Genomic DNA, 48431 nt, shown 5'->3' with positions numbered 1-48431 from the left:
TCGTCACCAAGATTCTGGAGTAGGTAGCTGCCATGAGAGACATCATTACGCTCGAGTGCACAGTCTGCAAGAACCACAACTATACCAGTGTCAAGAACAAAAAGAATGACCCAGACAAAGTGCATGTGAACAAGTACTGTTCGCATTGCAGAAAGCATACGGAACACAAGGAGACCAAGTAACTGCAAGTCCCCAGGTAGGCCCGTAGTTCAACTGGTAGAGCATCGGTCTCCAAAACCGAGTGTTGGGGGTTCGAGCCCCTCCGGGCCTGCCACCTTCCTTTGAGGAGGAACGTGTGAGCAATTCAAAGACAGTCAAGCCGGTAGGTATACGCTTCAAAAACTGGATTCGATCTATGTGGACAGAAATTCGGCATAGGGTTACGTGGCCCCGGCCTCGTGAACTTATGAAGTCCGGAGTAACGATCATCGCCTTTGTTGCATTCTGGGCCATATATATCGGTGCTTGGGATTACTTGTTTGCAGCCGCCCTGAAGTGGCTCATCTCGTAGGTCTGGATGGCTGAACGTAACTGGTACCTCCTGCACACATACTCTGGTGCGGAGGAAAAGGCCAGGAACAACCTGGAACAGAAAGTCAAGACGCTGGCTCTCGCGGACCGCGTCTTTTCTGTGGTTCTTCCCGTGGACAACAAGGTGATTATCAAGAATGGGGAGCGGAAGGTCAAACAGGAGAAGGTCTACCCGGGGTATCTCGTTGTCGAGATGATCATGGATGACGAGACTTGGAATGTGGTTACGCACACTCCCGGCATTCTGGGATTTGTTGGCAACTATGGAAAGCCCATCCCTCTTTCAGACGAAGAGGTTGAGCGGATTATCAAGAACAGGGTCTCTGAGGAAGAGGCTGTGGCGAAGCTTCACTTCGAAGTTGGCGACACGGTACAAATCATCGGTGGCCCGTTTGATGGGATGCAGGGTAAGGTCGAGAGTATCTCGCCTGAGAAAGAAAAAGCTCGCATCAAGCTCATGATGTTCGGGCGCGAAATGCCAGTCGAGATCGATTTTGGCTTTATCAAGAAGATCTGATAGATCTGAGTTTAGGGGGTAGTATCCACTATGGCGAAGAAGATCGTAGGGTACGCGCGCGTACAGATTGAGGGAGGGAAGGCAACGCCAGCACCGCCTGTTGGTCCAGCTCTTGGTCAGAAGGGTGTCAATATCATGGAGTTCTGCAAGCAGTTCAACGAGAGGACCAAGGACAAGGCTGGTTTGGTCATTCCTGCAGTCATAACTGTGTTCGAAGACAAGTCGTTTACCTTTATCACCAAGACTCCACCGGCATCGTCCCTTATCAAGAGGGCCATCAAGATCGAGTCTGGATCGGGTGAACCGAACAAGAAGAAGGTTGGTCGCATCACAAAGGCTCAGTTGGCCGAGATTGCCAAGATCAAGATGGAGGACCTCAACACTGCTGACATCGAGCAAGCCATCAAGATCATTGGGGGCTCCGCCAAGAGCATGGGAGTCACGGTCGTCGAGTAACGGATTCATAGCGCACGTGGGAGGAGTTTCTCCACGTAACCACGGAGGTAATTCATGAGCAAGAAGGGAAAGAAGTATCAGGAAGTAGCAAAGCTCGTCGACCATGCCAAGATTTACACATTGGATGAGGCTGTCGAGTTGCTCCCCAAATTGAGGACTGCCAAATTCGATGAGACGATCGAGGTCTGCATGAAGCTCAACGTCGATCCGAAACAAGCTGACCAAAACGTTCGTGGCGTCGTGACACTTCCGGCCGGCACGGGCAAGACTGTCAGGGTTGCCGTGTTTACCAAGGGTGACAAAACTGCTGATGCTCAGGAGGCAGGTGCCGACTTTGTGGGTGGCGAGGAACTCGTCGAGAAGATCAAGGGCGGCTGGCTGGACTTTGACGTTGCAATCGCAACCCCGGACATGATGGCGACGCTTGGAAAGGTAGCCCGTGTGCTGGGACCACGCGGATTGATGCCCAACCCGAAGGCGGGCACAGTGACGCTGGAAGTAGGGAAGGCTGTTCGCGAGTTCAAGGCTGGCAAGATCGAGTTCCGTGTTGACAAGATCGGTACGGTACACTGCCCTCTTGGCAAGTCGAGCTTCGCTCCTGCTGCCATCAAGGAAAACTTCATGTCTCTTTTTGAAGCGATCCAGAAAGCTCGCCCTTCCTCGGTCAAGGGAACTTACCTTGGCAAGACCTATATGTCGCTCACCATGAGCCCGGCAATCCGACTGGACACGAGCAAACTTTAGAGTACACTTCTGTTACAACTAGTAGCCCAAGACAGCGAGCGGGGTTCATCCCCTCAATCTTGCCCGCCGAGGCGTTTGCGCTTGTTGACCATGTGCAATACGGCTCTCTGTCTTTGGCAGAGAGCTTTTCTTTTCTATGCAAAGAGGAGGTGAAACATGCTAACTAAGGATCAGAAGAAACAACTTGTGGATGACCTTGTCAAGCAACTGAAAGAGTCGGAGTCCATTGTTTTCGTGGGCTACGAGGGGCTGAAGGCGTCATTCGTTGCGAACGAACGCAAGAGGCTGACGAAGCAGGGTATTGAGTATGTTGTTGTCAAGAATACTCTCCTCGAGCGGGCCATGAAGGAAGTTGGCCTGACGTTGCCCGATTCTCTGTTCACGCAGATGACTGCTATCGGACTGGGCAAGACCGATCCATCCATTCTGGCAAAGGCTCTGTACAAGAAGCCGACCGGCAAGCCTGGCGAACAGCGCTTTGTAGTCAAGGGCGCAATCGTTGACGGGAGCTTTTTCGACGAACCGATGGTCGAGCGTCTCGCGCTGTTGCCGACCAGGGACGAACTTATTGCTCAGGTGTGCCGCGGCATGAACGGGCCAGTTACAGGGCTAGCCATGGCACTGAAGCAAACTGTAAGCAGTATTGCCTATGCACTTGACAAAGTCCGTGAGCAGAAGGCTCAGGTCACACCGCAAGCATAACATCATTCAATAGGAGGAATGACATGACCAAAGAAGAAATCCTTTCAGCTATCGAGAGCATGACCGTCCTTGACCTTGCTGATCTCGTCAAGATGATCGAAGAGAAGTTCGGCGTTTCGGCTGCAGCCCCAGTTGCTGTTGCTGCGGCTGCCCCAGCCGCCGTTGCCGAAGTCAAGACCGAGTTTGACGTTATCCTCAAGACCGTTGGCGAGAAAAAGATCGAGGTCATCAAGGTTGTCCGCGAGATCACGGGCCTCGGCCTCAAGGAGTCCAAGGACGTCGTCGATGGCGCTCCGAAGCCCGTCAAAGAGCACATCCCCGAGAAGGAAGCCAACGAGATCAAGGCCAAGCTCGAGGCTGCAGGCGCTACCGCCGAGGTCAAGTAGTCTCTATAGAATCTCCGCAACAAATGTCCGCGCGGCGCTGACGCGTTGCTGGACGTCAAGGGCAGCTGCCGAGGCAGCTGCCCTTTCTGCATATATACCGAAGACAGCACTCCCTGAACCGCTGAGACCGGCGAGAATGGCGCCACTTGCGAGGAGCATGCTGCGAATGCTCAGGAAACTGGCTGTGTTTTCGCCGAGGGTTGCCTCAAAGGAGTTCAGGCGTATTTCATCAGAGCCTCCAAGTGGTGTGCGTGTGCGAAGGGCTTTGATGACGGAGTTCAGGTCGACCGAGGGTTCGGCTTCTGATGCCCCTCCTCTGGTGATGGCGTCGTCGAGAGCCGCATAGGCGCGCCTGGTATTGATGCGGAAGATTGGAAGAACGATGCAGCACCACAGGGGAGGAAGCGGGGAGATCGGGTCCACGATCTTCCCCGTGCCGTGCACGATGCACGGCCCTGGCCGGACGAAGAACGGGACATCAGAACCGAGCGAGCTCGCCAGAGCAAGGAGCTGATCATGGCCGAGGGGAAACCCATGGAGCTGGTTCAGCGCGAGCAGTGCTGCTCCTGCGTCACCACTGCCCGCACCGAGGCCGGTCTTTTCGGGGATTCGCTTCTCCAGGTACGCGGAAATCTGAAGTATGCGATGCCCGTGGAGTGGCTCGATGGCGTTGTTGAAGGCAACCCAGGCTTGCTGCACAGAGTTCTGTGGAACCAAATCAGGACGATTAGATGTGAGATGGAACTCCCCGCGCGATGAGGGAAGTGTATCGAAGTGAAGTCGATCGCCTGTTGCCACGCTCAGGAAAAGCGACTCCAGTTCATGAAGTTCCTGACCGTCCCGTTTAGGTACCACGCGCAGCCAGGCGTTGACCTTGATCCTTGTCTCTACGTCAAAGTGCTGATCGGTATCGCCAGCACGTCGTTCTGCCCAATTGCTCATGCATCCAGTATAGCGGGGAACCCATTGACGCGTAGCACCTGGACGTGAGTCATGGAGATGGCTCTGCTACTGAGATGCCTGCCGCAAACTGTCGGAGAGTATCGGAGGGGAAATCAGAAAACGTGGTCCGAGAGAGGGAAACTGGGGGATTGACACGATCAATCCAGCTTGATAGTATAGCATTAGTATGTTGTTCAACATTCGTCGACGTCCGGACAAGCTGACCCTGGAGCAAAGTCAAGTGACAAGAAGAGGCCGGCAGGCGTTGAAGACGCGGTTCACTTGACGTCTGACAGTCAATCCTTGACTGGGATTTCGAAACAAGGAGGCTAGGATATGCCAAGTTGGCTCTGGTGGATTATCATCGGTATCGTCGCAGGCTGGATTGCGGGTCAAGTCATGAAAGGTAGTGGTTATGGCCTGCTTGGCGATCTGGTCATCGGTGCGATTGGTGGCTGGATCGGTGGATACGTGTTCGGGCTGCTGAAAATCCCGAGCAGCGGAATATGGGGAGCCCTCATTACGGCAGTGATCGGCGCGATATTGCTGATCGCCGTCGTGCGGGCCATAAGAGGCGGAAAGAGATAACCTGGCGAAAAGTCGTACAATCGCCTGCACCGGAACTGGCGGCCGGGCCGGGTTTCAAGGGAGAATTATTACTGCCGGCCCGGCCGCCAGTTCATTACCGGCTGTTTTCTCGCGGGCCTTGACCGACCGCTGAGGGAGTATCGCGATACACGGAGGGTTGGATGTTCTATACCCTAACCGAAGATCAAATACGGGACCTCTGTAAAGAGAAGATCGAATCACTCGAACATTGGCTGAGGAGGCTTATTGATGAGAAGCTATCGGCTTCTTACGGAGACTTTTTTTCACATGTCGACGGAGCGGGCAACCGGCTCATCAAGAAAGGCATCGTTGATGCACTAGAAGAACGACTTAGGCAAGATGCAACGCGCTACAGTCGCAAGATAGACGCGGTGTTACTTAGTGATGCGATCGACATCATTTGCAACCCTCAGCTCTATAGCATCTTTGCCCCAGGGCTAAGATTTGCTTTCCCCGAAGGGCGAGATGAAGCAAGGACGTTTATGTATCGACTGTTGGACCACGAAACAGATTGTATCATTCAAATCCGATCAGCCTCCACCAGGCAGAGCAAGTAGTCTGCTACTCGACCGATATTATCGAGTCTTTGAAGCAGCACTATGGAGCGATAGGAATGCAAAGCGAATACAACGTTCCGACCAACCTCAAGTTCTCGGACTCTTTCGGGAATCTGTGTTTTAGAAATCAGATGCTGGATTTTGCTGGCGGGGTACTGAAGGACCTCAGTAAGTAAGCAACCAACGAGCGTCCTTTGGCCCGGCGGCGTACTGACGGTAGAGATTGAAGTTGATCCGGCATTCGATCCAACCGATTATACGATAAGTTGGACATGCTCCAAGGATGTCTTCGAACCGATCTCCAGTGAGCCTAAGGCAATTATCAACATCACGACAAAGCATGTTGCTGAGCAGGTGATCATTTGGTGCAACATTACAAGCAATAATGAGTGGCACAGAATGCCTACGGGAAAGGATGACTCTTTGTCGGTTTTCTACAAAGTCCGACCTCCGCGGTAGGTACGACCAAGGTCTCGCAGGGCACGATAGATCCGTTCTGGCTCCAGGGGATGCAGGCCGGTGCCAAGAATACCTTCGACTGCATCAAGGCGTTTTTACCAGCGCCGCCGGGAGCGGGGAACGTACCAGTCAGCCGGCCATCCAATAAGTCCTTGCGGGCGACGTGTTGCAAAAGGCGCACTGCCGAAAGGTGCAGTTGGGCAGCATGAACGGGTGGTGCAGTCAATTATGTGTGAGTACCATACTTGATGATCCCAAAGGAGATAGAGATGGACTATGTAAGAGTTATTGACAAAGCTGAATTACCCCAAAACAAGATGATAATCGTTGTCGTAGATGGTAAGGAAGTTCTCTTGGCGAACGTGGATGATTCCTACTATGCCATCATCAATAAGTGCACTCATGCTGGCGGCTCATTGGCACAAGGTGTCCTGGAGGGAAGCATTGTCACATGTCCGAGGCATGGTGCTCGATTCGATGTAAAGACAGGGAAAGCTGTTGGAGAGGCGAAGATCGGATTTATAAAAATGAAGGTTAAGGATGAAGAGAGTTGCATGGTCAAGGTTGAAGGAACAGACATCATGGTGGGAATACCCTGATTGATGGGGATGTGCCCCTCACATATTGACCAGAACCGATTTACGCACTAAAGCCATCTGCGCAACAACTTTGGAAGCTTTTTGGTTTGTCCCTTCTTGGCATTTAGGTACAATAATTCATAGCCACAAAGCGTACGTTCAATCCCCTGGAATACAAGGCAGGCTGTAAACGCACTCTTCCATTGAGAATCAATGGGTAATTGACTTGGCTCTCGATGAGCGGAGTCTTAGGGAATTTCCATCAGCGTGACGGAGAAATGTATCAGCAGGAGGGTCCCAGAGAATGGAGGATGCTGCGCAACCGGTTCGGTCAAGTACTGCGCATTGATATGCGTTGCTTGAGTCACGTGCGTCGATAATGGTGACGGCTTCCACAGATAACAGACAGGGTATGTGGCGTGGCGTAGGTAGGCGTAAATGTGGTAAAAATAACAGAACCCGGGGGGATTCCCCCCGGGTTCTGTTATAAGCAGACAACGTCACTGCCGAAAGATTCAATTCTGGCTCCCCGAGTAGGACTCGAACCTACAACCCCCGGATTAACAGTCCAGTGCTACCACCGTTGAGCTATCGGGGAACGTAATAGTAATTGTAATGTTGGCAGCCCGTATGTCAAGGTGCCGACTGTCAATCAGGACTGAGAGGGCGACCGTCTTCGATTCGACGACGTACGATGCCGGATGACATTGCCATCATTGTGCATATCTTCCTCGCTCATCCCATTCTCCTTGGCAATCATCTCCTTCAGCTTACGCTTGGCCTTGGCCTCAATCTGGCGGATACGTTCACGCGTGACCTGGAACATTGTGCCAACTTCTTCCAGGGTGTGCTCGTATTCACCCTGAAGACCCTCTCTGTAGATGAGGATTTTCTTTTCGCGTTCCGGGAGTGTCTCGAGGATACGCTCTAGCTGTTCTTTGTAATACTTGTTGAAGGTTTCCTTCTCAGGAGAAGGACTCTTCTCGTCCTCAATGAAGTTCTCCAGACGACTCTCTTCCTCATCTCCGACGGTGTTCTCCAGAGACAGTGGCTGTTGCCCGAGGCGCAGGTACCGTATGATCTTTTTGACGGGGATGCCCATAGCGGTGGCGAGCTCTTCTTTGGTCGGCTCTCGCCCGTGTTCCTGCAGGAAGCCCTTCTTGATCTTGTCGATCTTGTTGAGGTTCTCGACCATGTGTACCGGAACCCGGATCAGGCGTGACTGGTCAGCCAGCGCACGCGTCATCGACTGCCGAATCCACCACGTGGCATACGTGGAGAATCGGAATCCACGCTTGTAGTCGAACTTTTCGACGGCCCTGATAAGGCCGAGATTACCCTCTTCGACCAGGTCAAGGAAGGACAAACCGCGACCCGTGTACTTTTTTGCGATACTGACGACCAGACGAAGGTTGGCTTCGATAAGCTGGCGCCGTGCCTCCATGTCGCCCGCCATGACGCTCTTGCCCAGTGACTTCTCCTGATCCGGTGTCAGCAGCGGCACGCGGCCGATATCGCTCAGATAGGATTGGATCGGGTTTTGCTCCTCCTGAGTCGTAACGCGGATGATCGAGGGGATAGAAGGCGCTGCTATGGCTTTCTTGGCTGTGGATTTGACGAAGCGGGGAGTACCGAAGACGATTCCCTCGAAGTCCATCCGCTCATAGAAGACGTCGAGTTCTTCGACGGAGAGGTCGTGTTTTTCCAGTGCGTTCATGACGCCCTCGTAGTCCAGGACACCCGCTTGGCGGGCTCTGTCCAGCAACTTCACCAGCTCACGTTTCTTCGGGAGCAGCGGTTCTGTGGCAGGGCCTTCTTCGTGCGAGTTTTCCTCTTCCAGATCCAGGTCGGCTTCGTGTCCTTCCTCATTGACCGTTTTTTTCTCCTTCTTCGGGGCCTTGGCTTTGGGAACGCGCCTCGCCAGAGGAGCCGCCTCCGTCAGTTCGGCTACGACAGCTGTCGTAGGGCTCTTCTCAGACGGCTTGGCGCGTTTTGCCTTGGGGGCTGGCTCGGGCAGGGCTACTGTCTCTGTCAGTTTCTTGTGCGGGATTCGTGACACCTTGGCCGGATGAGCCTCTTCCCGAACCTCGGTCTTGCGTACCGCCTTGGCCGGATGAGCCTCTTCCCGAACCTCGGTCTTGCGTACCGCATGCTTCTTATCTGCCATCATTCACCCCTTTCATGGGCTATCGAGCCATCTTCCGGTGTCACGGCAGACGACCCCGATCGCAGCCTACTGGCTGCATCTTTCACTCCCTGATAGCTTAACTGGTGTTCTTCAAGACTCCATCGACCAACCAGGGCCGCAGCTTCCGGTCCGAGTTGTGCAACCAGCGAGGGCACCAGAGCTGCTTCTCCAGAAGTTTCGCGGCGCAGTACACTGAGAATCTCCTGACAGGCTTCGTCCTGCAACGACAGTCCGTCGAGGAGTGGCGAGAGCTCTGAAAGCCGGTCGAGATTGTGTATCAGGCCATGGACGACTTCCTGCTCAAGCACGGATCGCATGCTCTGCAGAGACCCTCCCGTCGGAATCCTGGAGTGTCCGAGACTCTTCCGCGGGAGTCTCCATGGATCAGCGACTGCAGGCTGTTCGGTGTGCGTGCGGCCCTTGCGGTAGATTGCGAGAACCTCTTCCTCACGAACGTTGACCCTGCGGGCAATCTGAGTAAGGAGTTGAGTTCTGAGCAGTGAGTCCTGCATGTCGTCCACGGACTCCATCATTTCTTGCACAAATGCTCTTCGATCGGTTACTGAGTTCATGTCCCTGCCCACGACGGCAGCATCGAGCAGAAAATCGCCTACGGATCTTGCCTGGTCCAGGGCGACCTGGTACTGAGCCTTTCCCCCAGGTTCGCGCAACAGTTCATCTGGGTCCTTTGCCCCCTCGACCTTGACCACGGCTACGTCCAGCCCGGTTCGGTCGGCTATCGAGAGTGCAAGACGAGCAGCGCGCTGGCCGGCTTCGTCACTGTCGAAATTGAGCAGAACGCGAGAGGCGCTCCGTCTCAGCAGGGTACCCTGTTCCTCTGTGAATGCCGTGCCAAGCGAGGCAACGACATTGGTGAAACCTGCGGCGTGGAGAGCGATAGCATCCATGTATCCCTCGACGACGATAGCCGTCCCGGTTTCACGTATGGACGGCTCAGCCAGAGGGAGCGCGTAAAGCGTCCTTCTCTTGGCAAACAGCGGAGTCTCGGGGCTGTTTGTGTACTTGGGCATCGACCCGTCGATGGCTCGTCCACCAAATGCGATGATGTTGCCGATGCTGTCCCAGATTGGAAACATCAGTCGATGGGCAAATGGCGAGAACGAGTGCCCTTCATGCCGTTGCACGATGCCGGTGCGTGCGAGACTATCCTCATCGATCCCGTGTTCCGCACACCACTTGACGAGACTGTCTGTGTTGCGAGGACAGTAGCCAAGAGAGAAGTGCTTCACAGTCTCAGAACTGAGTCCACGATTTCTGACATACTCCTGGCACTCACCTGCTTGACTGCTTTGCAACGCAGCAGCAAATGCGGTCGCGACGAGCTTAAGCGTTTGTAGGAGTTCCTGACGCTCCCTCGACGCCGCTGTGGACATATGCCATGGCGGCAGCTCGACATGGAATTCCTTGGACACGATCTCGATTGCTTCTGGAAGCGACACGTTGTGCACCTTGCGCACAAACGTCAGCATGTCTCCGGATGCCTTGCAGCCAAAGCAGTAGAACATGTTCTTGTCAGGGCTGACCGTGAATGACGGCGTTTTTTCATGATGAAAAGGACAGAGGCCCACATAATTGCGACCCTGTTTGCGCAGTTTGACATAATGGCCAATGACGTCAAGGATACCAATCTTGGTGCTTATGTCGGCGATGTACTCTTTGTATTCCATACCACCTAGGTATACGAAAGAGGAGGCTCGAATCGTTCCCGGCCTCCTCACATACATACCACAATCGGTTTTCTAAGCCTGGTTAGACGTAGATGTGCGGCATCACCAGGTCTGTTGCTACCTTGAGCGCCATACGGTCCGTCATCGAGGCAATATAGTCCGTCACGATCCGTGCCGTGCCCTGGAGGTCTCCACGGAACATGGAAACCGGATCATTTGACTCACAGGTCATGGGGTGCTCTCGCAAATAAGGGTCCATACGCCTCACATCTTCCATGCAGAAGTCGAAAATGCGAGACAGCAGGTCACGTGCTTTCCCTTCCTCGCGTTTTGGTTCTGAATGCATGTATACCCTGTCTTTCAAGAACAGCATCAGGCCGTCCATGGCCTCCTGTATGGGTCGGCTCATGACGATTTCGCCCACAGCAGAGCTGGACCGGATGATGTCCAGCACCATCGTATCGAGGCGTTGCGAATAGAAACTACCCAGCGCCTCCGTGGTCACCGTCGGAACGTCGGTTGCATCGATGATTCCGGCGTGTATGGCGTCATCGAGGTCGTGGTTGACATAGGCGACTCTGTCGCAGAGTCGCACGATCTGTCCCTCCAGAGTCTGTGGACTCCGCATGTCCTCCAGTTTGCTCATTTCTTCAAGTCCCTTGCTGTGAGAGGCAATGCCGTTGCGGGTCTCATAGGTGAGATTGAGTCCAAAGAGTACATCCCCGTGTCCACGCTCACGACGCTCCAGAGTGTCGACCACGCGAAGGCTCTGTAGTGCGTGCTCGAATCCCAGACTGGGGTCAATACTCTTCAACTTTGCATCCAGGACAGCTTCTCCAGTGTGTCCGAATGGCGCATGGCCAAGGTCGTGTCCCAGTGCAATTGCTTCGACGAGATCCTCGTTGAGACCGAGAGCGTCACACACTGAGCGCGACAGCTGCGCGACCTCGAGGGTATGAGTGAGTCTTGTACGTATCTCGTCGCCCTTGGGTGCCATAAACACTTGTGTCTTGTACTGGAGCCTGCGGAACGCCCTCGAGTGAATGATGCGGTCGCGGTCTTTCTGGAATGGGGATCGGATGGCGTCATCATCTTCGGGCAAGATTCGTCCCTTGCTGGCAATGCCAAAGGCTGCTCCCTGAGAGAGCAGCCTTCCTTCCCTATCCCTGTAGTTCGTGATAGGCAGCATGTATGAGAATTCTATGCTAGCTGGCGGCCGGCCTGTTCTTGATGGCAGCCTGCGCAGCTGCAAGGCGCGCAATGGGGACGCGTGGAGCCGAGCAGGAAACATAGTCGAGACCTGAGGTGTGGCAGAAATCGATCGAATCAGCCTCACCCCCCTGTTCCCCGCAGATGCCGATTTCGAGGCCGGGGTTCGTCTGGCGGCCAAGAACCACCGCGATGCGGATGAGCTTGCCCACGCCTTTCCGGTCGATGGTCTGGAATGGGTCGACGTCCAGGATCTTCGACTCGAGGTAGGCCGGTAAGAACGTGCCTGCGGCATCATCGCGGCTATAGGCATACGTCGTCTGAGTGAGGTCGTTGGTCCCAAAGCTGAAGAACTCCGCGTACTCGGCGATCTCATCTGCAGTCAGGCATGCGCGCGGTACTTCGACCATGGTGCCGATCTTCACGGCAACCGTGATGCCCTCACGCTTGAACACCTTGTCGAGCTCTTCCTGAACCAGAGGCTTGAGTACCTTGATCTCATTGACGTGGCCGACGAGGGGAAGCATGATCTCGGGCATCGGGTGCAATCCTCGCTTGACCAGTGTAGCAGTTGCCTCGGCGATTGCACGGACCTGCAGCTGGTAGATGTCGGGATACACGATTCCAACGCGGCAGCCGCGGAACCCGATCATCGGGTTGAACTCCTTCAGCTCGTTGTACCGCTTCATGACCTTCTGCAGATAGGCGATGCGTGCTTCGTCGTGAGCTGTCTCTGCCTCGGCCATTTCTTCAGTGAGTCGGTCTATCTGGGGAAGGAACTCGTGGAGAGGCGGGTCCAGCAGACGGATGATAACGGGGAAACCATCCATGGCCTCAAGGATCTTCTCGAAGTCGTCGCGTTGCATGGGAAGAAGTTTCTCGAGGGCGGGGGTACGCTCTTCGAGCGAACCTGCGATGACCATCTCTTGCATGAGGGGCAGACGCTCGGGGTCGTTGAACATACGCTCCGTGCGACACAAGCCAATGCCCTCTGCACCAAAAGCGCGTGCCTTGTGGGCATTCGCGGGCGTGTCGGCGTTGGCACGTACACCGAGACGGCGAATGCCGTCTGCATAGCCAAGCAAGGTCGCAAGTTCGGCCGTCTGCTCGGCATCCACCATGGGGGCTTGGCCCAGGATGACTTCGCCAGTGGTGCCGTTCACCGTAATGACGTCGCCTTCGTGGACGGTCACACCATTTGCCACGAACGTTTTCTCAACACCGTTGAGTTTTATCTGGTCGGCGCCAACTACGCACGGCTTGCCCAGACCACGCGCTACAAGCGCTGCATGCGCCGACGCGCCACCACGTGTCGTCAGTGTCGCCTGAGCCTTGGAGATACCATCGATGTCCTCGGGAGACGTGTCCTGACGAACAAGAACAACCTTCTCTCCAGCTTCTCCAAGCTCGGCAGCCTTCTTTGACTCGAAGATGACTTTTCCATACCCGGCACCTGGGGAAGCAGGGATTGCCCTAGCAATGACCTGGACCTTGGCCTGCGGGTCTACCTGTGGATGCAACAGGGTGTCGAGCTGTGTGGGAGTCACCCGCATGACCGCTTCTTCCTTTGTGAGGAGACCCTCGACGACCATGTCGACTGCGACCTTGACGGCTGCGACCGGGCTCCGTTTGGCATTGCGAGTCTGCAGCATGAACAGTTTGCCACGTTCGACCGTAAACTCCATGTCCTGCATGTCACGATAGTGCTTCTCGAGAAGAAGCGATACTTCGACGAGGCGCTTGTACGTTTCGGGTATCTCGGTCTCCATTTCGTCGATGTTCTTTGGTGTGCGAATGCCGGCGACGACGTCTTCGCCCTGGGCGTTGACAAGATACTCGCCCGAGAAGCGCTTGGCTCCGGTGGAATTGTCACGGGTGAAACAGACGCCCGTTGCCGAGTCGTTGCCCATGTTGCCGAAGACCATGGACTGAACCGTGACGGCCGTACCGATGAGACTGTCGATTTTTTCGATCTTGCGGTAGGTGATGGCTCGCTCGGTATTCCATGAACGGAATACGGCACCCACTGCCCCGAGCAACTGGTCCATCGGGTCCTGCGGGAAGGGCTTGCCAGTCTTCTCCTGGACAAGCGCGAAGTACTTCTGGACCAAAGCCTTCAGGCTGTCGATGGACAGGTCTGTATCCAGCGTGACTCCCTGAAGCTGCTTCTGCTCTGCAAGTATGGTCTCGAAGTCGTTGTGCTCGATACCCAGCACAACGTTGCCATACATCTGCGTGAATCTGCGGTAGGAGTCCCAGGCGAAGCGGGGGTTTCCAGTCAGCGTTGCAAGGCCTTCAACGGTCTCGATGTTGAGTCCGAGATTGAGGATCGTGTCCATCATGCCTGGCATCGAGACTGCCGCACCAGAGCGGACGGACACGAGCAGCGGGTTCTGCGCTGAGCCAAACTTCTTGCCAAGTTTACCTTCCAGTCTGGCAAGATGTTCTCTGATTTCATTCCTCAGAGTTTCAGGGATATCGCCAACCTTGAGGTACTCGGGGCACATCTCAGTCGAAATCGTGAAACCGGGAGGTACGGGAAGCCCGATTTTTGTCATCTCTGCGAGGCCTGCTCCCTTTCCTCCGAGAATGGTCTTCATTTCCTTGCTGCCTTCTTCGAAATCGTAGACAAACTTCCGCTGGTCCATGGTTCCTCCTGTCAGGCCTAGGTTAGCTTGGAATAGTCGCAAACAAGCCCAAGTATATACTTCAGGTAGCACAAAAGCAATAAGCGTGCGCTTCGCACTCGTTCGTCGGTGGCCATAACGAGGATGCGGTCAAAGAAATCCGTGACGGGAACGGCGAGTTCCTCGCATGTCCGGATGGCCTCTGGATACTTCCGTGCTGCCAGGAACTGAAGAATTTGCGGTGCAGCAGCCTCGGCCGCCCGTCTGAGTACGAGTTCCTCGGAATCCGTCAGGAGCAAGTCTGCAGGAAGGCTCGTCGCAGCAGGAAGCCCCTTGGTGATGTTTTGTATCCTGCGATGACTGTCCGCAAGGGTCACAAGTACGGCGTCGCCGGCCGCTTCATGCAGTGCCTGCATGCGTTCGGGTATGGAACCCAGTTCGACGACTGGGAGGTTTTCAAGCGGGGCGTATTCCCTGGTCAGCTGTTTCTCCTTGAAATACTGAGTAATGCGTCCTTTCAGGTAGTCCAGGACTCTCTGCTGCAGGTCTTCAGGATGTGGCAGGGACCCGGTAGCCTGATACCCCTCGACCGCTTTCTTCACAAGAGTTTCCAGGTCCACAAACTCACGTGACTCGATGATTGTGCGGACGATGCCATTGCCGGCACGTCGGAGGCCATAGGGGTCTTCTGACCCGGAAGGGTTGAAACCAGTGCCAAGGATGCCTGTGAGCGTATCGACTTTGTCGATGATTCCGAGCAGTTGCCCGACCCTCGTCGCTGGAATGTCTTCCGAAGGAGAGCGAGGCACGTACTGCTCACGAATGGCGGATACAATGTCTGGCGAACCGCCGGCACGCGAGAGATAGACGCTGCCGATCTCGCCTTGGAGCGATGTGTACTCCTTCACCATGCTGGTCGCAAGATCTGCTTTGGAGAGGTGGGCTGCAGCGACGAGTGCCGCTTGCTCTTCCGGCCTCACCGAAGCGTACGCGGTCGCGCAAACTGCCAGTCGCTCGAGCCGCAGCGTTTTGGTGGCCATGGTGCCGAGTTTGTCCATAAAGATCAGAGTATCCAGTCGGCCCACATATGCCTCCAGAGGCTCTCGCATGTCTTCCTGGATGAAGAAGGCTGCATCCAGAAGACGGGCATTGGCGACGCTCTCATTGCCTCGTCGCACGACGTCGATGAAGTCGGTAAGGCCGTTGCGAACGCTCAGGAAGTGTGGAACGACGTTTTCGTTCTGATCGTACACCAGGAAGGAATGCATCTGTTGCTGGAGCACAGAACGGACGACGCTTTCAGGGAGTTCGGTAGCCGTTTTCGGGAGGTCTCCCAGGAAGACGGACGGGTATTCAACGAGGTTCACGACCTCGTCCAGAAGATCGCCCATATTTTCTCCGAGCTTGAAGGCAAGAGGTTTCAGCAGCTTGTCTACCTGTTTTTCGATCAGGCGGCGGCGTTCGGCGGGGTCGACGATGACGAATGCTTCACGCAGCCGCCGCATATAATCTTCCGGTGACGTAACCGTTATTGGTTTCGGCTTGCCGACGCGGAGGCCAAAGGTGGTGTTCGAGCTCTGTACTCCAGCTATTTCCCAGTGAAGGACTTCGACGCCGAGCAGCGCGAGCAATCCGCGAATGGGTCGCGCAAACTGGAACCCGGACTCCTCCCAGTGCATCATCTTGGGGAACGTGATTTCGTGAGGCAGGCGAGGGAGAAAGGCCTCGACGAGCTCAGAGGACTTCTGTCCCGCAACCGTTTTCCGGGCGTAGACGTATGACTTGTCGGCGACGTCCACGGCGTAGGTGTCGGCAGGATCCACGCCCTGCCCTCTGCAGAAGCCGAGCAGAGCCGGCGTAGGATTTCCCTGAGCGTCATAGCTCGACGCCTTGGCCGGTCCTTTTACTTCCGTGGTTCGGCTGTCCGTCTGCTCCTTGACGTTGTGAGCTAGCACAACAAGCCGTCGTGGCGTGGAGAAGCCACGGACATCTCCATGCCCCACGAAGGACTCGTCGAGATGTGTTGTGACATGTTCGACCAGTTGCGCCCGGGCGTTATCCACGAACCGTGCCGGAAGTTCCTCAGTCAAGATCTCGATCAGCAGGTCACTCATGGTTTTCGTTCTCCAGGTAGAGGTTCGCGCAACCGTACGCGAGACGGCGCACGCGGGCAAGATAGGCCATACGCTGAGAAACGCCGACGGTGCCACGGGCGTCAAGGACGTTGAACGTATGTGAGCATTTCAGGAGGTATTCGTAGGCAGGAGTGATGAGTTTCTTGTCGATCATGCGCTGAGACTCCTTTTCGCAGAGGTCGAACATCGTGACAAGTGTCTCGATGTCGGCTTGCTCAAACGAGTAGATACTGTTTTCCCGCTCGACCTGCTGTCGCAAGTCTCCATAGGTGACGCCATCGTGCCATTCCAGTTCGTAGACGTTCTTCTTCTCCTGAACGAACATAGCGAGCCGTTCGAGACCATACGTTATCTCGACTGCCACAACGGGGACTTCCTGGCCGCCTGCCTGCTGGAAGTATGTGAACTGCGTTACTTCCATGCCGTCGAGCCAGACTTCCCAGCCGACGCCCGCAGCCCCGAGTACTGGCGTCTCCCAGTTGTCCTCGACGAACCGGATGTCATGTTCGGCCGGCTTGAGACCGAGCAGGTAGAGGCTTCGCAGGTACGTGTCCTGAATGTCGGTGGTGGGAGGCTTGACGATGACCTGCAACTGGTGATGCATGTATAGACGGTTTGGGTTCTCGCCATATCGACCGTCTGCTGGACGTCGTGACGGTTGTACGTAGACGGCTTTCCAGGGTTTGCGCCCCAGGACTCGCAGGAATGTATATGGGCTCAGTGTACCTGCCCCTACCTCCTGATCATACGGGAACAGACGTATGCAACCTTCGCCTTCCCAGAAGTGCTCCAGCTTGGAAACCATTTCTTCAAAGTTCATGGCATGACTCCTTGGGTTCTTCTCTTGTGTCAATGTGAAACAGTGTAGCAGCGTTCTGCGCGAACTGCTCGAAGGCTTGTGTGACGGCCAGTTTGTCGGCAGCAGACCTCAGCAATCGCAGCGTCAGTGCAATACCCATGAGCGTACGACGCGCATCGATGCTGCCTTCTCCCGTCCGAAGAAAGCTGACGAGCCCCGGAGAGAGGACAACATCTGTTTCAGTTGTCGCGCAGGGGGAACAATGAAAGGCATTGTCTCTCATGGAGAAGTGTACATTCTTGTCCAGTGCCGCTCCGCACCGTTCACAATGCAGGGAACTGATACCGAAACCGAGTTCAGTGAGGACATCAAGGGTGAACTGCAGGAAGGTCCTGTCCTCCTCGGCGGCATTCGTCGCGATGTTGAGCCTCGACAGAGCTGTGACGTACGCGGCAAACAAGCCTGGTTCCACCGAGGATGGCTCAAGAACACATTCTGCCAGCTGGTTCATTGCCATACCTTTCAGCGATCTCGATAGAGACGATAGAACACCAGTATAGACCACTCGTTCCTCCGAACTGACCACAGTCAGAAAGCGGGAGCGGTCGTACAGACGGAGGTAAAGGAGCGAGAAAGGTTCGAACGAGGTTGACCACTTCGCGTCTGGGGCTGCTGCCCCTCGAGCAACAGCCGTGACTTTGCCCAGTTCTCTGGAGAAGAGCACCAAGCGCTTGTCCTTCTCTCCTACCCTCGAAGCATTGAGAATGGAGGCGAGTGTCCAGTGATAGACCATTGAGTGCTACTGTTGTGCCTCCGCAAGAATGGCGGCAGACGCAGAAACCCCGAGGCGCGTCGCCCCCGCATTGAGCATAGCGATGGCAGTGTGAAGATCGCGGATACCTCCTGCGGCCTTCACGCCAATGAGAGGTCCCACGACTTCGCGCATCAGCCTGACATCGTCTTCTGTAGCGCCTGCCTTGCTGAAGCCGGTGCTCGTCTTGACAAACCCTGCTCCGGCCGAGACGGCAATGGCACATGCCACCCGCTTCTCCTCATCGGTAAGCAGACAGGCCTCGATGATGACTTTCACGAGAGCATCTCCAGCCGATGCAACGACCGCTCCGATGTCCTGTGCAACTCCGCGGTAGTTTTTCTCCTTGAGCCATCCGATCTGGATGACCGTGTCGATCTCCGACGCTCCCTGGCGGATGGCCAACTCAGTCTCCCGCGCCTTGGCAGCCGACAGAGATGTGCCAAGCGGAAAGCCCACGACGGACGCCACGCGTACGTTAGATCCATTCAGGACGGCAGAGGCGGTCTCAACCATGGATGAGTTGATACATACCGCGACCGTTCCGAACTGTATGGCTTCGGCACACAGTCGCTCGATGTCGGCGCACGTCGCCTCGGGCCTGAGGAGAGTGTGATCCATAAAGCTGGCAAGTTCCTTCCTCGTAATCTGATCAGTATACATTGATTGCCTCCGAGTATTTGAATCCTTTATATTATCGCGTTACTGCGCCAGAAATCAACGGTTTGCGGTGACTGAAAGCTTGACACCACTATACTTTGCACTACAATTATTGCACGATTAGCAGTCTTGTACTGAGAGTGCTAACATCCAGAGAATTCAAGGCTGCATGCAGCCCATATGGTGACAATTAACCGGAGAGCCTACACATGATGAACCGAAGCAGGTGGTATATGGCTGGTGAGGAGCGAGGTGCAGAGAAGGATGAGTCCGAGTGTGTTCAGTCGGTCCCCGAGGTGCCCTTGGATTCAGCTCCCGACCATGAGGATGGTGATGGAGGGCAGGCATTGAGAACGCTTGGGTCCAGAATACGGGAGTTGCAGCACGAAGTAGAGCGTCTCAACAGCGCCGTTCATGAGGAGCAGATGCTGCGCATCCGCGAACAGGCGACGCTTCAGCGTGACAAGAGTTCCTTTGAAGCCAGGACCAAGTTGGCGCTGTTTCTTGATCTACTTGCAATCGTCGATAGTTTCGACCATCTCGTGAAGCATGGTGAAGGGACTCAGGACGATTCGAGCCTCCTCGTAGGTTCTCAGGCCGTTCTCGGGCAACTAAACCAGTTTCTCGCCAGGAATGGAGTCCACAAGCTGGAGGGGCTGGAGGGCGGTGTCTATGATTCCGCAACGTGCGAAATTGCCCGTGTCGTTACCGATTCTGGTGCGCCAGCCAATACCGTGGTAAGAGTCCTGCGTGATGGCTATAAACTAGGAGAGATGTTGCTGCGGCCGGCGATGGTGGATGTTGCCTCGGAACCGCAGGTAACCGTCGTGAGCAATGACGCTGGCGACGACTGACAAAGTTGTTGGGAAACATTCTAACTAAGGAGGTTTGTCGAACATGGAAGAGAAGATTATTGGTATTGATCTTGGAACTTCGAATTCTGCAGCAGCTGTCATGGTCGGCGGCAAGCCGACGATCGTGCCGGCGGCGGAAGGTGTCAGTATTGGAGGAAAGGCTGTTCCGTCGTACGTCGCGTTTACCAAAGACGGGCAAGTGCTTGTTGGAGAACCGGCGCGTCGCCAGGCAGCTCTGAACCCCGAGACGACGATTCAGGCCATCAAACGAAAGATGGGGACCGACTACACGGTCACCATGTTTGGCAAGACCTACACGCCGCAACAGATCAGTGGGTTCATCCTTCGCAAGATCAAAAATGATGCGGAAGCTTTCCTTGGGCAGAAGGTATCCAAGGCGGTCATTACTGTACCCGCATACTTCAACGACGCACAACGCCAGGCGACCAAGGATGCAGGCGAAATCGCTGGACTCGAGGTGGTCCGCCTCATCAACGAGCCGACTGCCGCAGCATTTGCCTACGGACTCGACAAGACGGAGGGCGAGCACAAGATCCTGGTCTTCGACCTTGGTGGCGGTACGCTAGACGTGACGATCATGGAGTTCGGAGGAAACGTTTTCACTGTGAAGTCGACGTCGGGCGACACGCAGCTCGGTGGAACGGACATGGACAATGCTCTTCTGAACTATGTTGCCGAAGACTTCCATAGTCAGAACGGCATCGATCTGCGCGCCGACAAGATGGCCATGCAGCGCCTTCGTGAGGGCGTGGAAAAGGCCAAGGTCGAACTCTCGACGACCTTCGAGACGACTATCAACTTGCCCTTTATCACGGCAGACGCGAGTGGTCCGAAGCATCTGGTCATGCCCATTACCCGTGCCAAGCTCGAGTCTCTGGTCCAGCCCATTATCGACAGGTGCCGCGAGCCGGTCAACCGTGCTGTTGCCGATGCTGGTCTCACCCCACAGCAGATCGACAATATCATCCTCGTCGGTGGCCCGACCAGGATGCCGATTGTTCAGAAGTTTGTGGAGAGCTACTTTGGCAAGACCCCCGAGCGCGGCGTTGACCCCATGGAGTGCGTTGCCATGGGTGCTGCGATTCAGGGTGGAATCATGGGCGGCGAAGTCAAGAGCGGCATGGTCCTGGTTGATGTGACCCCCCTCACGCTCGGCATCGAAACGCTCGGCGGCGTCGTTACGGAGATGATCAAGCGCAATACCGCCGTGCCTATCTCCAAAACCCAGACCTTTACCACAGCGAGTGACAGTCAGACGCAGGTCGAGATCCATGTCCTGCAGGGCGAGCGCCCGATGGCAAAAGACAACATGTCGCTGGGACGCTTCATCCTCGACGGAATTGCTCCAGCTCGCCGCGGTGAACCGCAGATTGAGGTCAGCTATGACATCGACGCAAATGGTATCGTGCACGTCACTGCCAAGGACAAGGCTACTGGCAAGGAACAGCACATTACCATTGAGAATGCGACAAAGCTGAAGGATGACGAGATCGAGCGGATGAAGCACGAGGCGGAACAGTTTGCCGATCAGGACAAGAGAGTCAAGGAAGAAGTCGAGCTCAAGAACCGCGCGGATCAGGTTGTGTTCAGCGGACGCAAGACGCTGACAGAGAACGTGGCCAAAATCTCTCCCGACGTCAAGGCAGAGGCAGAGAAGAAGCTCACTGAACTCGAGGACCTGGTACGTGACAACAAGACCTCGGACATCGAAGCGAAGATCGACGAAGTGAACACTGCGTTCTCCAAGGTTACCGAGGACTTGCAGCATCAGGCTGGCCAGCAGGGGCCGGCAGCTGCTCAGGAGAATCAATCTGAGGCTCAGCAGCCCCCGCAGGACGGACAAACCGTTGAGGGTCAGGGGACTCCGAAGCAATAAGAACGACAATTCAAGTCAAGCGCCAATTCCTGAGTGGAGGTCGATGTGGCAACTGATCGAGACTACTATGATGTCATGGGAGTGCCCAGGGGGGCCTCCCAGGATGACATCAAGAAGGCCTATCGTGAACTGGTTAAGAAGTACCATCCCGACCTCCACAAGGATGATCCCCAAGCACCCAGGCAGATGTCAGACGTCAATGAGGCGTACGATACGCTGAGCGATCCTGCGAAGCGACAACAGTATGATACCTATGGTAAGGCTGGCCCCACTGGCTTCCAGAGTGCGGGCCAGACTTGGGCTCCTCAGGGCGGCGGTTCCGGCGAGACATTCGGGGGTTTTGACATTGGAGACCTCTTTGGCAGTTTCATGGGGGGGTTTGGTCGTCAGCAGACCGAGGAGAGCCCACACGGACGGGACCTCAGCGTCAGCATGACTCTTACGCTGGAACAGGGTGTGTTCGGTGTCAAGGAAGAAATCCAGGTCAGACGGTACGATACGTGTGCGACCTGCCACGGCACTGGAGCAGCCTCAGGCACGTCTCCCAAGGTGTGCCCCACTTGCAACGGCAAGGGCGAGGTCCGTCAAGTTCAAGATACCATCTTTGGGCGGGTCGTGACTGCCGGGGTTTGTCCTACGTGCCGCGGCGAAGGCAGGGTCATAGAGTCGCCATGTTTGGCCTGCAAGGGTTCTGGTGTTACGAAAGCCGACAAGACGATAGAGGTGACGATTCCTGCAGGTGTCGACAGTGGCATGAAAGTACGTATCGCAGGACAAGGAGATGCCGGCAAGCATGGCGGTCAGTCCGGCGACCTGTACCTCTTCATAACCGTCCAGCATGATTCCCGGTTTGAACGGCAAGGGAGTTCCCTGTATCACACGGTCCGGGTGTCGCCTGCCAAGGCAGTACTCGGAACGACCATCGCGGTGCCTCTCGTGGAAGGCGGAACGGAGACTGTGGCGATACCGGCCGGAAGCCAGCACGGTGCCGAGGTACGAATTCGTGGCAAAGGAGCTCAGACGGTCGGAGAACGACGCCGAGGCGACTACATCGTTCGGATCGAGATAGGTGTTCCCAAGACTCTCACGGCTGAGCAACGGAAGCTTTATAAACAGCTTGCCGATATCGAGAAGTAGTCACGTTGAATTGTGTGTGAAACGGGCCGGGACTCTGCCGACCCGTTCTTCGTTGTCGACACGGAATTCGCTCATTGTACAGGCGGGGAGTGGCGTGTATACTTGACGTTGGTAGTCCTGAGCAGATGAGGACAGGCTGCCGGAGACGAGCGTGACAGAGCCAGAATTAATGATGAGGGAGATATAGTCGGTGTCAGCGAAACGGATGAGTGACGCAGTTGGCGACTGTCCGGCTACTCGATGTCTCGAAGCCGCTCTTGTTTCCAACAGGCTAGCACATGCATATCTTCTTGTGGGAAGAGACGAGGGCGCCAAGCTTGCGTTGGCGGCAGCTGTTGCCAAGGCGGGCAATTGTCGAGGCGACCATGGTCCGGGCGAATTCTGTGACGCGTGCCCGTCGTGCCGACAGGTGGATGCAGGGGGTTCGGCGAACATAAGAATTTTTGGAGACTCAGGCGTCCTCAAAATAGATACTGTCGACCAGTTCATCTCGTATGCGTCGGTCAAAACCGCATCGGGTTGCCTCAAGGTGAGCGTTTTCCGCGGAGTGGATTTTTTCACAGACGTTGCGGCTGACCGGGTTCTCAAGACCATTGAAGAACCGGTTTCGGGCAATGTCTTTCTGCTACTTTCTCGGAACAGCAGGCGTGTTTTACCCACGATTCGATCGCGGGTCCAGATCATGAAGGTCGAGCAGAGTACTCAGGAGGTCGCGGACCTTCAGGATGCGGCCTCCACAGCTGGCGAGGATGCCTGCCTCGAAGTCTTGCTGGAATTCGCCAAGGCGAACGTAAGCCTCTCTGAGACCGTCGGCCGTCTCCTCAGGATGGGCAGTCAGAACAGCCTCCGGGACAACGCGACGGCGGGTTTGCAGACGATCGCACTTTTCATGAACAGCGTTCTGCGGGCAAGGGGAAAGGTTCCCCCTCTCGCAGGAATATCACTCTCTACCGAACCTGAACTGGCCCGTGTGAACTTCGTGCTGGACGAATCCAGGGTTGGGCTCTTTCTGGACCATCTGGGGGAGCGCCTGAAGCACATAGAACAGAACGTGAACCCTGAACTTGTCCTGACAAACGCTCTGCTGGAACTGAGGAGAATGACCACCCATGAATGATCCCACCTATATGTTGTCGGCGAGTTGCTCCTCGCCAGGTTATCTGAGCGCTCGCTCAGCCAAGTCGTATCAGACGTACATGGTCGAAGTCAGCGATAGTGCCGCGTTGCTCCCTGGTGATGAGGTTCTTGCGATTGGCAGTGACAAGGAATTGATGTACGTCATCATCGGCTATCCAAGGCATGATACATCAGGCAAGAAGCGAGCTGCGGGCAGCCTCAAGTACGTCCGCAAACTTGCTCCGACTGACGTCGAGCGCCTTGAGGAGAATCAGCGAAAACAAGACGCAGCGGTGATTCTGTGCAAGGAGCAGGTGCGGGCGACCAGACTCCCAATCCACCTCGTGAACTGTGAGCTTTCGTTTTCGGGCAAACAGTATGTGTTCTATTTTACCGCCGAGACCCGTGTCGACTTCCGGGCCCTGGTGTCCACTCTATCTCGATCGCTGAAGGCCAAGGTGCAGATGTGGCAAATCGGCTCCCGCGATGAAACCCGTTTCTTTGCCACGGTCGGCATGTGCGGGCGCGAGCTATGCTGCAACTGTTTCCTCAAGGAGATCAAACCGGTCAGTCTCAAGTGCGCCCGGGTGCAGAACCTGAGCTTGAACCCCAACAAGATAACGGGCGTCTGTGGCAAGCTGATGTGCTGCCTCAGATACGAGACCTATGAGTACACCGACGCGTCAGGACTTGACGTCAAGAAGAAACCCAGGGAAGGAGCCGCCCAATAGAGGAGATGGCTCGAATGTCAGAGAATTCCGCAATGCAACCAGGATCGCCGTTGCTATTGCGATTCCAGGAGCCTGTTTAGTGGTTGGATTCTGTTCATGAGCGTTGTAGTCGGAATGAGCGGGGGTGTGGACTCTGCTGTCTCTGCATTGCTCCTGAAAGAGCTTGGTGAACATGTCATTGGGGTCACTCTGCACTTCTCTCAACACAGTGCCTGCTGTGACATTGGCTCCACGCGACGGGCGAAGGCCCAGTGCGAATACCTTGGAATTGCCTGGCACAATGTCGACATGAAAGACCGCTTTGACTGCCAGGTCGTCCAGCCGTTCTGGCAGGCGGTAGCAGGAGGAGCCACCCCAAATCCTTGTGTGTTCTGCAACGAACACGTGAAGTGGCAGGGATTACTTGATGTAGCCGATGAGCTGCATGCCGACCTTATCGCGAGTGGTCACTACGCGGGAATTGTCCACAGCGAGGATGGGGACCAGATCTGCTGCGGCATGGACCAGGCAAAGGACCAATCGTATTTCCTGTACCGACTTTCGGCAGAGCAGCGTCGGAGGGTCCTTTTCCCTCTCGCAGGGCGCGTCAAGAGCGACGTAATGGCACTGGCCTCCCGATGGTTCAGCTCTGATCTTTTGGCAAGTCGCGAGAGTCAGGATTTGTGCTTTGTAGAAGGCCTCGTCAGCGAAGAGATCCGTCGTCGCTTGCCATGCATGCCCGGAGACATGGTCCTGACGGATGGAACCGTCATCGGGACGCACCAGGGGCTGACGTCATATACGGTCGGCCAGCGGTCGGGCCTCGGCATCAGTGCCGCAACACGGCTCTATGTCGTGGAGAAGCGACAGGCCACAAACCAGCTGGTCGTCGGACAACGGAGTGCATGCATGAGGGATGCGTTTGAAGCCGTCGATCTGAAATGGCAACACATTCCCACCGGCAAATTGCTACACTTCAGCGCAGATGTCGTGGCACGATACAGGTCAAAGCCAGTCAAAGGCTGTATCGATAGGGTTTCTGAGGATAAGGTCTCCATTCATCTGGCCGATTCGTTGTTTGCAGTCACTCCGGGACAAGCGGTTGTCTTCTACGACAGTCGATGTATAGTTGGCGGAGGAACGATAGTCTAGGACTTGTTCTTGACGTTCTTGTACGAATTGTGGTAAAAAGTGGGAAATTGTGGTATACTTACGCCATGAACAAGGAGAACTGTTTCATCGGCGAATACCGCTACTCCGTGGACGACAAGGGACGAACGATGTTCCCTGCCCACTACCGGTGCGACACTGGCTCTCCCTACGTTCTCACCAAGGGCATGGATCGATGCCTTTACCTGTTTGATGACAGAGTGTGGACCTCAATCATCGAACGGTTCTATGGTGACCTCATCCCTGTCTCATCCGACAATCGGGCCTTTGTCCGCATTCTATTCAGCGGAGCTGCAACGGTTGAACTCGACAAGATTGGTCGTATTTCGATACCTCAGCATTTGCGTGAGTATGCTTCACTCGACAAAGAGGTCGTATTCGCCGGTGCATTGACGCACCTGGAGATTTGGGACGTTCATATTTGGGATACCTACCGGTCTAAAGCGGAGAAGGTTTTCGAACAAAATATTGGAGCTTTACAGGCTAGATGACTGAGTTTGCACATACCCCGGTCCTCTTGGACGAGGTCACGACATACTTGCAGATTCGACCACACGGAACCTATCTGGATTGCACGACAGGGGAAGGCGGACACGCATATGAGGTTGGGCGCCAACTTTCTAGCGAAGGGACGCTTTTCATGATGGACGTCGATGCAGCGGTTCTTGCCATTGCCCGCGAGCGGCTGAAAGATACTGCCGCCCGCAAGGTTATCATCCGCGGAAACTTTCGGGACATGACGCGGTTGTTGAAGGATTATCCGGATACAGGATTCGACGGAATCCTGATGGATCTGGGCTTTTCTTCAGAGCAACTCACGGGCACAGGCAGGGGGTTTTCGTTTAGTCATGACCAACCACTGGACATGCGACTGGACGATGATCTCAAGGTCACTGCCAGGAATATCGTGAACTCGTTTCCAGAGGAAGACATCGCCGACATCTTGTGGAAGTACGGCGAAGAGGGGAGGTCGCGTCAGGTCGCTCGCGCGATCGTGCGCCGTCGGCAACGAGCGCCGATCGAGACGACGAGTGAATTGGCGGAGACAGTAGCCGCTGTCTTCCCTACCAGGCACGCCCGCATACATCCTGCTACCAAGTCTTTTCAAGCTCTGCGCATATATGTCAACGATGAGCTCAATGCTCTCGAGAATGGTCTCAAGTCCGCAGCATCGCTCTTGAATCTGAACGGAAGACTCCTGGTCATCAGTTACCATTCGCTCGAAGATAGAATTGTGAAGAGGAGCTACCTGGCTCTCTGCGAGAATCCGGTCTCGGGGGAGCCAGGATTTCGTCTGGTCAACAAGAAGGTCATTCGGCCTACGGATTCAGAAGTTGTGACGAACAGACGCTCTCGCAGTGCCAAATTGCGCGTGCTGGAAAGGGTATAGCCATGAGTATTGCAGTCAGAGGTAACTACACAACAGTCCGCCGTCCTGCGGCGACAGTTCGCGTCTCGGCCGCGGCAAGAATCGCTGCACGTCGGTACATTGTTCTGAGTGTGACGATCATTGGTCTGCTGTGCGCCTATGGCTATGTGTACAGCACAACTCTTTTCCTGGAGCGTCAGGTTGAGTTGAACAGAACGGCCATTCAGGCACAGCTTCAGCAGCAGGAATCGCTGCTCGAGCGCGACACAAAGCTCATGTCCCCCGATCGGGTGCGAGCTGCCGCGGGCGCTATGGGTATGGCAGCCAACAACACGGCGGTGATTGGCACACTAAACAGTCTTCATTAGCGGGAATACCTGCGTCAAGACCATACGGAATTGATGAAGAGAGGCGTCGCGTCTTTTAATGACCTGTTCAGACGACGTCTCGTCGTCGTTTTCACTGTGTTCCTGATTGTGGTGCTAGGAATTGAGTCACGGTTCGTCTATCTGCAAGTACTGGGCCGCACTACGCTCGTGAACATGGCCAACGAGCAGCTTGAGACCGACTCCATTCCTATCAAAGCAAAGCGGGGAATGATCCAGGATTCGACAGGGCGTGTACTGGCGCAGGATGTGGCGACGTGGTCCCTGGGCCTGTACATGAAGGAAGTCAAAGACCCTCACCTGACTGCAAGCAGCATTGCTCCCGTCCTCAAGGCCTCCGTGACGCAGCTGGAGAAGCAGATACGCAGCGCGCCATCCAGCTTCATTTACCTGAAGAAGCAAGTAGGCGTTGTAGAATACGACGCACTGAGCCGACTCGATGTACCAGGAATCGTGCTGGACAAAGGCTATCGCCGGGTCTATCCGCTGGGATCTCTCATGTCTTCGGTGGTCGGTATCACGGGCTCGGACAATCAGGGTCTGTCGGGAATCGAGTTCCAATACGACAAGGAACTTGGAGGTACCGATGGGCGGCATACCTACAGAGTTTCTGGGTCGAATCCTGGCGAGCCAGCTGTCACAGAGGATGTTCTTGAACCGATACCAGGCAAGAACATCGTGCTGACGATCGACTCGAACATCCAGTATTTCGCGCAGCAGGCCCTCATGGACACCCTCAAGACATACGATGGCAAGCGAGCCACGTGCACGATTCTGGACCCAAAGACTGACGCGGTCCTTGCAATGGTCGATGTCCCAAGCGTGGACCCTGAGCATTGGCAGGACGCTTCGATGAGTTCTCTGTCGGAAAAGGCAATCAGTGCCAACTATGAGCCTGGTTCCGTGTTCAAGGCCGCGACATCGGTTGCCGGTCTCGAAACAGGTACGATTACGCTTCAGAGTACGTTCTACAGCGGTGGTAGCCTGAATGTCTTCGGCACCGTCATTCATGAAGTGAATGATTATGCATATGGAACTATGAACCTCTACGCGATGCTGGAGCACTCCTCCAACGTGGGGTTTGCCCAGTTGAGCATGAAGATAGGCGCCACGCGCTTCCACGATTGCCTAAGCCGGTACGGCTTTGGGAAACCGACCGGCATCGACTTGCCTGGAGAGGAATCCGGTATTTTGCTCCCGACGTCTCTCTGGTCAAAGACGACGCTTCCTACGATGGGATATGGCCAGGGCGTGGCGGTGACAGCAATCCAGATGGCCAACTTTTACGCTACGATTGCAAACGGTGGCCTGATGCAGCGTCCCTATGTGGTCGACCATATCGTCGACGCCTCGGGGGCAAGCCAGCGGACCGATACCCCCGGAATCGTCGGCCAGTTGTTCACCCCGAAGACGGCCAAGGCTGTTCTCGGGGGGCTCCATGGAGTTGTGCAGAAGAATATCGGTGTGTTCAGTGCGTACATCCCCGGCTATGAAGTTGCTGGAAAGACCGGTACTGCCCAGATCGCCGCCCCTGGCGGAGGCTACCTGAATGATGGATCATACGTCTTCAGCTTCGCTGGAATCCTGACTGCGAACGACCCTAGGGTCGTCGTGTTCCTCAGCATCCACGAAACTCGAAAAGGCGCGCGCACATCATTTGCCGTAGCAGGGCCGACCTTCAAGAAGATTGCACTGCAGTTGATACAGTATCTGAGGTTAAAACCATGAAATTCGCCGTTGAAGAACGGGAGCTAGTTGAGCTCCTTCATATGCTGCCTCCTGGGTCCTGGGATCCCAAGCGCTCCTCACTTGGCCAGAGGACAATGATCAGCCTGGTCACGCCTGATTCGCGTGAATGCAGGCCGGGGGCTATGTTCGTCGCTATCTCTGGGACCAGACTGGACGGAGCGTCGTACATCGCCAACGCTCTTTGCGCTGGGGCGACCTGTGTCGTCGCTGAAACTGAGCATCCTGAGGTTCAGGATGTGCCAGTAGTCGTTGTCTCGAACTGCCGTGAGTTCCTGAGTCTGGTCTCGCAGGCCTTTTTCAACTTCCCTGCTCGTCGCATGAAGATGATCGGTATCACTGGAACGAGCGGCAAGACGAGCACAGCATACTTGATTCGTCGTCTCTTGCAGGGGCTTGGCATTGCGTGCGTCATGATCGGGACTACGGGCTACATCATGCCTGACGGCGAGTTCTTTCCTCCTGACGCTCTGCCGGCCACGACGCCGGAGGCCTTTGCGCTCAACTGGTATCTGGACCATGCGGTCCACTTGGGAGCACAGGTTGCGGTGGTCGAGGTTTCCTCATTTGCACTCGCTTTCGACAGAGTTCATGGCATGCGCTTTGATTGTGGGGTTTTCACAAATTTCTCGCAGGACCACATGGGATACCATGGCACGATGGATGCATATCTAGCGGCCAAGCTGCGTTTGTTCACGTCACTCGACGAAGGATCGGTGGCCGTTCTGAACGCTGACGATCCATCGTTTCCTGCATTCAAACACGCCGCCGGGCGCTCGCACGTCAGGACATTCTCCCTGGAGCGAGCAGCTGATCTGCGTGGTGACCACGTCGTTTCTGCGGTGGGAAGAACTGCGTTTCAGGTTGTCGCCCGGGACGGAGTCACCTTTGACGTGGACCTCTCGATCGGGCCAGCGTTCCAGGCATCCAACTGCCTGGCCGCGATCAGTTCGGTCGACGCTGTTGAGCCAACATGTGATCTGGGCAAAGCTATACAGTCTCTTGCGGCCCCGCTGTACGTCCCCGGGCGCTATGAGCGGATTGATTGTGGACAGCCGTTCGAGGTCGTCGTGGACTATGCCCACACGCCAGAGGAGTTCTCTGCACTGTTCAGCGCCGTGCTGCCCACTGTGAGGGGTGACCTGCTGGCCGTGTTTGGCTCTGTTGGCGCCGATGACCGCGAGAAGAGGCCGATCATGGCTCGCCTCGCAGAAGACGTCTGCCGCTGGTCGTTCGTGACTGTCGAGGACCCTCGTCATGAAGATGCCTCGATTGCTGTTCGCGACATCGAGAGTGGGTTTACCACCGACCGTTTTACGGTCATCGAAGACAGAAGACAGGCAATTCGAAGTGCCATTGCTATGGCCAGGCCTGGCGACATGGTCCTGGTCCTCGGTCGTGGGCATGAGACGATAATGTACTATGAACATGAGGATGTCGTCTTTGATGATCGGGAAGAAGCGCGCCTCGCGTTGCACGATCACGGCTATGTTTGTAATGCCGATGGTCGGCAGTCGCAGGAGGGACGTCGATGACCGCGAAGTCTGCCATGTTGCTGGTTTTCATTCTTGTCCTTGTGGACCTGGCTCTTTTCCCTCTCCTTATTGCGTGGCTGCGCAGGATACGGTTTACGCAATTGATACGGGAGGAAGGGCCTGCTTCTCACAAATCCAAAGCAGGTACGCCCATGGCGGGCGGTCTGATGCTGGTTCTCAACATTGCTGGAGCCGTGGCAGCTTATTTCTTCGTGATGGGGCGAACGGGCTTGACACGGCTGGACGTCGCTACAGTGGTCTTCGTAGCCGTCAGCCTCCTTTCCGGTTTTCTGGACGACTGGACTAAAGAGGTCAAACACAGAAATGACGGACTGCGTGGCTACCAGAAACTCCTGATTCAGACAGCAGCAGCTGGGCTCTTTTTCTATCTGGCGTACCCATCGATCATTCCGACCCTTCATCTGGCGAGTGGTGCAATTCTTCTTGGTGGCTGGGCCTTCTACGTTGTTGCCATGCTGTACGCGGTCGGCATGGTGAATGCATTCAACCTGACGGACGGCCTTGACGGCTTGCTCGCTAAAACGAGTCTTCCCCCATTTGCTGTGGCCGGAATAGCCTCGCTCCTGCATCCATCAGGACTGGCCGGCATCCTTCCTCTGGCAGCTGCTGCATTTGCTATCTCATTTCTATGGTTCAATGGCACAAAAGCATCAGTGTTCATGGGAGATACGGGATCGCTTGCACTTGGTTCCATCTTCGTCGCGTGGACGTTTGCCTCCGGGAACCAGTTGTCATCGCTCCTGCTGGGAGGACTGTTTCTCGGAGAGGCGATAAGTGTGATGATTCAGGTGCTTGTCTTCAAAGCCTCTGGCCGCAGAACGAGGGTCTTCCTTATGGCTCCGATACACCATCATTTCGAGAAGCTCGGGTGGACCGAGTCAAAGATCGTCGACCGGTTCTTTGTCGTGAGTATCCTGTTCGTCATTGCTGGGGCACTGACGATGACATGGAGGTAACCAGTGATCCCTTTCAATTCGGCATTTGTCGTTGGGGCATTGCCAAGTGGATTGTATGCAGCCCTGTACCTGCATGATCATGGAGTGGACGTTTTCGTATCGGAATTTAAGCAGCGAAGCGCTGACGAAAAGTTCGAGCATGCCGTACGACTGCTGCAGCAGGTGGGCGTTCCCTTTGAGTTTGGACAGAACACTGCGAGCATCATGGCCGCTTGCGACGTTGTCGTCGTCTCGCCCGGTGTTCCACTCGACGCCCCGATCATCCTGGCGGCTGTGCAAATGGATAAAGTCATCGTCGGTGAGACAGAGATTGCCGCGTATGCCGGTCTGTCAGTGCTTGCAGTGACTGGAAGCAATGGCAAGAGTACGACCACGGCTCTTCTGGGAGAAATTGTTGCTGAGGAGTACCCCGACGCAGTGACGGGGGGAAATCTGGGCACTCCAGTATCGGAGCTCCTGGTGGAACACCCATTGGCAGAACGCGCCGTACTGGAGGTTAGTTGCTTTCAGCTCGAGACAATTCATACGTTTCATCCCAGAGTGGCCATTTTCTCGAACCTGGTTCCGAACCATCTTGACCGCTACGGTACGATGGAGTGCTATTTCGCTACGAAAAAGCGCTTGTTCGAGAATATGACGGCAGATGATGTCGTTGTGCTCAACTGGGACGATCCCGAACTGAGAGTGCTTGGTCCGACGCTGAGTCCTTCGGTGTTCTATTTCGGATTGGGTGACGGCGTATTCTCCGGCGCGCATGTTGTCGATGGTGGCATCGTTTTCAAAGACACGACACGCACAGTGGAGCTGTTCAGAGAGACAGACCTGCACATTCAGGGGCGGCACAATGTAGCGAATGCCATGAGTGCAGCTCTGGCAGCCTTTTTGTACGGTATCTCACCAGATACCGTTCGCAGGGCCGTGAGGGCCTTCAATGGACTGCCTCACCGACTGGAGTACGTCGCAACAGTGGGTGGCGTGACGTTCGTCAACGACTCCAAGGCTACGACTCCTGAATCGGTCATGACTGCCGCCGATGCCATGACTGGACCATATGTAGTCATTCTGGGCGGCAGCTCAAAGAGCGTTTCATTCGACAAGATGGCACGACATCTGGCCGAAGACAGGAATCTGGTGTCGGCAATCGTGATGGGCGCGACCGGCCCGGCTATTGAGGATGCGCTACGCAAGGCCGGCATGAAGACGATTGTCCGCGTCGAATCACTTGAGGACGCTGTCAGCAATGGAGTGCCACTCCTTTCTGGAGGTGGTACGCTGCTTCTGTCTCCTGCTTGTGCCAGTTTCGACATGTTCAGGGATTTTGAGCAGCGCGGTGACCGGTTCAGGGAGATCGCTCAAGGTCGTCAGGGCGTTGTCACGCGGTGAAGCGCATACTGGTTCTGGTCGCCATACTGCTCTGCCTGGGAGTACTACAGAACTACAGCATCGCCGTCAGTCTTAGTGCCTCGCGAGGCCAATTGGTGGCCGTTACCCCAAGTGTCGTCAAGCAAGCGATTATCGTCGGTATCGGAGTCTTCGCCTACTGGTTCTGCTCGCGGTTCAAGTATATGCGCTGGGCAGACATTTCAGAATTCCTGACGTATGGTCTAGGAGCGTTGCTGGTCGCTGTTCTCATTCCCGGCATCGGCAGGAGTGTCAATGGTTCTATTCGATGGATCGGAACGAATTCGATTGGTGTGCAGCCATCTCAGGCAGTTGTTCTGGTTGTGCCTCTTCTCGCCGCCAAGCTCTTCAGCGGCAAATACCTGAACAAGTACGACCATCGATATTACACCACGTTTCTGCTATTCGTGCTGGGGTTCACGGGCCTGGTCGCACTTGAACCCGACTTCGGGACGGCCTTTGTCATTGCTGGGTCCTCCATCACTATCCTGCTGGCCGTCGGTGCTCCACTAGGCTACTGGATCAGCCGAACGGCTGCCTTGGGGGCGCTGGCTCTGATTGCGGTGAACGTGAAAGCTTCCTGGAAGGTCAGGATGACCTCGTTCATCAACCCGTTGGCAGCCGACAAGGCGAAAGGCGTCGCCTACCAGCTGGTGAACTCCATGTTCGCTGTTGCGAGGGGCGGAGTATTGGGGCGAGGTTTTATGCGGAGCGTCCAGAAATTTGTCCACTTTCCGGCCCAGGAGAATGACTTTGTTTTCGCCATATTCTCGGAAGAGTTCGGGCTTATCGGCGTGACCATCGTGCTGGGTATTTATCTGTGGATCGTCTTCGACCTGTTCAAACTTGCCTCGAGGTCCTCTGAGCCGTTTGCCCGAGTGTATGTCATGGCTCTGGGTGTGTTCCTCGCCGTGCAGGCGTTTGTCAACATTGGTGTCGTTGTCGGACTGCTTCCTACGACAGGAGTACCTCTACCTTTCTTCAGTCAGGGAGGCAATCACATCGTCTTCGAGATGGCCGCACTTGGCATCGCGGCAGCTATTTCCCGGAGTCCGGAGGCTGCCTGATGCACTACGTTGTTGCTGGAGGAGGAACAGGAGGGCATATCTACCCCGCAGTCGCAATTGCCGAACGCCTGTTGGACAGGGGAACCGTCACCATGCTGGCGCGATCCGGCAGCATGGAGGAACGTATTTTCCTCTCTCAGGGGCTTGACGTCAAAACTGTCTGTTCTGCCCCGCTTTTGTATACGCCCAGATCGTTGTGGCGTCTTGCACGTGCAACTCGAAGCGGTGTGAGAGCAGCCCGCCGTGTCATGACGGATACCCATGTCGATGCTTTTATCGGTACCGGCGGATACGTATCGGTGCCAGGAATCGTGGCTGCGCAGATGAGCGGAGTTCCCGTATATCTTCTGGAACAGAATACTGTCATGGGGAGGGCGAATCGACTGTTCTCCCATCGTGCGCGACACGTTTTCCTGGGGTTTCCTGTTGCAAGGGTCTCTGGTTCACGGTTTACCGTCACTGGAAACCCTCTGCGGCGTAGGGTTTACACGGTACTGACGGAGTGCCGGTTCGCCAGACCCCTTCGTCGGGGGTTGCTGTTTATCGGAGGTAGTGGCGGGGCTAGCTTCATCAACGAACTGTTTCTGCGGACAATCCGGGAGCTGGATAGCAGGGGCCGCGAAGTTTCAGTCACTGTGGTGACTGGAATTGATGACTATGCGAGGATTTGTGACGCAGTGAACGAACTGTTTCTGCGGCACGTCAATCCTGTTGTCGTCTCCTATGAGGAGCATATGGAGCGACTCTATGAGCAAGCGCGCGTAGCGGTGACGAGAGGCGGTGCACTTGTACTTACGGAGCTTGCTATCGGAGGCATCTATGCCGTCGTCATCCCCTATCCTTTCGCCGTTGGCCAGCATCAGTCCAAGAACGCGACATATCTCGAGAGCCTTGGTCTTGGTATGCGTATTGAGCAGCAGTCACTGCTGTTCGACAGGTACCTGTCCATCGTAGAGAAGGCACTGGATGATGAAGCAGGTACGGCCCTCCCTGCTTTCAGTATTTTTGGAAGTGATGCCGGGGACACCATAGTGCGCACCATCGAAGAGGAATGCTCACATGACTGAGTTCCTGCGACCTGGAAGGTCTTTTTTTCTTGTTGGGATCTGTGGTGCCGGGATGAGTTCGCTGGCCATGTTGCTGCACAGCATCGGAATGGATGTGCGAGGCTCAGACATCGTGAATGACGGTCCCGAGGCTGAACGGTTGACTTCGCTGGGTATCCAGGTGATGTCCGAAGCTGAAGCATCTGGGGCACTTCGTCATGATGAAATTCTGGTACGGTCGTCGGCAATTCGCCCGGACAATGTGGTGCTCATGGCTGCAGCGGGGATCAGAGCAGACGTTCTCCATCGAACGGACGTTCTGTCTGCCGTCGCATCACAGTACTTCCTGATAGCTGTTGCTGGCACGCACGGCAAGACCACGACGTCTGGCATGATTGGATATGTGCTGGCAAGACAGGGATTTGCTCCAACCATCTGTGTTGGAGGCCATATCGCAGGATTTGATGAAGTCTTCCCCCCTGAAGGGACACAGCGAAGGCAGATTCTAGGACGCCCGGTCATGGTCCTGGAGACTGATGAATCGGACGGTTCATTCCTGAAGTTCCATCCAGACGTAGCTGTTGTAACGAATATTGATAACGACCATTTGGGGGCTTATGGAGACAAGTTCTCCAACCTTGTCGGCGCATTCGCCCAGTTTTCCCAGCAATGCGCTGAGCGAAGCGGCCTGATCGTTGGCTGTGGCGACGACAGGGAAGTGGCCAGGATCGTGCAGGCTCTGCCGCGGCACGTCCTGTACGGTCAGGAGGCGTCAAATCAGGTGCAGATGTGCTACGATGTTCGCAACAACACCGCAATAGTTGCAAGAGAAGGCATGGAACAGCCATTTGCCATGGAACGAGGAGATGAGAAGAGCTATCTCAACGCTGTTGCCGCTTGCCTCGCGTGCGAGGCAGCAGGGCTCCCCTTCGCAGATACGCTCCCTATTCTGGAAGGTTTTCCGGGAATGGAACGGCGGATGCAGCTCCTGACAGACCATGACGGAACGGTCGTCCTCACAGACCATGCCGACCACCCCACGGAGATCAGAGCGACCCTGCAGGCTGTCTCGGTTCGGTATCCCGGAAGGCCACTTACCCTCGTGCTCCAGCCGCACCGTTTCTCCCGAGTGAGCACGTGTCTCGAGGAGTATGGACCGGCATTGGTTGGAGTTTCGCGGATCGTGCTGCTCGACATCTTCCCGGCTGGAGAGACAGCGGAGCATCCCGAAGAGCTGAACAAGATGCTTCGAGAGAGCGTGAAGGCGGCAGTCGGTGGCTCATTGGCACCTCAGATGCCTGTCCACCAGATGCTTAACGTCTTGCGGGTGTCGGCCACCCCGGGTGACGTGGTACTGTTTATGGGCCCTGGTGACGTGAATAAGCTTGGTCTGCGGTTTTGTGGCTTGCTGACGAGCGACAATACGGTACAATATGAAACTGCTGCGTCCCTCGAGGGACGCATACAGCAGGAGAATGACTGATGGTGGATTCGGTCATAGACAAGTTCGGACGTCGCGTCGAGCAACGGGTCCTGACGAAGGAGCCGCTCTCGTCCTATACGTCGTTTCGTATCGGCGGCCCGGCCGAATACTTCTACACGCCATGTGGTGAAGAGGACCTAATTTGCGCACTGCGTGCTGCCAAAGCTTTCAAGATGCCCACGACGGTTATCGGCAATGGAACGAATGTACTTGTCTCAGATCGTGGTATCGAAGGTCTAGTCGTGAGACTAATGGAGACGTCGCTCCAGCCAGTGATTGAGAAAGGACTGGTGCTTGCTCGTGCCCCGATGCCACTGTCCTCACTGCTGGACTTCGCCATGAGTCAGGACCTGTCTGGACTGGAGTATCTTGTCAGCATACCCGGTACTGTTGGAGGGGCCATCTACATGAACGCGGGTTCGTTCTCTCAGGCCATAAGCACTCACTTGGCGTATGTGGAAGTTCTGGACCCCAACCTCGAGTATGTCGTGAAGAAGCATGAAGATGTTGATTTTGACTACCGTTATAGCGAGTTTCAACAGAGTGGGGCGATCATTCTGGGCGCCGCATTTGATCTTGAGGCTGGTGATGGAGCAACAATTCGCTCGACAGCTGCACGTATCCGATCCGAGAAGCATGCCAAACAATCGTGGGAGCATCCGAATGCGGGAAGCATCTTCACGAACCCTCCAACGACGTATGCCGGCAAGTTGATAGAGGAAGCCGGGTGCAAGAGTCTTCAGGTAGGGCAGGCGCAGGTCTCGGCCAAGCATGCGAACTTCATCGTTAATCTGGGAGGGGCGACTGCATTTGATGTCGTGCGCCTCATGGACATTGTCGTACAGAGAGTCTATGCACGCTTCAACGTGCGCCTTTCGCCCGAGATCAGGTTGCTCGGTGACTTTTCCTAGGCGGCGGCGCGTGAGTATCAGTGATGAGTTCCTCCGTTCATGAAGCTACTATGGCGGATAGGCTTGGTCGCTGTGGCTGTACTGGTGGTCTACTGGTTCTCTGTACCGGCCGCTCGTGTACTCGTACATGCGGATTCCTGGGAAGCTCCAGTCGTGGATCAGGTCTGGCGTAGCCGGTCTCAAGGTCTTCTCATGCTTCTTAACAGGGCTTCGGTCGTCGACAGGCTGGAGGGACTCCCCGTTTCTGACGTGACCATCATACGTGAGCGACCTTGGAATGCTACTGTCGGTGTGGACATTGCTGACCCCGACGTTGTGATCAGGCAGGGGGGTAAGCTGGCTGCCGTGTTCCTGAAAACGGGAACAGCCTACATCATAACAAAGGCATCGAAGTCTTGGAACGTGGTTGATGTAAGTGGATTTCCACCTGCATCCCCGGCTTTTCTGTCCGCCTCACTCGAATATGCGTCGCTGTGCTGCCAGTTGATGCAGCATCGCGATCAACTGGCAATCATGGGCATGTCACTGTCCTCGTCGATGGGACTTGCTATACGGTTGAAAGATGGTAAGACGCTTATCTTTGGTGACAGTGCGAACGGTGTTTCAAAGATTGAACGAGGGATTGCAGTTCTTGCGATGCCTGCATTCAAGGGGAAGAAAGTAACCATCGACCTGCGGTTCGACGGCCAGGCCGTCATCCCGGAGGCCCCATGATTACACGTGGAAGAAGCGGGGGCGTTTTCCTCGCTGCGCTGTTTGTCATGGTTGTCGGATTCGGATACCTTCTGGCTGTCCAGTTCGAGCCCACAGTGAACAAAGCTTACGTCGTTCCTGTCCAGAATGTCGAGTTGGTCGAAATCATGAAGGGACTCGAAAATGAGAATAATACTGCTGCTCAGCAAATTGTCGATCTTCGGGGACAGCTGGCAGAGCTCGAGAGCAAGGGCGCTGCCACGAGCGACGAGGTGCGCGTTCTGACGCAGCAGCTGGGAGAGTTGAGAGGGAAAGCGGGGCTTGCGGAAGCGACAGGTCCTGGTGTCGTCGTAACATTGAGTGATAGTTCGCGTACGCCGACGCTCTCCGATGATCCGAACTACTTCGTCATCCACGACGGTTACCTCCGCAGCATCGTGAATCTCATGCGAAGATATGGCGCCACGGCGATTGCCGTCAACGACCAGCGCGTTCTTGGAAACAGCCCTATCGTTTGTGCCGGTCCCATCATCCTCGTGAATTCGAGCAGGATGTCGCCACCGTACGTTATCACTGCGCTGGGGAACCCCGAGATGCTCGCCGACAGCATTTCTCAAGACGTTTTCTTCCGGGTGTTGCAGATGTACAGCGATCAGTTTGAGATTACATGCTCACTTGAGAAGAAAACGTCTGTGACTGTCCCGGCGTCGCTAGACAATGCTGCGTTCAAGTACGCAGTGAGTGCGAAATGAAGCGGACTGGGCAGTCGTCGTGGCAGTCGACTGCGCTGATTTTTGCTCTCATCAGTTTCTTCGTTGGGTTCTTGCTTCCCGGGCAGGCACGCGTCGTTCGCGAGATGAAGCAGACCTATCAGAACGAGGACCCGAAGGATCTTATTCGTGTCATCAAAGACCTCCAGCAGCGCAAACAGGACCTCCTCGTCGAGGAGACCGACGTGTCACAGAAAGTCACACAGTACCTTCGTTCTTCTGATGACACGGCCGCGCAAGTGAGCCAGTTGCAGCACGAAGCCACCGTGTTGAGACAGAGAACCGGGGCCGTCCCACTCGTGGGCCCTGGTATCCGGATTACGATACGAGAGCAATCATCAGGGGTCTCGCCATCCATGCTGGCCGATGACGATCTGCTCCTCCTTCTGAATGATCTCTGGGCATCGGGAGCCGAAGTCATATCGTTGAATGGCATACGCCTGACTGACTCGAGTTCCGTATACAGGGCGGGTCTCAACGTTCGCGTGGGTGGAAAGGTGACGCAGATGCCTCTGGTCATAAACGCGATCGGCGATACAGAGAATATGGCCAAGGGGTTGCAGATTCCTGGAGGCGTGCTCGACTTGTTGAACCTGAGGCGCATTGGTGCTATAGTTCAAAAAGTCAACCTGCTTAGAATCAGTGACTAGGGGAGGAAAACGGATACCTATGGTTGGCTTCGTAACAGTGTGCGGACTTGTACTTGGTATCGTTATCGGGATTCTTCGCCCCGTGCACATCCCCGCCGTTTATTCCAAATACGTGGGATTGGCCCTTCTAGCTGGTATGGATTCCATTCTCGGTGGCATCAAGGGCTATCTGAAGGACACCTTCGATGCGACAGTTTTCTTTTCGGGTTTCCTGATCAACAGTCTCGTTGCGGCGCTGCTGGGGTATCTCGGTGATCAGCTGGGCATCGATCTTTACCTTGCGGCAGTCGTTGTGTTTGGAAGCAGAATGTACCAGAATATTGCAATTATCCGGCGCGTTCTCTTGAAGAAGGAGGCATGATGGCTGGCCAGGAAAGAATCGTCAGCGTACTCGATATTGGAAGTACCCGTGTCAAGATGTTGATAGCTTCGGCGACAGGAGACAGCCTCGACTCTATTCTTGGAGTCGGGACGGCTCCGTGCAGTAGCCTGAAACGTGGAGTGGTCGTCGACATGGAAGGTGTGACGCAGGCTATCCAGACAGCACGCGACGAGGCAGAACGGATGAGCAGCTACTCCGTCTCGTCGGTGATCGTGAACGTCGGTGGTACTCATATCACTGGATTGGTGAACCGCGGCCTTGTGGCAATATCCCGGCCGGGGCGCGAGATACAGAAGGACGATGTGGATCGCGTGTGGGAGTCTGCCAAGGCTGTCCTGCTGGGACCAAATCAGGAGATCATCCATGTGATCCCGCGCCAGTACCTCGTGGATGGTCAGGAAGGCATCAAGGACCCGTTGAGAATGTCGGGCATCCGACTTGAGTTCGAGGCGTTCATCGTCACTGGACAGTCGACGATTCTGGACAATCTTCGTCGCTGTGTGACAGAGTCCGGCCTCAAGGTGGACAAGCTTGTGCTCGAAGGTCTGGCTTCAGCTGATGCTGTTCTCTCGGCAGAAGAGAAAGAAATCGGCGTCGCCTGTGTCGACATTGGAGGAGACACGACTGATCTGGCTGTCTTCACGGGAGGCAGTCTCAGCTATGTTGCTGTTCTGCCTATAGGTGGCCGCCATGTGACGATGGATCTTGCGATGATGTTGAAGACAAGTCTGAATGTTGCTGAAGAGCTCAAGGTGGCTTATGGTTCGGTGGATGCGAGCAGGGGAAAGGACTTCCAGGACAGCCAGGTGAGTTATTCGACAGCATCGGGTGATGGTGTTCTTGCGACAACGAAGTCATATATCAGCGATGTCGTGACGTCTCGTATTGAAGAAATAGCTGAAGCCGTGAAGCTGGAACTGGTGCACTCCAGTTACAACAACATGCTTCCGGCCGGCCTTGTCTTAACTGGAGGGACGGCCATGGTGTCCCACATCACGGACAAGTTCTCTGAGATCAGCGGACTTCGAGCTCGAGTGGGACAGCCGACAGTCGATGACGTTGTTTTTAGTTCGTTCAAAAACCCCAGCTTCTCGACATCAGTCGGGTTGCTCGAACTCGGCATCCACAGCGATGGTGCCGGAGTTCAGAAGAAGAAGCGCGCATTCAAAGGCCTGAGCGGCTTGTTCAAGGGCCTTGACCTGTTCGACTAAGACATACTGACGGGGAGGGAAATCCACTATGGATGATCGACTGGATCCCTGGGGAAGCTCGAATGTAAGCATCAGGGTGATCGGCGTGGGCGGTGGGGGTGGCAATGCCGTCAACCGGATGGTGGGAGATTTTCCTTCCGGCGTCGATTTCGTAAGCGTCAACACCGACACGCAGGTTCTGCGATACAGTCGGGCAGAAAGCAAGATTCAGATTGGGGCAAAAGTTGCTCGAGGGATGGGCGCGGGTGCTGACCCTGAGGTCGGGAGAAAAGCAGCCGAAGAGAGCAGAGAGATGCTCAAAGAAGCAATTACCGGCTCCTCTCTCCTGTTCATAACTGCCGGCATGGGCGGAGGCACAGGTACGGGCGGTTCTCCCGTCCTGGCGAAAGTGGCTCGTGAACTGGGCATCCTCACCATTGCAATAGTTACCAAGCCGTTCAACTTTGAGGGCCCTCAGCGATCCAAGGTCGCATCGGATGGCATCAAGGAGCTTCGTGACAGTGTTGATGGATTGGTCGTCATTCCAAACCAGCGACTGTTCAAGCTGGAGGAAGGGAAGATTACCATCAGCAATGCATTCCGCAAAGCGGACGAGGTCCTGAAGAAGGCGGTTCAAGGCATTACCGAGCTCATCCGGACACCCGGCATCATCAACCTCGATTTTGCCGATCTCAAAAACGTCCTGACATCGACTCCTTCTGGAGAGCTTCCCAGCGGAGCAGACGGCAGTATTTGGATAGGCATGGGAACCGGCAAGGGCGACGAACGTGCGGAAAAGGCCATCAGAGCCGCCACCAACTACGAGCTTTTGGAGTATTCGATGCAGGGCGCCACCGGACTTATCTACAACGTCATTGGCCACGAGATTTCCATGGAAGAGATGGATATCATCTCGACGGCCATCCAGTCGAGCGCGTCAAAGGATGCCAAGATCATCTTCGGTCTAGCCGATCCTTTCGACGAAGTCCTGGGTGAGTCTGGCGAGCCCAACGATGAGATTCGTATCACAGTAGTGGCATCCGGGATGCAGCCTCAGAAGGCCGAAGCGGAACAGGAGAAGAAGATTCTCAAGGAATTCAAGGTCGAGGAAGTCGAGCTCCCCGCCATACTGCGCAAGGGACCGCCTCGCGGCTTCTAGCGCCGAATGTGGGCTCGATAGCTGAGCGTCTCGCAGAAGTCCGTGAGCGAGCTTGTTTGTCGTATCGCCGGGCGGCTGGTCAGCCCGGCGAACCGCATATTGTCTGCGTGACGAAGACACAGCCTCTTCCCCGGATACTGGAAGCCATTGATGCAGGGGCGACCGAAATCGGTGAGAACTACCTGCAGGAAGCCATTCGCAAAGACGTCTTCGCTCTGTGCGAGAGTCGCGGGGTGACTGTCCGATACATCGGTCGACTCCAGTCGAACAAGTACAACGCCATTCTTCGAGTGTTCGACACGGTCGATTCGGCAGGTCCAGAACTCCTCGAACATCTGCACGGTACGCAGGATCGTGGTGCACAGAGGGCGCGTACGTTCCTGCTGGAGGTGAATGCCGGTGAAGAATCGCAGAAGGGGGGACTGACTATGCCTCAGATTCGTGATGTTGCCGCCGCCGATGCTCCTTGGCTATATGAGATCTCCGGACTGATGGCAGTTGTCCCTCTGCAAGCAACAATGCAAATGCGGGCGACAATATATCAATCTGTCAGTTTGCTGTTCCACGAGCTCGCCAGCGACTTGGGTTTATCACGTGTCACGTTGTTGTCCATGGGAACGTCCGACGACTTTGAACTCGCGATCGAACATGGCTCTAACATGATACGTGTTGGTACGGGCATTTTTGGACCCCGTTCATCTTCTCAGGTGTAACCAATTGTTCATGAGCGCAGTTCTTGGAATTGGATTGGTAGAGGCCGCATTCTGCACTGCGTTGTTCCTAGAGCTCGCGCTACAGGCCTCGAAGGTCGTTCAATTGACACTCTCAGCCGACCGTGGTATAACATCACAATGGATAAATACCCAATCGGCCAGGCGGACAGTGACGTTGGGCGATTGTCCTACTTTGATTTCTCTGATGCTGGGTCTGGATATAGAGCTACAGCTTCTAGATAAACGGTCACATCGTAGGGAGGTGTGTCGTACCGCGGAGTATGCGAAGAGAGTTTTTATGTCCTGCACTCATTCTAGGAAGGAGTATGCGATGAAGAGAGTTCTATGTCTGGTTTTGGCAGTTGTCCTCGTGGCTGCTGTGCTTGTCCCCGTTGCTACCGCGCGCGCCGCTAGCTGGAAGTGGAACATCGACAAGACCCCGCGCACCCTTCCCGATGGTACACCAGCGGTCCTGAAGATCCCGTATTCGCAGGGCACCACCTTCCATGAACGTGGAGTCACCCTGATTCAGTCCATGCTCACCTCCAAGACATCTGGGGCGAGGGCCCTCCGTACACGTATCTTGAGCAGCTCGTCTATTCCGACGAAGTTCGCAAGGGCCTCAAAGGCTACGACCACTTTTTCTCCTCCACCGTCTGCAACAACTGGAACATCCAGTACTGGTATTGGTGGAAATAGGTACGATGACCAAATCCGTCGACACCGCGACTATGGAGTCTGAGAACCTGTAGATTCGATTCATCGGCTTCCACGTCTCTGCAGGGAGGCGCGGGAGACTGCCGAAAGGAGTCTTTGCCAACATGAGAGATTATATAATCCGGCGTGTTCTGGGCATGATCCCGCTGATCCTGATCGTGATGATCGTGTCGTTTGGTATCTTCTCCCTCGTGCCAAACCCATTCGCGGCTCTGATCGAGAACCCGCGAATCAAAAAGGCAGACATCCAGCGCCTCATCAAGGCCTGGGGGTTTGACCTTCCGTGGTATCTGAGGTTCTTCAAGTGGTTCAGTGGCGTCATTCGTGGGGACTGGGGCCCTTCTCTCCTGTATCCTGGCTCTACGGCTCGTGACGTCATCTCCAGAGCGTTGCCTGTGACCGTGCGGCTCATGGGGATCGAATTCCTGGTGTCTATTGCCATTGCTCTTCCGATCGGTATCATCTCTGCTGTCAAGCAATACTCCGTGACCGATTACGTCGTCACGGTCATCAGCTTTCTGGGCATGTCCATGCCGACGTTCTGGTTTGGACTGCTCATGATGATGCTCTTCAGCGTCGTCCTGAAACGACCGAGCGGGATGCCCCTGTTGCCTGCGGGCGGGTTCATCACGCCGGGACTGGAGGAAGCTCCGTTCTGGGCGAAGCTTGGGGACCGGGCGCAGTATCTTGTGATGCCCGTCGTCGTTCTGGCCTTCTCCTCGCTGGGTGGCTATGCGCGTTACATGCGGTCCTCCATGCTCGAGGTCATTCGCCAGGACTATATTCGTACGGCCCGTGCCAAGGGTGTACCTGAGCGTTCCGTCATCTACAAGCATGCTCTGCGCAACGCAATGATCCCGATTGTGACGTTGATAGCATTGTCGGTACCTGGCATTGTTGGAGGCGCAGCCATTACGGAGACGATCTTCAACATTCCCGGAATGGGCAGCCTTATCATCCAAGCTGAAACCAAGGCTGACTATCCTACGGCCATGATTGGCCTTATGCTCTCCAGCGTTCTTGTCATCGCGTTCAACTTGGTGGCAGATATCGTGTATGCGTGGGTTGACCCGCGTATCAAGTACAGTTAGGAGGACATCATGGCGGAAAAAGCTATCGAAGCCAAGAAGAAGGGCCAGAAGAAGTCCTCTGAGGACTACACGTATGTTGGCATGGTGTTTCACCGCCTTACCCGTCACAAGCTGGCCATGGTCGGTGCATTCATGCTGATTTTTATCCTGCTGTTCGTGTTCGTGGGTCCCCTTATTTGGCGCGCCAATCCAAATACTCAGATCGAGGGTTTGGGCGGGCTCTTCAATCCTGCTTCCCGTGCACACCCTTTAGGTACCGACGACTATGGTCGTGACGTGCTTGCCCGTATGTTCTTCGGAGGGCGCATCTCGCTGTTCATTGGCTTCATTTCTGCGATCAGCTCGACGCTCGTTGGAGCTCTTGTTGGGCTTGTTGCGGGTTACTACGGCGGCTGGTCGGACAATATCCTCATGCGGTTCACAGATGCCATGCTGTCTATCCCGACATTTCCCCTGCTGATAGCTCTGGCGAGCGTGCTTGGAAAGGGCGTATGGCAGATTATCCTCGTCATCGTTGTGTTCGGCTGGATGACTGACGCCCGTCTCGTCCGGGGTCTAGTTCTTTCTCTCAAGGAGCAGGAGTACGTAGAGGCGGCCCGTGCAATCGGTGCCAGTGCCAACCGCATCATGTGGAGACATCTGTTCCCCAACACATTGGCGGTCCTGATCGTTTCGACGACCATCGGTATCGGTGGTGCTATCATCTACGAGGCATCTATCAGTTTTCTGGGATTCGGTGTTCAGGCTCCCTTCGCCAGTTGGGGAAACATGCTACAGAACGCCCAACAGTTCATCTGGAATTCGCCCCGACTAATCATCTACCCCGGTCTGGCTATCTTCATGACTGTTCTTGGGTTCAACTTCTTCGGAGATGGACTTCGCGACGCCATCGATCCGAAACTGAAACTGTAGGAGGTTCCGTGGATAATCGAGAAGTACTTGTTGATATCAAGAATCTGCGTACGTTCTTCTACACAGAGGACGGTGTTGTTCCGGCCGTGGATGGTATTGATCTGTCTATTCACCGGGGAGAGGTTGTGGGTCTGGTGGGCGAGTCTGGTTGCGGAAAATCTGTTACAGCCCTCTCGATCATGCGCCTCATTCCCAACCCTCCTGGCAAGATCATAGGAGGCGAGATCTTCTTCCATGGAAAAGACCTTCTCAAGAAGAATGAAGAAGAGATGCGAATGATACGCGGTGACAAAATCTCCATGATCTTCCAGGAACCCATGACATCGCTCAACCCCGTCTACACGGTTGGCGATCAGATCAGTGAAGCTATTACTCTGCATCAGAAGATCGATGACGTCGAGGCAAAGAGACGCACAGTGGAAATGCTGCACTTGGTCGGCATACCAGAACCGGAGCGTCGCTATAGCCAGTACCCCCATGAGATGAGCGGCGGTATGCGTCAGAGGGTCATGATAGCCATGGCACTGTCCTCGAATCCTGAGCTCCTGATCTCTGATGAAGCCACAACGGCGCTCGATGTCACCATCCAGGCGCAGATTCTGGACCTGATGCGCGGACTGCAGAAGAAACTGGGTATGGCCATTCTCATCATTACCCACAACCTCGCCGTCGTCGCTGAAATGGCAGAGACCATCGCCATCGCGTATGCCGGCAAGATTGTCGAGAACGCATCTGCCAAAGAGATCTTCAAGTCTCCGCGTCACCCGTACACGTACGGTCTGCTGGCGTCCATTCCGAAATTCACGGAGAAGAAGACCAACGAACCGTTACCCGCCATCGAGGGCATGGTCCCCTCCCCATACCATATGCCCAAGGGTTGCCGTTTCAACCCGCGCTGCCCATTCGCTACGGAGAAGTGCAGAGAGGAAGAGCCGGAGATTCTTGAACTTACCCCCGGACATCTGGTACGCTGCTTCCACCCGATCGAGTCGTAGGCAGAGAGGAGAAATGACCATGGCAACCAGACTTGTAGAAGTCCAGAACCTCAAGAAGTGGTTTCCCATCAAGGGAGGAGTCTTCGGTGCGACCATCGCCTCAGTCAAGGCTGTGGACGAGGTGAGTTTCTTCATCAATCAGGGCGAGACCTTGAGCTTGGTGGGAGAATCCGGATCGGGCAAGACGACCACGGGGCGCACTATGCTGAAGCTATTGCAGCCTACCGGCGGGAAGATTATCTACAAAGGGAAGGACATCACCAACCTTACTCCGAATCAGATGCGTCCCCTCCGTCGGAACATGCAAATCATGTTCCAGGACCCGTATGGTTCACTTAACCCACGCATGCCGGTGGGTGATATCATTCAGGAACCCCTGGATGTGCATAGTATCGGCACCCGCAAGGAGCGCAGACAGGCTGTGGCCACCATGATGGAGACTGTAGGCCTGCGTCCTGAATATGAAAAACGCTATCCTCATGAATTCTCCGGTGGTCAGCGTCAACGTATCGGCGTTGCCCGCGCGCTTGTTATCAATCCAGAACTGCTTGTCCTGGACGAGCCCATCTCGGCCTTGGATGTGTCGATTCAGTCGCAGATCATCAACTTGCTCCAGGAGCTACAACAGCGGCTGGACCTGACTTATCTCTTCATTGCTCACGACCTCGCTGTTGTACGCCACATGTCTGACCGCGTTGCGGTCATGTACCTTGGTAAGATCGTCGAGACTGCTGAGAACGATGAGCTGTTTGACCACCCGCTTCACCCATATACGCAGGCTCTTCTCTCGGCAGTGCCGGTGCCTGATCCCGAGGTAAAACGCGAACGCATCATTCTCCAGGGCGACGTGCCGTCACCGGTGAACCCTCCGTCCGGCTGCCATTTCCGCACGCGGTGTCCCTATGCGATGCCCATCTGCAAAGAGCAGGAGCCTCTTGTCATTGAGGTTGCACCGGGGCACACAGCGGCTTGTCACCTGCTGACGAAGAAGTAGGGGCGACGGACGTGCAGACGTGCTGGGCCGCCGGTCCCTGGTTGCTGGGATGGACGGCCCAGTTGCGTTGAAGAGGAGACCTTATGCGGATCAGAGTACGCGTAATTCCAGGCAGCAGCAGATCGGATGTGGAACCAGGAGATCCCTGGCGCGTCCATGTACATGCCAGGCCTGCAGAGGGCAAGGCAAATGAGGAACTCCTGCAGATCCTCAGTCGACACTTTGGCGTAGCTCGCTCTGCGGTTCGCATCCTACGTGGACACGCTTCGAGGAGTAAGACCGTGGAAATCGGTCTGGAAGGTACTACAATGGCTGAAGATATACGATGAACAGGCCGAGCGCTCTTTTCCGCTGGTCGGTTCTTGTTGTTCTGATGATCCTGGCAGATCAGGGCACCAAATGGATGGCACGGCGGTTTCTTCTCCAGCATGTCGTCACGGTAGGTCCGGTGGGGCTTGTCCTGACGATGAATAAGGGAGTCGCGTTCGGACTCTTTGGAGGGCGGCAGTGGGTCGTGCCAGTGAATGCAGTGCTCGGCCTTGGTGTCTGCGTTGCGGCTATCGTAGCATTGCACCGTGGAGACAGAGGATTGGCTCATGGTTTCCTTCTCGTCTTTGCAGGGTTTGCAGGCAATTTCATCGACCGTGTCGTGGCGGGGCAGGTAACCGACTTCTTGTGGGTGCGCGGCTGGTCCGTGTTTAACGTGGCCGACTGTCTCGTGACCACCGGTGCAATACTATGCGGTCTCGCACTTCTCTTTCC

Annotated in this window: 50 protein-coding genes, 2 tRNA genes, 1 pseudogene and 1 other annotated feature; of the genes and pseudogenes, 43 read left to right on the top strand and 10 right to left on the bottom strand. The window is 55.3% G+C overall.

Annotation, left to right across the window (positions count from 1 at the left end; translation table 11 throughout):
- The first annotated feature begins 32 nt into the window (after positions 1 to 32).
- The 8 genes from rpmG to rplL all read left to right on the top strand — a co-directional run bounded on the left by rpmG (position 33) and on the right by rplL (position 3336).
- Positions 33 to 182, top strand: coding sequence for a 50S ribosomal protein L33 (gene rpmG / locus SMC3_RS04180; RefSeq protein WP_119085910.1), 150 nt, complete (start codon positions 33 to 35; stop codon positions 180 to 182).
- A gap of 16 nt (positions 183 to 198) precedes the next feature.
- A tRNA-Trp gene (locus SMC3_RS04175) sits at positions 199 to 274 on the top strand.
- Positions 242 to 511, top strand: coding sequence for a preprotein translocase subunit SecE (gene secE / locus SMC3_RS09910; RefSeq protein ID WP_320409533.1), 270 nt, complete (start codon positions 242 to 244; stop codon positions 509 to 511). Before SMC3_RS04175 ends, secE begins: the two co-directional genes overlap by 33 nt.
- A 6-nt stretch (positions 512 to 517) precedes the next feature.
- Complete coding sequence (nusG, locus tag SMC3_RS04165) at positions 518 to 1048, top strand: transcription termination/antitermination protein NusG (RefSeq protein WP_119087631.1); 531 nt, start codon at positions 518 to 520, stop codon at positions 1046 to 1048.
- Between the two features lie 30 nt (positions 1049 to 1078).
- Positions 1079 to 1504, top strand: a complete 426-nt coding sequence (rplK, locus tag SMC3_RS04160; RefSeq protein ID WP_119087630.1) for a 50S ribosomal protein L11 — start codon at positions 1079 to 1081, stop codon at positions 1502 to 1504.
- A 54-nt stretch (positions 1505 to 1558) separates the two neighbouring features.
- Entirely contained in the window at positions 1559 to 2248 is a 690-nt protein-coding gene (rplA, locus tag SMC3_RS04155) for a 50S ribosomal protein L1 (protein ID WP_119085906.1), read from the top strand.
- A 7-nt stretch (positions 2249 to 2255) separates the two neighbouring features.
- Positions 2256 to 2388, top strand: a sequence feature (ribosomal protein L10 leader region).
- A gap of 16 nt (positions 2389 to 2404) precedes the next feature.
- Entirely contained in the window at positions 2405 to 2950 is a 546-nt protein-coding gene (gene rplJ, locus SMC3_RS04150) for a 50S ribosomal protein L10 (RefSeq protein ID WP_119087629.1), read from the top strand.
- Between the two features lie 23 nt (positions 2951 to 2973).
- Positions 2974 to 3336 carry a 50S ribosomal protein L7/L12 gene (gene rplL, locus SMC3_RS04145; RefSeq protein WP_119087628.1) on the top strand — a complete coding sequence of 121 codons (363 nt, stop codon included), beginning with the start codon at positions 2974 to 2976 and terminating at the stop codon, positions 3334 to 3336.
- A 3-nt stretch (positions 3337 to 3339) separates the two neighbouring features.
- On the opposite strand, the gene SMC3_RS04140 is transcribed toward rplL, so the two are convergent.
- Positions 3340 to 4278, bottom strand: a complete 939-nt coding sequence (locus tag SMC3_RS04140; protein WP_119087627.1) for a 4-(cytidine 5'-diphospho)-2-C-methyl-D-erythritol kinase — start codon at positions 4276 to 4278, stop codon at positions 3340 to 3342.
- Positions 4279 to 4614: 336 nt separating this feature from the next.
- Here SMC3_RS04140 and SMC3_RS04135 point away from each other — a divergent pair, with 336 nt between their 5' ends.
- The 4 genes and pseudogenes from SMC3_RS04135 (at position 4615) to SMC3_RS04120 (ending at position 6502) form a co-directional block, all read left to right on the top strand.
- Positions 4615 to 4866 (top strand): GlsB/YeaQ/YmgE family stress response membrane protein, encoded by a 252-nt coding sequence (locus SMC3_RS04135; protein WP_119087626.1) that lies wholly within the window; start codon positions 4615 to 4617, stop codon positions 4864 to 4866.
- Between the two features lie 161 nt (positions 4867 to 5027).
- Complete coding sequence (locus SMC3_RS04130; RefSeq protein WP_119087625.1) at positions 5028 to 5444, top strand: hypothetical protein; 417 nt, start codon at positions 5028 to 5030, stop codon at positions 5442 to 5444.
- Positions 5445 to 5911: 467 nt separating this feature from the next.
- Positions 5912 to 5998, top strand: a pseudogene (locus SMC3_RS09905) (alpha/beta hydrolase); the annotation flags it as partial.
- Positions 5999 to 6172: 174 nt separating this feature from the next.
- On the top strand, positions 6173 to 6502 hold the full coding sequence (locus SMC3_RS04120) for a Rieske (2Fe-2S) protein (protein WP_207799659.1): 330 nt from the start codon (positions 6173 to 6175) through the stop codon (positions 6500 to 6502).
- A 501-nt stretch (positions 6503 to 7003) separates the two neighbouring features.
- Here the strand turns inward: SMC3_RS04120 and SMC3_RS04115 are convergent.
- The 9 genes from SMC3_RS04115 to deoC all read right to left on the bottom strand — a co-directional run bounded on the left by SMC3_RS04115 (position 7004) and on the right by deoC (position 18601).
- Positions 7004 to 7079: transfer RNA gene (locus SMC3_RS04115), tRNA-Asn, on the bottom strand.
- Positions 7080 to 7133: 54 nt separating this feature from the next.
- Positions 7134 to 8648 (bottom strand): RNA polymerase sigma factor RpoD/SigA, encoded by a 1515-nt coding sequence (locus tag SMC3_RS04110; protein ID WP_207799658.1) that lies wholly within the window; start codon positions 8646 to 8648, stop codon positions 7134 to 7136.
- On the bottom strand, positions 8648 to 10357 hold the full coding sequence (gene dnaG, locus SMC3_RS04105; protein ID WP_165846563.1) for a DNA primase: 1710 nt from the start codon (positions 10355 to 10357) through the stop codon (positions 8648 to 8650). Before dnaG ends, SMC3_RS04110 begins: the two co-directional genes overlap by 1 nt.
- 82 nt (positions 10358 to 10439) lie before the next feature.
- A complete protein-coding gene (locus SMC3_RS04100; RefSeq protein WP_119087621.1) occupies positions 10440 to 11546 on the bottom strand; it encodes a deoxyguanosinetriphosphate triphosphohydrolase in 1107 nt (368 codons plus the stop codon).
- Between the two features lie 16 nt (positions 11547 to 11562).
- Positions 11563 to 14214, bottom strand: coding sequence for a pyruvate, phosphate dikinase (gene ppdK / locus SMC3_RS04095; RefSeq protein ID WP_119089858.1), 2652 nt, complete (start codon positions 14212 to 14214; stop codon positions 11563 to 11565).
- A 17-nt stretch (positions 14215 to 14231) separates the two neighbouring features.
- On the bottom strand, positions 14232 to 16307 hold the full coding sequence (glyS, locus tag SMC3_RS04090) for a glycine--tRNA ligase subunit beta (RefSeq protein WP_119087619.1): 2076 nt from the start codon (positions 16305 to 16307) through the stop codon (positions 14232 to 14234).
- Entirely contained in the window at positions 16300 to 17148 is an 849-nt protein-coding gene (locus tag SMC3_RS04085; protein ID WP_119087618.1) for a glycine--tRNA ligase subunit alpha, read from the bottom strand. The genes glyS and SMC3_RS04085 overlap by 8 nt, the downstream gene beginning before the upstream one ends.
- Positions 17138 to 17920 carry a DNA repair protein RecO gene (gene recO / locus SMC3_RS04080; RefSeq protein ID WP_119087617.1) on the bottom strand — a complete coding sequence of 261 codons (783 nt, stop codon included), beginning with the start codon at positions 17918 to 17920 and terminating at the stop codon, positions 17138 to 17140. Before recO ends, SMC3_RS04085 begins: the two co-directional genes overlap by 11 nt.
- Positions 17921 to 17926: 6 nt before the next feature.
- Positions 17927 to 18601 carry a deoxyribose-phosphate aldolase gene (deoC, locus tag SMC3_RS04075; protein WP_119087616.1) on the bottom strand — a complete coding sequence of 225 codons (675 nt, stop codon included), beginning with the start codon at positions 18599 to 18601 and terminating at the stop codon, positions 17927 to 17929.
- 206 nt (positions 18602 to 18807) lie between these two features.
- On the opposite strand from deoC, the gene SMC3_RS04070 reads away from it, so the two are divergent.
- The 31 genes from SMC3_RS04070 to SMC3_RS09360 all read left to right on the top strand — a co-directional run.
- Complete coding sequence (locus SMC3_RS04070) at positions 18808 to 19452, top strand: nucleotide exchange factor GrpE (protein WP_119087615.1); 645 nt, start codon at positions 18808 to 18810, stop codon at positions 19450 to 19452.
- A 43-nt stretch (positions 19453 to 19495) separates the two neighbouring features.
- Positions 19496 to 21349 (top strand): molecular chaperone DnaK, encoded by a 1854-nt coding sequence (dnaK, locus tag SMC3_RS04065; RefSeq protein WP_119089857.1) that lies wholly within the window; start codon positions 19496 to 19498, stop codon positions 21347 to 21349.
- A 45-nt stretch (positions 21350 to 21394) separates the two neighbouring features.
- Positions 21395 to 22486, top strand: a complete 1092-nt coding sequence (gene dnaJ, locus SMC3_RS04060; protein ID WP_119087613.1) for a molecular chaperone DnaJ — start codon at positions 21395 to 21397, stop codon at positions 22484 to 22486.
- A 190-nt stretch (positions 22487 to 22676) separates the two neighbouring features.
- Complete coding sequence (locus tag SMC3_RS04055; RefSeq protein ID WP_126850788.1) at positions 22677 to 23603, top strand: hypothetical protein; 927 nt, start codon at positions 22677 to 22679, stop codon at positions 23601 to 23603.
- Positions 23596 to 24333, top strand: coding sequence for a regulatory iron-sulfur-containing complex subunit RicT (gene ricT, locus SMC3_RS04050; protein ID WP_119087611.1), 738 nt, complete (start codon positions 23596 to 23598; stop codon positions 24331 to 24333). The genes SMC3_RS04055 and ricT overlap by 8 nt, the downstream gene beginning before the upstream one ends.
- Positions 24334 to 24429: 96 nt before the next feature.
- The gene (gene mnmA, locus SMC3_RS04045) at positions 24430 to 25464 is read left to right on the top strand and encodes a tRNA 2-thiouridine(34) synthase MnmA (RefSeq protein WP_119087610.1); all 1035 of its coding nucleotides are present in this window, start codon (positions 24430 to 24432) and stop codon (positions 25462 to 25464) included.
- 65 nt (positions 25465 to 25529) lie between these two features.
- Positions 25530 to 25973 carry a division/cell wall cluster transcriptional repressor MraZ gene (mraZ, locus tag SMC3_RS04040; RefSeq protein WP_119089113.1) on the top strand — a complete coding sequence of 148 codons (444 nt, stop codon included), beginning with the start codon at positions 25530 to 25532 and terminating at the stop codon, positions 25971 to 25973.
- A complete protein-coding gene (rsmH, locus tag SMC3_RS04035) occupies positions 25970 to 26872 on the top strand; it encodes a 16S rRNA (cytosine(1402)-N(4))-methyltransferase RsmH (RefSeq protein ID WP_119087608.1) in 903 nt (300 codons plus the stop codon). The genes mraZ and rsmH overlap by 4 nt, the downstream gene beginning before the upstream one ends.
- A gap of 2 nt (positions 26873 to 26874) precedes the next feature.
- A complete protein-coding gene (locus tag SMC3_RS04030; RefSeq protein ID WP_119089856.1) occupies positions 26875 to 27219 on the top strand; it encodes a hypothetical protein in 345 nt (114 codons plus the stop codon).
- Positions 27220 to 27252: 33 nt separating this feature from the next.
- The gene (locus SMC3_RS04025; RefSeq protein WP_119087606.1) at positions 27253 to 28965 is read left to right on the top strand and encodes a peptidoglycan D,D-transpeptidase FtsI family protein; all 1713 of its coding nucleotides are present in this window, start codon (positions 27253 to 27255) and stop codon (positions 28963 to 28965) included.
- Complete coding sequence (locus tag SMC3_RS04020) at positions 28962 to 30518, top strand: UDP-N-acetylmuramoyl-L-alanyl-D-glutamate--2,6-diaminopimelate ligase (RefSeq protein WP_119087605.1); 1557 nt, start codon at positions 28962 to 28964, stop codon at positions 30516 to 30518. Before SMC3_RS04025 ends, SMC3_RS04020 begins: the two co-directional genes overlap by 4 nt.
- The gene (gene mraY / locus SMC3_RS04015) at positions 30515 to 31495 is read left to right on the top strand and encodes a phospho-N-acetylmuramoyl-pentapeptide-transferase (protein WP_119089855.1); all 981 of its coding nucleotides are present in this window, start codon (positions 30515 to 30517) and stop codon (positions 31493 to 31495) included. Before SMC3_RS04020 ends, mraY begins: the two co-directional genes overlap by 4 nt.
- A 3-nt stretch (positions 31496 to 31498) precedes the next feature.
- A complete protein-coding gene (gene murD, locus SMC3_RS04010; RefSeq protein ID WP_119087603.1) occupies positions 31499 to 32878 on the top strand; it encodes a UDP-N-acetylmuramoyl-L-alanine--D-glutamate ligase in 1380 nt (459 codons plus the stop codon).
- Positions 32875 to 33963 (top strand): FtsW/RodA/SpoVE family cell cycle protein, encoded by a 1089-nt coding sequence (locus SMC3_RS04005; protein ID WP_119087602.1) that lies wholly within the window; start codon positions 32875 to 32877, stop codon positions 33961 to 33963. Before murD ends, SMC3_RS04005 begins: the two co-directional genes overlap by 4 nt.
- Positions 33963 to 35030, top strand: a complete 1068-nt coding sequence (locus SMC3_RS04000) for a UDP-N-acetylglucosamine--N-acetylmuramyl-(pentapeptide) pyrophosphoryl-undecaprenol N-acetylglucosamine transferase (protein ID WP_119087601.1) — start codon at positions 33963 to 33965, stop codon at positions 35028 to 35030. Before SMC3_RS04005 ends, SMC3_RS04000 begins: the two co-directional genes overlap by 1 nt.
- A complete protein-coding gene (locus SMC3_RS03995; protein ID WP_119087600.1) occupies positions 35023 to 36492 on the top strand; it encodes a UDP-N-acetylmuramate--L-alanine ligase in 1470 nt (489 codons plus the stop codon). The genes SMC3_RS04000 and SMC3_RS03995 overlap by 8 nt, the downstream gene beginning before the upstream one ends.
- Entirely contained in the window at positions 36492 to 37403 is a 912-nt protein-coding gene (gene murB / locus SMC3_RS03990) for a UDP-N-acetylmuramate dehydrogenase (protein ID WP_119087599.1), read from the top strand. Before SMC3_RS03995 ends, murB begins: the two co-directional genes overlap by 1 nt.
- A gap of 39 nt (positions 37404 to 37442) precedes the next feature.
- A complete protein-coding gene (locus SMC3_RS03985; RefSeq protein WP_126850787.1) occupies positions 37443 to 38117 on the top strand; it encodes a cell division protein FtsQ/DivIB in 675 nt (224 codons plus the stop codon).
- Positions 38114 to 38848, top strand: a complete 735-nt coding sequence (locus SMC3_RS03980) for a DUF881 domain-containing protein (protein ID WP_119087597.1) — start codon at positions 38114 to 38116, stop codon at positions 38846 to 38848. Before SMC3_RS03985 ends, SMC3_RS03980 begins: the two co-directional genes overlap by 4 nt.
- Positions 38845 to 39516, top strand: a complete 672-nt coding sequence (locus SMC3_RS03975; protein ID WP_119087596.1) for a DUF881 domain-containing protein — start codon at positions 38845 to 38847, stop codon at positions 39514 to 39516. Before SMC3_RS03980 ends, SMC3_RS03975 begins: the two co-directional genes overlap by 4 nt.
- Before the next feature lie 19 nt (positions 39517 to 39535).
- Entirely contained in the window at positions 39536 to 39877 is a 342-nt protein-coding gene (locus SMC3_RS03970) for a small basic family protein (protein ID WP_119085874.1), read from the top strand.
- Complete coding sequence (gene ftsA, locus SMC3_RS03965; protein ID WP_165848225.1) at positions 39877 to 41109, top strand: cell division protein FtsA; 1233 nt, start codon at positions 39877 to 39879, stop codon at positions 41107 to 41109. Before SMC3_RS03970 ends, ftsA begins: the two co-directional genes overlap by 1 nt.
- 28 nt (positions 41110 to 41137) lie before the next feature.
- Positions 41138 to 42247, top strand: a complete 1110-nt coding sequence (ftsZ, locus tag SMC3_RS03960) for a cell division protein FtsZ (RefSeq protein WP_119087594.1) — start codon at positions 41138 to 41140, stop codon at positions 42245 to 42247.
- Positions 42248 to 42255: 8 nt separating this feature from the next.
- Complete coding sequence (locus SMC3_RS03955; protein WP_165846562.1) at positions 42256 to 42960, top strand: YggS family pyridoxal phosphate-dependent enzyme; 705 nt, start codon at positions 42256 to 42258, stop codon at positions 42958 to 42960.
- A 331-nt stretch (positions 42961 to 43291) separates the two neighbouring features.
- Positions 43292 to 43702 (top strand): hypothetical protein, encoded by a 411-nt coding sequence (locus tag SMC3_RS03950; protein WP_119089854.1) that lies wholly within the window; start codon positions 43292 to 43294, stop codon positions 43700 to 43702.
- A 79-nt stretch (positions 43703 to 43781) separates the two neighbouring features.
- Positions 43782 to 44768, top strand: a complete 987-nt coding sequence (locus SMC3_RS03945) for an ABC transporter permease (RefSeq protein ID WP_119087592.1) — start codon at positions 43782 to 43784, stop codon at positions 44766 to 44768.
- Between the two features lie 9 nt (positions 44769 to 44777).
- Complete coding sequence (locus tag SMC3_RS03940; RefSeq protein ID WP_119089853.1) at positions 44778 to 45680, top strand: ABC transporter permease; 903 nt, start codon at positions 44778 to 44780, stop codon at positions 45678 to 45680.
- 8 nt (positions 45681 to 45688) lie between these two features.
- A complete protein-coding gene (locus SMC3_RS03935) occupies positions 45689 to 46675 on the top strand; it encodes an ABC transporter ATP-binding protein (protein ID WP_119089852.1) in 987 nt (328 codons plus the stop codon).
- Between the two features lie 19 nt (positions 46676 to 46694).
- Positions 46695 to 47669, top strand: coding sequence for an ABC transporter ATP-binding protein (locus SMC3_RS03930; RefSeq protein ID WP_119087590.1), 975 nt, complete (start codon positions 46695 to 46697; stop codon positions 47667 to 47669).
- 83 nt (positions 47670 to 47752) lie between these two features.
- Positions 47753 to 47998, top strand: a complete 246-nt coding sequence (locus SMC3_RS09900) for a DUF167 domain-containing protein (protein ID WP_119087589.1) — start codon at positions 47753 to 47755, stop codon at positions 47996 to 47998.
- Positions 47995 to 48431, top strand: a 437-nt coding sequence (locus tag SMC3_RS09360) for a signal peptidase II (RefSeq protein ID WP_165846561.1), incomplete at its 3' end; no start/stop codon positions are given. The genes SMC3_RS09900 and SMC3_RS09360, both read left to right, overlap by 4 nt.

This window comes from Candidatus Cryosericum hinesii, assembly GCF_003570985.1.
Lineage (GTDB): Bacteria > Caldisericota > Caldisericia > Cryosericales > Cryosericaceae > Cryosericum > Cryosericum hinesii.
Note: the sequence above shows the minus strand (reverse complement) of the source record. Positions and strands in the feature narration are given on the sequence as shown.

Bases quoted from the DNA above. Each gene is read 5' to 3' on its own strand.
- rplA (WP_119085906.1), top strand. From the start codon at position 1,559: ATGAGCAAGAAGGGAAAGAAGTATCAGGAAGTAGCAAAGCTCGTCGAC.
- SMC3_RS04120 (WP_207799659.1), top strand. From the start codon at position 6,173: ATGGACTATGTAAGAGTTATTGACAAAGCTGAATTACCCCAAAACAAG.
- rpmG (WP_119085910.1), top strand. From the start codon at position 33: ATGAGAGACATCATTACGCTCGAGTGCACAGTCTGCAAGAACCACAAC.
- SMC3_RS04085 (WP_119087618.1), bottom strand. From the start codon at position 17,148: ATGAACTTTGAAGAAATGGTTTCCAAGCTGGAGCACTTCTGGGAAGGC.
- mraY (WP_119089855.1), top strand. From the start codon at position 30,515: ATGACCGCGAAGTCTGCCATGTTGCTGGTTTTCATTCTTGTCCTTGTG.
- SMC3_RS03985 (WP_126850787.1), top strand. From the start codon at position 37,443: ATGAAGCTACTATGGCGGATAGGCTTGGTCGCTGTGGCTGTACTGGTG.
- murB (WP_119087599.1), top strand. From the start codon at position 36,492: ATGGTGGATTCGGTCATAGACAAGTTCGGACGTCGCGTCGAGCAACGG.
- SMC3_RS03970 (WP_119085874.1), top strand. From the start codon at position 39,536: ATGGTTGGCTTCGTAACAGTGTGCGGACTTGTACTTGGTATCGTTATC.
- rplK (WP_119087630.1), top strand. From the start codon at position 1,079: ATGGCGAAGAAGATCGTAGGGTACGCGCGCGTACAGATTGAGGGAGGG.
- rplL (WP_119087628.1), top strand. From the start codon at position 2,974: ATGACCAAAGAAGAAATCCTTTCAGCTATCGAGAGCATGACCGTCCTT.
- SMC3_RS03930 (WP_119087590.1), top strand. From the start codon at position 46,695: ATGGCAACCAGACTTGTAGAAGTCCAGAACCTCAAGAAGTGGTTTCCC.
- glyS (WP_119087619.1), bottom strand. From the start codon at position 16,307: ATGAGTGACCTGCTGATCGAGATCTTGACTGAGGAACTTCCGGCACGG.
- SMC3_RS03950 (WP_119089854.1), top strand. From the start codon at position 43,292: ATGAAGAGAGTTCTATGTCTGGTTTTGGCAGTTGTCCTCGTGGCTGCT.
- dnaG (WP_165846563.1), bottom strand. From the start codon at position 10,357: ATGGAATACAAAGAGTACATCGCCGACATAAGCACCAAGATTGGTATC.
- SMC3_RS04110 (WP_207799658.1), bottom strand. From the start codon at position 8,648: ATGGCAGATAAGAAGCATGCGGTACGCAAGACCGAGGTTCGGGAAGAG.
- dnaK (WP_119089857.1), top strand. From the start codon at position 19,496: ATGGAAGAGAAGATTATTGGTATTGATCTTGGAACTTCGAATTCTGCA.
- SMC3_RS03975 (WP_119087596.1), top strand. From the start codon at position 38,845: ATGAAGCGGACTGGGCAGTCGTCGTGGCAGTCGACTGCGCTGATTTTT.
- mnmA (WP_119087610.1), top strand. From the start codon at position 24,430: ATGAGCGTTGTAGTCGGAATGAGCGGGGGTGTGGACTCTGCTGTCTCT.
- ftsA (WP_165848225.1), top strand. From the start codon at position 39,877: ATGGCTGGCCAGGAAAGAATCGTCAGCGTACTCGATATTGGAAGTACC.
- SMC3_RS03995 (WP_119087600.1), top strand. From the start codon at position 35,023: ATGACTGAGTTCCTGCGACCTGGAAGGTCTTTTTTTCTTGTTGGGATC.
- SMC3_RS04000 (WP_119087601.1), top strand. From the start codon at position 33,963: ATGCACTACGTTGTTGCTGGAGGAGGAACAGGAGGGCATATCTACCCC.
- SMC3_RS04070 (WP_119087615.1), top strand. From the start codon at position 18,808: ATGATGAACCGAAGCAGGTGGTATATGGCTGGTGAGGAGCGAGGTGCA.
- SMC3_RS09900 (WP_119087589.1), top strand. From the start codon at position 47,753: ATGCGGATCAGAGTACGCGTAATTCCAGGCAGCAGCAGATCGGATGTG.
- mraZ (WP_119089113.1), top strand. From the start codon at position 25,530: ATGAACAAGGAGAACTGTTTCATCGGCGAATACCGCTACTCCGTGGAC.
- SMC3_RS04100 (WP_119087621.1), bottom strand. From the start codon at position 11,546: ATGCTGCCTATCACGAACTACAGGGATAGGGAAGGAAGGCTGCTCTCT.
- SMC3_RS03940 (WP_119089853.1), top strand. From the start codon at position 44,778: ATGGCGGAAAAAGCTATCGAAGCCAAGAAGAAGGGCCAGAAGAAGTCC.
- SMC3_RS04130 (WP_119087625.1), top strand. From the start codon at position 5,028: ATGTTCTATACCCTAACCGAAGATCAAATACGGGACCTCTGTAAAGAG.
- recO (WP_119087617.1), bottom strand. From the start codon at position 17,920: ATGGTCTATCACTGGACACTCGCCTCCATTCTCAATGCTTCGAGGGTA.
- SMC3_RS03945 (WP_119087592.1), top strand. From the start codon at position 43,782: ATGAGAGATTATATAATCCGGCGTGTTCTGGGCATGATCCCGCTGATC.
- rplJ (WP_119087629.1), top strand. From the start codon at position 2,405: ATGCTAACTAAGGATCAGAAGAAACAACTTGTGGATGACCTTGTCAAG.
- SMC3_RS04025 (WP_119087606.1), top strand. From the start codon at position 27,253: ATGAAGAGAGGCGTCGCGTCTTTTAATGACCTGTTCAGACGACGTCTC.
- ppdK (WP_119089858.1), bottom strand. From the start codon at position 14,214: ATGGACCAGCGGAAGTTTGTCTACGATTTCGAAGAAGGCAGCAAGGAA.
- SMC3_RS03980 (WP_119087597.1), top strand. From the start codon at position 38,114: ATGATTACACGTGGAAGAAGCGGGGGCGTTTTCCTCGCTGCGCTGTTT.
- ricT (WP_119087611.1), top strand. From the start codon at position 23,596: ATGAATGATCCCACCTATATGTTGTCGGCGAGTTGCTCCTCGCCAGGT.
- SMC3_RS04020 (WP_119087605.1), top strand. From the start codon at position 28,962: ATGAAATTCGCCGTTGAAGAACGGGAGCTAGTTGAGCTCCTTCATATG.
- deoC (WP_119087616.1), bottom strand. From the start codon at position 18,601: ATGTATACTGATCAGATTACGAGGAAGGAACTTGCCAGCTTTATGGAT.
- SMC3_RS04135 (WP_119087626.1), top strand. From the start codon at position 4,615: ATGCCAAGTTGGCTCTGGTGGATTATCATCGGTATCGTCGCAGGCTGG.
- nusG (WP_119087631.1), top strand. From the start codon at position 518: ATGGCTGAACGTAACTGGTACCTCCTGCACACATACTCTGGTGCGGAG.
- rsmH (WP_119087608.1), top strand. From the start codon at position 25,970: ATGACTGAGTTTGCACATACCCCGGTCCTCTTGGACGAGGTCACGACA.
- SMC3_RS04030 (WP_119089856.1), top strand. From the start codon at position 26,875: ATGAGTATTGCAGTCAGAGGTAACTACACAACAGTCCGCCGTCCTGCG.
- SMC3_RS04140 (WP_119087627.1), bottom strand. From the start codon at position 4,278: ATGAGCAATTGGGCAGAACGACGTGCTGGCGATACCGATCAGCACTTT.
- ftsZ (WP_119087594.1), top strand. From the start codon at position 41,138: ATGGATGATCGACTGGATCCCTGGGGAAGCTCGAATGTAAGCATCAGG.